This is a genomic window from Natronolimnohabitans innermongolicus JCM 12255, assembly GCF_000337215.1.
GTDB classification, from domain to species: Archaea; Halobacteriota; Halobacteria; order Halobacteriales; family Natrialbaceae; genus Natronolimnohabitans; species Natronolimnohabitans innermongolicus.
The window spans coordinates 1-55843 of sequence record NZ_AOHZ01000044.1 but is presented as its reverse complement, the minus strand read 5'-3'; the positions used below and the strand labels follow the sequence as shown (position 1 = coordinate 55843).

The 55843-nt window shown below is 65.2% G+C and carries 57 protein-coding genes, 3 tRNA genes, 1 other RNA gene and 2 pseudogenes (1 of these 63 cut by a window edge); 35 read left to right on the top strand and 28 right to left on the bottom strand.

The window, feature by feature from the left end:
• Positions 1-175: the 5' end (the start) of a serine--tRNA ligase gene (gene serS, locus C493_RS09730; RefSeq protein WP_007259257.1), read on the bottom strand. It extends 1205 nt beyond the left edge of the window; 175 of the gene's 1380 nt are visible here — the first part of the coding sequence; it begins with the start codon at positions 173-175; its stop codon lies off the left edge, out of view.
• Between the two features lie 165 nt (positions 176-340).
• Here serS and C493_RS09725 point away from each other — a divergent pair, with 165 nt between their 5' ends.
• Complete coding sequence (locus tag C493_RS09725; RefSeq protein WP_007259256.1) at positions 341-1549, top strand: potassium channel family protein; 1209 nt, start codon at positions 341-343, stop codon at positions 1547-1549.
• 36 nt (positions 1550-1585) lie between these two features.
• Here the strand turns inward: C493_RS09725 and C493_RS23410 are convergent, their stop codons facing one another.
• From C493_RS23410 to C493_RS09710, 4 genes are all read right to left on the bottom strand, one after another.
• The gene (locus C493_RS23410; RefSeq protein ID WP_007259255.1) at positions 1586-1726 is read right to left on the bottom strand and encodes a hypothetical protein; all 141 of its coding nucleotides are present in this window, start codon (positions 1724-1726) and stop codon (positions 1586-1588) included.
• Positions 1727-2224: 498 nt separating this feature from the next.
• The gene (locus C493_RS09720) at positions 2225-2449 is read right to left on the bottom strand and encodes a hypothetical protein (RefSeq protein ID WP_007259254.1); all 225 of its coding nucleotides are present in this window, start codon (positions 2447-2449) and stop codon (positions 2225-2227) included.
• A gap of 69 nt (positions 2450-2518) precedes the next feature.
• Positions 2519-3109, bottom strand: a complete 591-nt coding sequence (locus C493_RS09715) for a magnesium transporter (RefSeq protein WP_007259253.1) — start codon at positions 3107-3109, stop codon at positions 2519-2521.
• Entirely contained in the window at positions 3109-3678 is a 570-nt protein-coding gene (locus tag C493_RS09710; RefSeq protein ID WP_007259252.1) for a magnesium transporter, read from the bottom strand. Before C493_RS09710 ends, C493_RS09715 begins: the two co-directional genes overlap by 1 nt.
• Before the next feature lie 167 nt (positions 3679-3845).
• On the opposite strand from C493_RS09710, the gene C493_RS23400 reads away from it, so the two are divergent.
• The 3 genes from C493_RS23400 to C493_RS09695 are packed head-to-tail and all read left to right on the top strand — an operon-like array spanning position 3846 to position 5522.
• The gene (locus C493_RS23400; protein WP_007259251.1) at positions 3846-4019 is read left to right on the top strand and encodes a hypothetical protein; all 174 of its coding nucleotides are present in this window, start codon (positions 3846-3848) and stop codon (positions 4017-4019) included.
• Complete coding sequence (gene mgtE / locus C493_RS09700; protein ID WP_007259250.1) at positions 4006-5043, top strand: magnesium transporter; 1038 nt, start codon at positions 4006-4008, stop codon at positions 5041-5043. Before C493_RS23400 ends, mgtE begins: the two co-directional genes overlap by 14 nt.
• 50 nt (positions 5044-5093) lie before the next feature.
• A complete protein-coding gene (locus tag C493_RS09695; protein ID WP_007259249.1) occupies positions 5094-5522 on the top strand; it encodes a universal stress protein in 429 nt (142 codons plus the stop codon).
• Here C493_RS09695 and C493_RS09690 read toward each other — a convergent pair.
• Both C493_RS09690 and C493_RS09685 read right to left on the bottom strand, forming a co-directional pair.
• On the bottom strand, positions 5519-5938 hold the full coding sequence (locus C493_RS09690; protein ID WP_007259248.1) for a fluoride efflux transporter FluC: 420 nt from the start codon (positions 5936-5938) through the stop codon (positions 5519-5521). The genes C493_RS09695 and C493_RS09690 overlap by 4 nt on opposite strands.
• Positions 5935-6345: a fluoride efflux transporter FluC gene (locus tag C493_RS09685; RefSeq protein ID WP_007259247.1), complete on the bottom strand. Its 411-nt coding sequence runs from the start codon at positions 6343-6345 to the stop codon at positions 5935-5937. Before C493_RS09685 ends, C493_RS09690 begins: the two co-directional genes overlap by 4 nt.
• Before the next feature lie 257 nt (positions 6346-6602).
• On the opposite strand from C493_RS09685, the gene C493_RS09680 reads away from it, so the two are divergent.
• On the top strand, positions 6603-7571 hold the full coding sequence (locus tag C493_RS09680) for a cation diffusion facilitator family transporter (protein ID WP_007259246.1): 969 nt from the start codon (positions 6603-6605) through the stop codon (positions 7569-7571).
• 176 nt (positions 7572-7747) lie between these two features.
• Here C493_RS09680 and C493_RS09675 read toward each other — a convergent pair whose 3' ends face one another.
• Positions 7748-8986: an ATP-binding protein gene (locus C493_RS09675; RefSeq protein WP_007259245.1), complete on the bottom strand. Its 1239-nt coding sequence runs from the start codon at positions 8984-8986 to the stop codon at positions 7748-7750.
• Between the two features lie 169 nt (positions 8987-9155).
• On the opposite strand from C493_RS09675, the gene C493_RS09670 reads away from it, so the two are divergent.
• The 3 genes from C493_RS09670 (at position 9156) to C493_RS09660 (ending at position 13096) form a co-directional block, all read left to right on the top strand.
• Positions 9156-10082, top strand: a complete 927-nt coding sequence (locus tag C493_RS09670; RefSeq protein ID WP_049889278.1) for an MBL fold metallo-hydrolase — start codon at positions 9156-9158, stop codon at positions 10080-10082.
• 457 nt (positions 10083-10539) lie between these two features.
• Complete coding sequence (locus C493_RS09665; RefSeq protein ID WP_007259243.1) at positions 10540-12504, top strand: AMP-dependent synthetase/ligase; 1965 nt, start codon at positions 10540-10542, stop codon at positions 12502-12504.
• A gap of 319 nt (positions 12505-12823) precedes the next feature.
• Positions 12824-13096 (top strand): hypothetical protein, encoded by a 273-nt coding sequence (locus C493_RS09660; protein WP_007259242.1) that lies wholly within the window; start codon positions 12824-12826, stop codon positions 13094-13096.
• 18 nt (positions 13097-13114) lie between these two features.
• Here C493_RS09660 and C493_RS09655 read toward each other — a convergent pair whose 3' ends face one another.
• Positions 13115-13684, bottom strand: a complete 570-nt coding sequence (locus C493_RS09655) for a DUF2391 family protein (RefSeq protein ID WP_007259241.1) — start codon at positions 13682-13684, stop codon at positions 13115-13117.
• 228 nt (positions 13685-13912) lie between these two features.
• On the opposite strand from C493_RS09655, the gene C493_RS09650 reads away from it, so the two are divergent.
• Positions 13913-15607, top strand: a complete 1695-nt coding sequence (locus tag C493_RS09650) for an aldehyde ferredoxin oxidoreductase family protein (protein WP_007259240.1) — start codon at positions 13913-13915, stop codon at positions 15605-15607.
• 165 nt (positions 15608-15772) lie between these two features.
• Here C493_RS09650 and C493_RS09645 read toward each other — a convergent pair whose 3' ends face one another.
• Both C493_RS09645 and C493_RS09640 read right to left on the bottom strand, forming a co-directional pair.
• The gene (locus tag C493_RS09645) at positions 15773-16180 is read right to left on the bottom strand and encodes a PLD nuclease N-terminal domain-containing protein (protein WP_007259239.1); all 408 of its coding nucleotides are present in this window, start codon (positions 16178-16180) and stop codon (positions 15773-15775) included.
• A gap of 283 nt (positions 16181-16463) precedes the next feature.
• Positions 16464-17600 carry a thiolase family protein gene (locus C493_RS09640; RefSeq protein WP_049889270.1) on the bottom strand — a complete coding sequence of 379 codons (1137 nt, stop codon included), beginning with the start codon at positions 17598-17600 and terminating at the stop codon, positions 16464-16466.
• Positions 17601-18036: 436 nt separating this feature from the next.
• Between C493_RS09640 and C493_RS09635 the strand changes: the two genes are divergently transcribed.
• Positions 18037-18720: a DUF5806 family protein gene (locus tag C493_RS09635; RefSeq protein ID WP_007259237.1), complete on the top strand. Its 684-nt coding sequence runs from the start codon at positions 18037-18039 to the stop codon at positions 18718-18720.
• A 351-nt stretch (positions 18721-19071) separates the two neighbouring features.
• Positions 19072-20040, top strand: a complete 969-nt coding sequence (locus tag C493_RS09630; protein WP_007259236.1) for a hypothetical protein — start codon at positions 19072-19074, stop codon at positions 20038-20040.
• Positions 20041-20132: 92 nt separating this feature from the next.
• On the opposite strand, the gene C493_RS09625 is transcribed toward C493_RS09630, so the two are convergent.
• Together C493_RS09625 and C493_RS09620 are read right to left on the bottom strand one after the other, a co-directional pair.
• Positions 20133-20621 carry a DUF7529 family protein gene (locus tag C493_RS09625; protein WP_007259235.1) on the bottom strand — a complete coding sequence of 163 codons (489 nt, stop codon included), beginning with the start codon at positions 20619-20621 and terminating at the stop codon, positions 20133-20135.
• A gap of 133 nt (positions 20622-20754) precedes the next feature.
• Entirely contained in the window at positions 20755-21474 is a 720-nt protein-coding gene (locus C493_RS09620) for a lipoate--protein ligase family protein (RefSeq protein WP_049889277.1), read from the bottom strand.
• A 61-nt stretch (positions 21475-21535) separates the two neighbouring features.
• Here C493_RS09620 and C493_RS09615 point away from each other — a divergent pair, with 61 nt between their 5' ends.
• Positions 21536-22447 (top strand): hypothetical protein, encoded by a 912-nt coding sequence (locus tag C493_RS09615; protein ID WP_007259233.1) that lies wholly within the window; start codon positions 21536-21538, stop codon positions 22445-22447.
• Between the two features lie 106 nt (positions 22448-22553).
• Here C493_RS09615 and C493_RS09610 read toward each other — a convergent pair whose 3' ends face one another.
• Positions 22554-22997: a DUF4385 domain-containing protein gene (locus C493_RS09610; protein ID WP_007259232.1), complete on the bottom strand. Its 444-nt coding sequence runs from the start codon at positions 22995-22997 to the stop codon at positions 22554-22556.
• A gap of 107 nt (positions 22998-23104) precedes the next feature.
• Positions 23105-23194: pseudogene (locus C493_RS24285) on the bottom strand (DUF4385 domain-containing protein); the annotation flags it as partial.
• A gap of 170 nt (positions 23195-23364) precedes the next feature.
• On the opposite strand from C493_RS24285, the gene C493_RS09600 reads away from it, so the two are divergent.
• The gene (locus tag C493_RS09600) at positions 23365-23853 is read left to right on the top strand and encodes a PaaI family thioesterase (RefSeq protein WP_007259230.1); all 489 of its coding nucleotides are present in this window, start codon (positions 23365-23367) and stop codon (positions 23851-23853) included.
• Between the two features lie 114 nt (positions 23854-23967).
• Here the strand turns inward: C493_RS09600 and C493_RS09595 are convergent, their stop codons facing one another.
• The 3 genes from C493_RS09595 to C493_RS09590 all read right to left on the bottom strand — a co-directional run bounded on the left by C493_RS09595 (position 23968) and on the right by C493_RS09590 (position 25073).
• A complete protein-coding gene (locus C493_RS09595; RefSeq protein ID WP_049889276.1) occupies positions 23968-24162 on the bottom strand; it encodes a hypothetical protein in 195 nt (64 codons plus the stop codon).
• A 55-nt stretch (positions 24163-24217) separates the two neighbouring features.
• Entirely contained in the window at positions 24218-24379 is a 162-nt protein-coding gene (locus tag C493_RS23395) for a hypothetical protein (RefSeq protein ID WP_007259228.1), read from the bottom strand.
• 118 nt (positions 24380-24497) lie between these two features.
• The gene (locus tag C493_RS09590) at positions 24498-25073 is read right to left on the bottom strand and encodes a cysteine hydrolase family protein (protein ID WP_007259227.1); all 576 of its coding nucleotides are present in this window, start codon (positions 25071-25073) and stop codon (positions 24498-24500) included.
• A 147-nt stretch (positions 25074-25220) separates the two neighbouring features.
• Between C493_RS09590 and C493_RS09585 the strand changes: the two genes are divergently transcribed.
• The 4 genes from C493_RS09585 to C493_RS09570 are packed head-to-tail and all read left to right on the top strand — an operon-like array spanning position 25221 to position 29946.
• Complete coding sequence (locus C493_RS09585; protein ID WP_007259226.1) at positions 25221-26999, top strand: Hvo_1808 family surface protein; 1779 nt, start codon at positions 25221-25223, stop codon at positions 26997-26999.
• Positions 27000-27023: 24 nt separating this feature from the next.
• A complete protein-coding gene (locus C493_RS09580; protein WP_007259225.1) occupies positions 27024-28487 on the top strand; it encodes an Hvo_1808 family surface protein in 1464 nt (487 codons plus the stop codon).
• A 30-nt stretch (positions 28488-28517) separates the two neighbouring features.
• Positions 28518-29678, top strand: coding sequence for a nicotinate phosphoribosyltransferase (locus tag C493_RS09575; RefSeq protein WP_007259224.1), 1161 nt, complete (start codon positions 28518-28520; stop codon positions 29676-29678).
• A gap of 25 nt (positions 29679-29703) precedes the next feature.
• Entirely contained in the window at positions 29704-29946 is a 243-nt protein-coding gene (locus C493_RS09570) for a hypothetical protein (protein ID WP_007259223.1), read from the top strand.
• A gap of 28 nt (positions 29947-29974) precedes the next feature.
• Here C493_RS09570 and C493_RS09565 read toward each other — a convergent pair whose 3' ends face one another.
• Positions 29975-30772 (bottom strand): sensor domain-containing protein, encoded by a 798-nt coding sequence (locus C493_RS09565; protein ID WP_007259222.1) that lies wholly within the window; start codon positions 30770-30772, stop codon positions 29975-29977.
• A 173-nt stretch (positions 30773-30945) separates the two neighbouring features.
• Positions 30946-31548, bottom strand: a complete 603-nt coding sequence (locus C493_RS09560) for a TIGR00296 family protein (RefSeq protein WP_007259221.1) — start codon at positions 31546-31548, stop codon at positions 30946-30948.
• Positions 31549-31759: 211 nt separating this feature from the next.
• Here C493_RS09560 and rnpB point away from each other — a divergent pair.
• Positions 31760-32144: RNase P RNA component (gene rnpB, locus C493_RS09925), an RNA gene on the top strand.
• An 86-nt stretch (positions 32145-32230) separates the two neighbouring features.
• On the opposite strand, the gene C493_RS09555 is transcribed toward rnpB, so the two are convergent.
• The 3 genes from C493_RS09555 to C493_RS09545 all read right to left on the bottom strand — a co-directional run bounded on the left by C493_RS09555 (position 32231) and on the right by C493_RS09545 (position 34186).
• Positions 32231-33208 carry an esterase/lipase family protein gene (locus tag C493_RS09555; protein WP_152421132.1) on the bottom strand — a complete coding sequence of 326 codons (978 nt, stop codon included), beginning with the start codon at positions 33206-33208 and terminating at the stop codon, positions 32231-32233.
• A 196-nt stretch (positions 33209-33404) separates the two neighbouring features.
• On the bottom strand, positions 33405-33758 hold the full coding sequence (locus C493_RS09550) for a hypothetical protein (protein WP_007259219.1): 354 nt from the start codon (positions 33756-33758) through the stop codon (positions 33405-33407).
• A gap of 355 nt (positions 33759-34113) precedes the next feature.
• Positions 34114-34186 (bottom strand) — tRNA-Arg (locus C493_RS09545).
• A 664-nt stretch (positions 34187-34850) separates the two neighbouring features.
• Between C493_RS09545 and C493_RS09540 the strand changes: the two genes are divergently transcribed.
• From C493_RS09540 to C493_RS09530, 3 genes are all read left to right on the top strand, one after another.
• Positions 34851-36368, top strand: a complete 1518-nt coding sequence (locus tag C493_RS09540) for a single-stranded DNA binding protein (protein WP_007259218.1) — start codon at positions 34851-34853, stop codon at positions 36366-36368.
• A gap of 66 nt (positions 36369-36434) precedes the next feature.
• Entirely contained in the window at positions 36435-36866 is a 432-nt protein-coding gene (locus C493_RS09535; RefSeq protein WP_007259217.1) for a histone family protein, read from the top strand.
• Between the two features lies 1 nt (position 36867).
• Positions 36868-37902 carry a histone deacetylase family protein gene (locus tag C493_RS09530; protein ID WP_007259216.1) on the top strand — a complete coding sequence of 345 codons (1035 nt, stop codon included), beginning with the start codon at positions 36868-36870 and terminating at the stop codon, positions 37900-37902.
• 92 nt (positions 37903-37994) lie between these two features.
• Here C493_RS09530 and cca read toward each other — a convergent pair whose 3' ends face one another.
• The gene (cca, locus tag C493_RS09525; RefSeq protein WP_007259215.1) at positions 37995-39377 is read right to left on the bottom strand and encodes a CCA tRNA nucleotidyltransferase; all 1383 of its coding nucleotides are present in this window, start codon (positions 39375-39377) and stop codon (positions 37995-37997) included.
• A gap of 128 nt (positions 39378-39505) precedes the next feature.
• Between cca and C493_RS09520 the strand changes: the two genes are divergently transcribed.
• Positions 39506-39578 (top strand) — tRNA-Asn (locus tag C493_RS09520).
• Between the two features lie 477 nt (positions 39579-40055).
• A complete protein-coding gene (locus C493_RS09515; protein ID WP_007259214.1) occupies positions 40056-40529 on the top strand; it encodes a group I intron-associated PD-(D/E)XK endonuclease in 474 nt (157 codons plus the stop codon).
• 16 nt (positions 40530-40545) lie between these two features.
• On the opposite strand, the gene C493_RS09510 is transcribed toward C493_RS09515, so the two are convergent.
• Positions 40546-40968 carry a CopG family ribbon-helix-helix protein gene (locus C493_RS09510; RefSeq protein WP_049889269.1) on the bottom strand — a complete coding sequence of 141 codons (423 nt, stop codon included), beginning with the start codon at positions 40966-40968 and terminating at the stop codon, positions 40546-40548.
• Positions 40969-41077: 109 nt separating this feature from the next.
• Between C493_RS09510 and C493_RS09505 the strand changes: the two genes are divergently transcribed.
• The 11 genes from C493_RS09505 (at position 41078) to C493_RS09455 (ending at position 52503) form a co-directional block, all read left to right on the top strand.
• The gene (locus C493_RS09505) at positions 41078-42283 is read left to right on the top strand and encodes a GTP-binding protein (protein WP_007259212.1); all 1206 of its coding nucleotides are present in this window, start codon (positions 41078-41080) and stop codon (positions 42281-42283) included.
• Positions 42284-43642 (top strand): CobW family GTP-binding protein, encoded by a 1359-nt coding sequence (locus tag C493_RS09500; RefSeq protein WP_007259211.1) that lies wholly within the window; start codon positions 42284-42286, stop codon positions 43640-43642. It abuts the gene before it with no gap.
• A 127-nt stretch (positions 43643-43769) separates the two neighbouring features.
• On the top strand, positions 43770-44363 hold the full coding sequence (locus C493_RS09495) for a MogA/MoaB family molybdenum cofactor biosynthesis protein (RefSeq protein WP_007259210.1): 594 nt from the start codon (positions 43770-43772) through the stop codon (positions 44361-44363).
• Positions 44364-44633: 270 nt separating this feature from the next.
• Entirely contained in the window at positions 44634-46160 is a 1527-nt protein-coding gene (locus C493_RS09490; protein ID WP_007259209.1) for an ABC transporter substrate-binding protein, read from the top strand.
• Entirely contained in the window at positions 46160-47119 is a 960-nt protein-coding gene (locus C493_RS09485) for a class I SAM-dependent methyltransferase (protein ID WP_007259208.1), read from the top strand. The genes C493_RS09490 and C493_RS09485 overlap by 1 nt, the downstream gene beginning before the upstream one ends.
• On the top strand, positions 47116-48057 hold the full coding sequence (gene nikB, locus C493_RS09480) for a nickel ABC transporter permease (protein WP_007259207.1): 942 nt from the start codon (positions 47116-47118) through the stop codon (positions 48055-48057). Before C493_RS09485 ends, nikB begins: the two co-directional genes overlap by 4 nt.
• Positions 48058-48116: 59 nt before the next feature.
• Positions 48117-48968 (top strand): nickel transporter permease, encoded by an 852-nt coding sequence (nikC, locus tag C493_RS09475; RefSeq protein WP_394295410.1) that lies wholly within the window; start codon positions 48117-48119, stop codon positions 48966-48968.
• A complete protein-coding gene (locus C493_RS09470; RefSeq protein WP_007259205.1) occupies positions 48961-50976 on the top strand; it encodes a dipeptide ABC transporter ATP-binding protein in 2016 nt (671 codons plus the stop codon). The genes nikC and C493_RS09470 overlap by 8 nt, the downstream gene beginning before the upstream one ends.
• The gene (locus tag C493_RS09465; protein ID WP_007259204.1) at positions 50973-51809 is read left to right on the top strand and encodes an NAD(P)/FAD-dependent oxidoreductase; all 837 of its coding nucleotides are present in this window, start codon (positions 50973-50975) and stop codon (positions 51807-51809) included. Before C493_RS09470 ends, C493_RS09465 begins: the two co-directional genes overlap by 4 nt.
• A gap of 34 nt (positions 51810-51843) precedes the next feature.
• Positions 51844-51950 (top strand) — tRNA-Ile (locus tag C493_RS09460).
• A 367-nt stretch (positions 51951-52317) separates the two neighbouring features.
• Positions 52318-52503: a hypothetical protein gene (locus C493_RS09455; RefSeq protein WP_007259203.1), complete on the top strand. Its 186-nt coding sequence runs from the start codon at positions 52318-52320 to the stop codon at positions 52501-52503.
• Positions 52504-52548: 45 nt separating this feature from the next.
• Here the strand turns inward: C493_RS09455 and C493_RS09450 are convergent, their stop codons facing one another.
• Positions 52549-52992, bottom strand: coding sequence for a type IV pilin (locus C493_RS09450; RefSeq protein ID WP_007259202.1), 444 nt, complete (start codon positions 52990-52992; stop codon positions 52549-52551).
• 416 nt (positions 52993-53408) lie between these two features.
• On the opposite strand from C493_RS09450, the pseudogene C493_RS23815 reads away from it, so the two are divergent.
• A pseudogene (locus tag C493_RS23815) lies at positions 53409-53806 on the top strand (hypothetical protein); the annotation flags it as partial.
• A gap of 332 nt (positions 53807-54138) precedes the next feature.
• Here C493_RS23815 and C493_RS09440 read toward each other — a convergent pair.
• Positions 54139-55038: a hypothetical protein gene (locus tag C493_RS09440; protein WP_007259201.1), complete on the bottom strand. Its 900-nt coding sequence runs from the start codon at positions 55036-55038 to the stop codon at positions 54139-54141.
• Complete coding sequence (locus tag C493_RS09435; protein ID WP_007259200.1) at positions 55035-55280, bottom strand: YgaP family membrane protein; 246 nt, start codon at positions 55278-55280, stop codon at positions 55035-55037. The genes C493_RS09440 and C493_RS09435 overlap by 4 nt, the downstream gene beginning before the upstream one ends.
• Between the last annotated feature and the right edge of the window lie 563 nt (positions 55281-55843).

Genomic DNA, 55843 nt, shown 5'->3' with positions numbered 1-55843 from the left:
CGATCCGTTTGGTAACCTGATTGCGCTCGTGTCGGAGGTCGTCGCCGCGGGCTTTCAGCTCCCGCCAGCGCTCGTCGAGTTCGAGGAACTCGTCGACGTCGACGTCGGCGCCGCGATTGTCCAGCGCCTCGCGAACCGCCTCGGGATTCTCGCGCAGGTAGCTCCGGTCGATCATTGCCCGTCGATTCTTCGCGCCCGTCCAAAACCGTGTCGAAGTACCGTGTCAGGTTCCGGGACGGTCGCCGGGGCTCGGACCGACTGGCGAGTCGAGCGCGGCTGTTTCGTGGCGTGACTTTTCGACCGGGAAACGCTTTTTTCGACGGGGAACGGAGTTCCGCCTATGGACCCGCTCGAGGGCGAAGCGTCGTCGGTATCGGTCGAGTACGAGCCCGTCAGCGTCAAGGACGTGCTCGTCGAGATGAAAGACACCGCAGAGCTGTTGATCGACCTCTCGTACTCGGCGGTCCTCCACCGCAACGTCGACCTCGCACGGGAGGTACTGCGACTGGAGGAGCGAATGAACGTCCTCGAGCTTCGCGCGCGGATGAGCCTCATGATGGCTGTCCGGAAGCCGGACGACGCCGAAGAGCTCGCCCCGGTGCTCGGAATCGTCGCCGCGACCGACGCGATCAGCGACGCGGCCGGCGACATCGCGAAAATCGTCATCGAGGAGATGGGTCTGCCCGACGCGATGCGAGCCGCCCTTCCGGAGGCCGCAGAGACGCTCGTCCGCGGCGTCGTCGACGCCGAGTCGACCTACACCGGCCGGGCGCTCGCCGATATCGACCTCGAGTCGAAGACGGGCGTGCGCGTGATCGCGCTCCGGCGCGGCGACGAGTGGCTGCTCAATCCCGGCCCGGGGACGACAATCGAGAACGGCGACGTCGCACTGTTGCGCGGCCCGAATCCGGCGATCGGCGAGGTTTGCGAGGAGTTGACCGGCGAGGTCTACGAAACGCCGTCGATCGACGATCCGGGGATCGACGATCTGGAGCGAGCCGTCGACACGATCGTCCACATGAAGAACCTCTCGGAGCTGGCGGTCGATCTGGCCTACAGCAGCGTCCTGTTCGACAGCGCGGAGTTGGCCGAGGAAGTCCGAAATCTGGAGGTCGAAGTCGACGCCCTGCAGTCGCGCTTCGAGGCCTGGACGCTTCGGGCGGCCGCCGACGCGGAGGATCCCGTCGTCCTTCGCGGGCTGATCCGACTCGGAACCAGCACCGAAGTCATCAGCGACGCGGCGATCGACATCAGCGAGGGCGTCCTCCGCGATATCGACGTCCACCCTGTCGTCCAGCTCGCGGTCCAGGAAAGCGACGAGATCATCACCCGCGTCGAGGTCGAACCGGGGAGCGATCTCGACGGAACGGCCGTTACCAACGGCGTCCCGGACGTCGAGTCGACGATGTCGGTGATCGCCATCCGGCGACCCGACGAGGGGTGGCTGCTGGTCGCCGACGCCGACGCACAGCTTCGCGGTGGCGACGTCCTCATCTCGAAGGGGACCCGAACGGCGGCGGCGGCGTTCGATGAGCTCTCGAATACGTGAGATAGTCCGCAAACAGCAACACAGCACTCCCCGGCGCTACTGGAGCGTTTCGAGCAACAGGAACACGAGCTCGAGGTAGAAGATTGCGCCGAGGACGGCGACCACGGCGGCGAGAGCGACCGGCAGGAGCGACCGTCCCGACTCTCGAAACGGGAGCGTTCGAACGAGTCCGATCATCGCGTGTCACCGCCGTCGACGCTGTGATGCAGGGCAGCGGACCGCCGTGGACGATCGTGGGTGACTGGTTCTTGGTGCATACTGACGTGGCCCACGGCTTGCCACTTGAATCTCAGTCAGACGTCCGACGGACAGAGGACAGACGGTCGATCCGTCGTGGGGTGACGATGGCGACGACGAGGCGGCTACCCGGCGCATACAGGCGACGAACGAACCCGTGTCGTCGGCGTCGGCACGAATCGAACACATGGCCGTCGACCTGCATCCGCTCGAGGAGCGAGCGATCGTGATCACCGGCGCATCGTCGGGGATCGGCCTGACGACCGCGCGGCTGGCGGCCGAGCGCGGCGCGGCTACGAGGATCACGTTGCCGAGTCGAGAACGTCTCGCGGGAGTTGTCTGCTCTCGATGCCCTCATACGGGTTACTGTCCGTCAGTTCCGGCGCATCCGCGACCCCGGGCGGCGGTTGCGCCGGGACATCGGTACAGCGATCCGTATCACTCGTTTGGCTGGGCGTCGCGTTGCCTGTCGACCCGCCGGAACGCCAGCCAGAACCCGACGAGGATCGCGAAGAACACCGCCCCGATGCCGACGCGGAGCAGGATCTCTTCCGTTCCGGTCGCCTCGGCGTGTACCAGCGACGCGGCCCAGCCGCCGCCGACCACGGCGAAGCCGGTGGCGACGATAATCATGATCAAGAGCCGATCTGTTGGCAGGTCCATACCTCGCCTAACGCCGTGGCCGGTATCAGCGAACAGCCTGTATAGGCCACGTTCGACGCGTCTCTCGGTTCACAGTGGAATGTCGAGGACGGCAGCCGAGACGCCGATGAAGATGACCATCCCGAAGACGTCGACGACGTTGGTGACGATCGGAATCGTCGTGTCGTCGGGGTCGATCCCCAGTCGGTAGGAGCCGTAGGTCGCCGCAAAGCTGAACACGATCGCGATGACAGCGACGGACATCCCGCTGACCAGCGAGATGAACAGCAACTGGCCGAAGCCGACGGCGCCGCCGTAGAGGACGGCGTCGAGGGCGGCCGCGCCGATCGCCAGCGCGGTGAAGATCGTCACCGCGAGCGCGAGGATCGCCGCGACGTTCGCCCAGAGCACTCGATCGCGCGGGTCGAGTTCGGTCGTCCCCAGGTGGAACCGCGAGGAGAGCCGGGAGCTCAAGATCGCGCCGAGGTTGCCGCCCATGTCGACCATCGTCGGAACCATCACCGCGAGAATGGAGATCTCCTCGATCATCTCTTCGGCGTTCTCGAGGGTGATCCCGGCCCAGAGGACGATGATCGAGAGGACGATCAGCAGCGGGAACATGTTGGTGACGATGCGTTTCCACTCCCACGTGCCGAGCGAGCCGCCGGCCGGGACGACCATCAGACGAGCACCTCCACGAGGGAAATCGCGAACAGCATGAACAGCATGCCGAAGATGTCACCGAGGGTCGTCACGATGGGGCCGACGAGGTTGTCCGGATCGTAGCCGCGCTTGTAGCCGGCGAATATCAGGGCGAGCAGCCCGCCGATCAACACCACCGACGTGAGCAGGCCGGAGATCAGCATGATCCCGACGAGTTCGTACAGCGCCGCGACCTCCCAGCCGATGAGCAACAGTGCGAGCCAGGTGATGACGCCGATGACGATCGAGATGCCGATGCCGTTGACGAACGACGCGATGACGGCGTTGACGAGCCTGTCGTCGCGTTCGAATCGCGGTTCGATCAACCCCTGATGCAGGCCGCTCGAGATCCGTCCGCCGAGCGCTCCGTAGACGTTCCCTCGAGTCGCCAGAAACACCGGCACCATCACGAGGAGTCCCGGAAACCGCTCGACGCTCTCGATGATCGACTCGAGAACGACGCCGGCGAACAGCCCGCCGCCCAGAGCGATGATCAGGATCGGCAAGGCCTCGCGATAGATCGACCAGAAATCGCGCCGAACACTCATATCGGTGGAACACCCAGTCGCCTGTTAAGTGTACCGGGAACCGATGCACCTATCCGTATTGCCGTCGCTCGCCGGGGCTCTCGCGATTGCGACAGGCGTGTGAGTTAAACACAATATTAGTCTAAAGTGGAAACTGTTTTTAGAGAAGTCTAATACACTCCGTCCGTATGCTGTACACCAACCACAGCAGTCGAGACGGTACCGACACTGCGATCAGCGACACCGCCGGCGGACTGGAGTTCGCGCCGACGCTCGAGGACCTGGTAACGGACTTGCTCGAGGGCGAGTTCGCAGGCGTCATTCGATCGCACAGCCGGGGTGAGGTGTATGGGGGCTGCTGATCGCGAACTCGAGTTCCACGCGGACCGGGTCGAAGAAGTAACCGACGACGAGTACGTCGCGGTCACCCAGGAGACGTTCGTCGGACCGGCGATCGACGAGTTCCGTGAGTTCGAGCCGATTTCGGACGAAACGACCGTCTACTACCTCTACGTCACCGACAACGCCGACCGACTCGTCGGCGTCATGTCCCTCCGGGAACTGTTGAACGCCCCGGAGGACGACGTCGTCGAGGACCACATGGTGACCGACCTCGTGACGATCAACGCCGACGCGGATCCCGAGGCGGCCGCCAACCGAATCGCCGACCTCGACTTCCCCGCGTTGCCCGTCGTCGACGACGAGAATCGTCTCGTCGGCGTCTTGCGAACCGACGACATGATCGAGGTCGTCGAGGAGGAAGCGACCGAAGACATTCTCAAATCGGCCGGCTTTACCTTCACAGACGTCGAACAGTCCCGCAGTTCGGCCATTCTCGAGTCGTCGATCCCGCGGATCCTCTGGCTGCGGCTCCCCTGGCTGATCGTCGCGCTCGCCGGCGGCCTCCTCGCCGGCGGCGTGATCGAGGCCTACGAGGACACCCTCGAGGCGGTCGTCGCGCTCGCCTTCTTCGTCCCCGTCATCATGGACATGGGCGGCAACGTCGGGACGCAGGCCTCGACGATCTTCGTCCGCGGCCTCGCGCTCGGTCACATCGACGACAGGAACGCGATGAAACATTTCGCTCGCGAAGGGATCATCGGCCTGCTGATCGGGCTCATTATCGGCAGTATCGGCGCCGGCGCGGCCTACGCCTGGCAGCGCAACGAACCCTACGCGTTCGAACTGGCGACAGTCGTCTTCGTGGGTCTCGTCTCGGTCTGCGTGGTCGCGTCGGTCGTCGGCTACGTGATCCCCTGGGTCATGAACAAACTCGGATTCGACCCGGCGGCCGCCTCGGACCCGCTGATTACGACCGTCAAGGACGTGACGGCGCTGCTGATCTACTTCGGACTGGCGGCCGTCTTGCTGTCCGAACTGCTGTAGCGGGTCGAACCCACCCGAAGTTTTGTTTTGTCATTCGACGTAGACGACGTATGAACCGCGTTCTCGTTCCAGTCGACGGCTCGAAACCCGCGCGTTCGGCCCTCGAGTACGCCCTCGAGCAGTTTCCCGACGCCGAACTGACGCTGCTGTACGTCGTCGATCCGATGGTCGACTACAGCCGCCGCCGCGCCTATCCGGGCTATACGTCCGACGACGAACACACTACCGAGCGCGAGAAAGGCGAGGCCATCCTCGAGTCGTCTCTCGAGGCGATACCGGACGACCGCGTCGTCGAAACGGCTCTCGAGGGTGGACCGCCGGCGCAAACGATCGTCGACTACGCCGACGAGCACGAGGTCGATACGATCGTGCTCGGGAGCCACGGCCGAGACGGCGTCTCGCGGTATCTGTTGGGGAGCGTCGCCGAGACGGTCGTCAGGCGCGCCGGCGTGCCGGTGACGACCGTTCGCGGCGGCTAGAACACGCCCGTCGAGACGAGCGCCCACGCGAATCCGATCGCCGCGAGCGAGAGCGCGAGGTTGCCCGCGGCGTTCGCGACGGCGACCAGTCGGTCGCCGCGCTCGTAGAGTTGGACGGTCTCGACGGAGAACGACGAAAACGTCGTGAACGCGCCGCAGATACCGATTCCGACGAGCTGGAGCGTCGATGCCGTCGCGCCGAGGAAGGTGAGCAGTCCAAAGACGAAGCTCCCGAGGACGTTCACCGCGAGCGTCGGCCACGGGAAGCGCTCGCTCGAGAACTGCAGGTACACCCAGTGACGAAGCACGGCCCCGAGCGCGCCGCCGGTGCCGACGAGGTGGGCGGGTTCGGGGTCGAACGCGACGGCGCCGAGCGCGCCCGCAGTGCTCGCGGTTGCGACCGCACACGGACTCACGCCGTCTCACCTCCCGCCGCGGGGGTCGAACCGCCGGTGACCCGACGCGCGAGCTCCCGGCTCGCGAGCACGGCGGCGAAGCCGAGGCCGTAGTTTCCGGCGACGATGGCGATCAGGAGCAGCGGATCGGCCGCCAGCGCGGTCTGGACCGCGAACGTGCTATAGGTCGTCAGCGACGAGAGGAAGCCGGTCGTGAAGACGATTCGCGATCTGCGAGCGATGAGAGCCGCGTACTCGGCCTCGTAGGCGAGAAATCCGAGCGCGAAACAGCCGAGGACGTTGACCAGCAACACGGCCTGTACGTCCGAGAGCTGTCCGAGCGCGAAAAAGCGGAGGTTCGCGCCGGCGAAGCCGCCGATGCCGATCAGTGCGAGCGTCTCGAGTCGAACGAGGGGGTGGTCTGCCATGGCTACGGAGTCAGACAGGGACCGTCAGCCGTCCTCGCGGGTCGTCGCCGCCGAGTCGTCGATCAGCACCGATCGGCGTCGACTGTCAGCAACCGCGAGCGTCCGACAGTTGGGTCAGGCGGGCCCCATCGCCCGGATACGACGCGGTTCACAGGGGAGCGGCTTGAGAATTGCGGAAGGGATACCGACTCGAGTCAGCCGATCTGAACGAACGCGGAAGGAAAAGAGACAAGTTTAGACTCCCTCTAATCCGATACATGATCGACGCCGAGGACGAACGGCGGGGGTTCACGCGGGTCTCGTGGGTGAACGTTCTCGGCAACGCCGTGAAGATCGTCGTTGAAGGCGCGGTGGGGCTGGCCTTCGGCAGCGTCGCGCTGGTGGCCGACGCGGCCCACTCGGTCGCCGACCTGGTCGCGAGCGTCGTCGTCCTGATCTGGGGACGAAGCGCGTACGACGAACCGGACGAAACGCACCCGCACGGTCACGACCGGATCGAACCCCTGACGGCGCTGTTCGTCGGCGCGATCATCGCGCTGCTCGGACTGAACCTGCTCTACGAGTCGGCACAGGGCTTGCTCTACGGCGTCGACGTCGTTTTCAACCCGCTGTTGCTCGCCGCGTTAGCGTTCGCGATCGTCGACATGTATCTCGTCTACTGGTACACGACGCGCGTCAACGAGGATCTCGACTCGACCGCGTTGCGGGCGCTGGCGACCGACTGTCTGAACGATATCTACACCTCGCTCGCGGCCGTCGTCGGCGTCCTCGGCGTCCTGTTCGGCTTCCCGCTGCTCGATCCGATCGCGGGCGCCCTCGTCAGCGCGCTGGTCGTCTACCAGGGCGTCGAGATCAGCCGCGAGAACGTCGACTACCTGATCGGCGCCGCAGCGACGCCCGACCAGCGGTCGGCGATCACGCGGACGCTTCACGACCACCCCGACGTTCGCGGCGTCCACGATCTGACCGTCTTCTACGACGGCCCCGTCCTCGAGGTCGAGGTTCACGTCGAGGTCGACGGCGACATGCCGTTTCGCCGAGCCCACGACGTCGAGTCGGAACTGGTCGACCGACTTCGAGGCGTCGAGGACGTCGGCGACGCACACGTCCACCTCGACCCGTCCGGAATCGGCGAGTGGAAAGACTGCGTCGAGAAAATCGACGGCGAGCGCGAGACAACGGTCGACGGACTCCAGGGACCGAACGAGGATCTCGAGGGCCGGTGAAACCGACGCCTGTCCGTCGGTGGCGCTGTCGTTGTGACTCGAGGGCAGCTGCGCCGGTAGTCAGTCTCTCGAGACGGTAGCGGGTGCTAGTAGGGGTGGCTGCCAGAATAGTGAACCAGCAGTGTATCCGGACCATTACCTCGCAGCGACGGGCGAGCGTCTCGAACTGGCCGACCTCAGGTCGATTCCGTCGGATCGGCTGATTCGAGCCTCGAGTCGGACGTCCTCTCACGAGACAGTCGCGCACGGCGGGTCACCGCCGCTGGTCGCCGTTTGCCGGCTCGATCGTCTTCGTTTCGGTCGGCCGGCTGGGACAACGTGACGGTGAAGACGCTACCGTCGGATCCAGTCTCGGTCAGTTCGATGGTGCCGTCGTAGCGCTTCGCCAGAATGTGCGCGAGATAGAGCCCCAACCCGTGGTTCTCCGACTTACGCTCGAATAGCGTCCCCCGCTTTTCGGGCGGAATTCCCGGTCCGTCGTCTGCGATCGTGACGGTAACGGTCTCGGCCGTTGCGTCTGGATCGACCGTCACCTCGAGGCGCGTCGTCGAACTGGGATCGTGTTCGACGGCGTTTTCGAGGACGTTCGCGAAGATCCAGCTGACTCCCTCGTTGCCCGAGGCACGGACGGCCTCGGGAATCTCGCGTTCGACCGTGACGCCGTCGAAACGGTGCTCGAGGGCGTCTATCTCCGCGGTGAGGACGTCGTGCAGATCGACGACGCCAGTCTGTTCGGCGTCCCGGTTCGCGTCCAGCATCGCCCGCACCTCGCCGATGACGCCGGTGAGCGCGTCGCTCTCGCGATCGATGGTCTCGAGGTGGGATCGCATCGCGTCCGGGTCGTCAGCGCCGACGCGTTCGCGGGCCAGCGAGGCGTGCCCGCCGATGATCTGGGCGCTGTTCAGTACCTCGTGACGGAGCAGGTCGTTCAGATAGCTAAGCAGCGCTCGTTCCTCCGCGAGCCGTTCGGCGCGGACGGTGGCGGCGGTCGCCTCTACCGCTCGCTGAATCGCTCGAGCCTCCACGTAGCCGACGGCGAATCCCGCGATTGCGCCCGCGTTCACCGAGAAGTGCGCCCAGGCGACGTTCCCAGCGGTACTGACCCAGGGGTAGATACTCATCACGGCGACGTTGACCGCGAGGAAGCCGACGGCGCCGCCGACGCACCACCGGAGGATGCGATCGTAGCGCTCGGGCTCGATTCCGCTTCGGACGAGCCTGTGGCCCGCCCACACGAGGCCGAGTGCGGGACCGACGATCGTCGCGAATCCGAGTCCGACGGCCGCCGCCTCGAGGTCAGCACGAAACCAGTACGTCCAGCCGACGAAGATCGCACACGACAGGACGCCGCCAGCGCTGATCAGCCACGCGGCAGTGCACGCTTCGAGGCGGGAACCGACCGATCGAGTACTCATCGTCCCCCGCTGGTCCCGCGTCGGTCCGATAGCCCCATGGTTAGTGATGACGAGCCAACTGTAAAGGTAGTATCGGCCAGTGTGCGACGGCGAGAGTGCCGGTGACGGAACGGATCGACGGTCTGACCGCGACGACAGCTTTTATCTCGGTCGCCGCAGGGATACCGGTATGGGACCGGACATCGGTGACGTTTTCGAGGTGACGGCTGGTGATTGCACGGACTGTTACTGTCTCGATACCGGGATGTACGATACCGAGGCCTACGGCGCCGCGTACATCCTCGACGACGAACGTCCCGCGGTCGTCGAGACCGGAATCGGCACCAACCACGACCGCATTCTCGAGGCGCTCGACGAACTCGGCATCGGCCGGGACGAACTCGAGGTCATCGCCGTGACACACATCCACCTCGATCACGCCGGCGGCGCGGGCTACCTCGCCGAGGCGTGTCCGAACGCCGACGTCTACGTGTCCGCAGCGGGCGCGGGATTGCTCGCCGACCCCTCGCGGCTGGTCGCGGGGACCAAAGACGCCGTCGGCGACCAGTGGCAGTACTACGTCGAACCGACGCCGATCGACGACGACCGGATCGTCGAACTCGAGGACGGCGACGTCGTCGACCTCGGCGAGCACGAATTGCGCGTCCACGAGGCGCCGGGCCACGCCTTCCACCAGGTCGTCTTCGAGGATCCGGCCAACGACGCCGTCTTCGTCGGCGACGCCGCGGGTATCTGGGTTCCCGAGACCGAGGAGGTTCGGGAGACCTCGCCGCCGTCGGATTTCGACCTCGAGCAGTGTCTCGCGGACGTCGAACTGCTCAAAGAGATCGATCCCGACGTTCTCCTCTACACGCACTTCGGCCCGCGAGCGGTCGGCGACGCCGCCGCCGCCGCGCTCGATGCGTACGCGGACGTCCTCGAGAAGTGGGTCGACGCCGTCGAATCGAAACGCGACGAACTCGAGGACGACGCCGCAGTCATCGACCACTTCGCGGAGACGGACGAGATGGTCGACGTCTGGGGCGCCGAGAAGGCCAGCGCGGAAGCGGTATTGAACACGCGCGGCGTACTCGGCTTTCTCGAGCGCCGCGACTGAGCCCGACCTCGGACGGACCGTCACGGTCGCCGAATCGACCGATCGGGACGCTGGCTAACGGGTGTGCTCCTGTCTCCCCCTGAGATGGTTCGTCGGCGCTGGATCGGTTTCTCGGTCAATCAGATCCGACCAGCGACCGTGGCGAAACCGACTGATGGCCGTCCATTCAACTCGGTTCGACGGCCGAGCCCTCGTGGCGACGATGGAATGTAACGAATGGGGACTGAAGAACCGATCGAATGGACGAACCTCGAATTCACCAGTATCCGTTTTTCTCGTGACGCGAGACGAAACTGTCACCTTTCCCTACTGATAAACTCTCAAGAAGTTGTTGGTGCATCCTCGATATAGGGCATTATAGGCGTTGTATACTCATTATGCGTTTCTGAGAGATGCGGAAGTAGACTCCCCGTAGTTTCACTACGTTTTATCGTACGGGAGGTACTGTCACGCGTATATGAACTGGCGGGAGGCCGAACGAGAGTACGAAGACGAGGTGATCGGTGAAACGACGCTCGGACGAATGTTCGAAGAATCCGTCGAACGGAACTCGAACCGTCCAGCCCAGCGCTACAAAGGCGGCATCTACGATCGGTCCCTGACCGATTCCGTGTTGCCGGCGGCGACGCCCGGCGAGTATCGAGCGATTTCGTACGCCGAGATGGCCGATATCGTACGCAAGCTCTCGGCGGGCTTTCACGACCTCGGCGTCGACCGCGGCGATCGCGTCGGCATCTTCGCCAACACCCGAATGGAGTGGGCCCAGTGTGACTTCGCCCTGCTCACCGCCGGTGCCGCCATCACGACGGTTTACACGAGTTCTTCGCCGAATCAGGTCGAGTACCTCCTCGACGATCCCGACGCCTCGGCCGTCGTCGTCGAAAACGAGGCCCTGCTCGAACGAGTTCTCGAGGTCGAGGACGAACTGGACCTCGAGTTCATCGTCTCGATGGACGAATTCGAGGGGTACGACGACCGCTCGGACATCCACACCCTCGGAGAGATCTACGACCGCGGCGAGGAGAACTTCGACCGCGAGGCCTACGAAGCCCGCATCGACGCGGTCGAACTCGACGATCTGGCCAGCCTGATCTACACCAGCGGGACGACGGGCCAGCCGAAGGGCGTCCAGCTAACCCACTGGAACTTCCGCTCGAACGTCAACGCGGTCCGCAAGCGGTACGGCCCGCGGCCGGACAAGGCCGACGACGTCCCGACGTTAGACCAGGAGTCGAAGGCGATGTCGTACCTGCCGCTGGCCCACGTTTTCGAGCGAACGGCGGGCCACTTCGTCCTGTTCGCCAGCGGCGCCTCGGTCGCCTACGCCGAGGATCCCGACACGCTCCAGGAAGACTTCGAACTCGTCCAGCCGACGACCGCGACGAGCGTTCCGCGGGTCTACGAGAAGATCTACGACGGAATCCGCGAACAGGCCAGCCAATCCGACGCGAAACGGCGGATCTTCGAGTGGGCGACCGACGTCGGCGTTCAGTACCAGGAAGCCGACAGTCCCGGCCCGATTCTCAAGGCCAAGCAGGCGCTCGCCGACAAACTCGTCTTCTCGACGGTTCGGGAGGCACTCGGCGGCGAAATCGAGCTACTCATCAGCGGCGGCGGGAGCCTCTCGAAGGAACTCTGTCAGCTCTATCACGCGATGGGACTACCGATCTACGAGGGGTACGGACTGACCGAAACATCGCCGGTCGTCACGACGAACCCGCCCGAGGCGGTCAAGATCGGAACAATCGGTCCGGCGCTCGACGGCGTCGACCTGAAAGTCGACGAGAGCGTCGCCAACCAGGAGGCCTTTACCGACGACCCCGGCGACGTCGGGGAACTCCTCGTCAGCGGCCCCAACGTCACGCAGGGCTACTGGAACAAGCCCGGCGCGACCCAGGGCTCGTTCACCGAGGACGACGACGGCACGCGGTGGTTCCGGACCGGCGACATCGTCCACATCCGACCCGACGGCTACCTCGAGTTCCGCGACCGCGTCAAGCAGATCATCGTCCTCTCGACCGGGAAGAACGTCGCGCCGGGTCCGATCGAGGACGCCTTCGCCGCCAGCGAGATCGTCGAACAGGCGATGGTCACCGGCGACGGCGAGAAGTTCATCGGCGCACTGCTCGTCCCCAACGAAGAGCACGTTCGCGACTGGGCCGACGAAGAGGGAATCGACCTTCCCGACGACTCCGAGGAGCTGTGTGACGACGACCGTGTCCGCGAGTACATCCAGCAGGAGGTCGACCGCGTCAACGAAGACTTCGAGAAACACGAGACGATCAAGCAGTTCGAACTCGTCCCGCGCGAGTTCACCGAGGAGAACGACATGCTGACGCCGACGATGAAGAAGAAGCGACGAGTCATCATGGACGAGTTCGAAGACCGCGTCGACCGGATGTACGCCGAGGCGGAGGCCTGATCTGACCACCCGGGCCGATATCCGGAGACGCCACGACAACACTGTCTGTGGGTCGCTGGCACTGACGGCTATCGTAGCTGCTCACCCGAGTTTCACACCGATGGCAAGGTCCGTCGTCGACCGGGTGCGTATGATGTCCAGTCGCTACTGTCGTGGTCCCGCCGCGCTGTGAGACGACCGATTTTCCAGGCGATGAGAGCCAGCGACGAGCGACCGGTCGAGGTGGGAGACGATTCCCGATCGTGATTCGTTCCGATTCTGCCCGGTTCGAATCCAAGTCGTCCACAAGAAATATAGCACCTTCCGACTGTCCTCGAGTATGGTCTGTCCCCGCTGGAAATACGCCCGAACGACGTCGGACGCCCTCTTCCCCGGAACGACGGTTCGCTACTACTACCGCACCGGCGACTCGCTGGCGACCGTCGTCGAGCGTACCGACCGCTTCGTGACGTTCATCGGTCCGGAGTGTGACGGCCGGTTCACCGACGAGCAGATCGATCGCCTGTTCGAGGACGACCGACTCGAGGTCGTGCTCGACGACGAACTGCACGTTCCCGACGACGAAGTCGCGAAGCTGCAGGCGTCGGACTGAACCGCTTCTCGTCGGCGTTCAGTCTTCGCCGGGCAAGATGTCGCCCAGCGAACCGCCGATCGCCATCGCCGTGAAGATCACCGAGACCTGACAGAGGTTCACCCACGGCTCGTCCCACGTCACGCGACCCCAGAGGGTCATCATCGCCGTCGCGGTCGCGAAGGCGATGGCGAGCACCCAGACGGGCCGGCGCGGCACGACGCCGAGGTATGGGTTGTGAATCTGGACCTCGCGAAAGTCGGCGACGTAGAGGATGCCGACCACCAGGGCGACGGCGAGCGCGATATTGATCGCGGCGAACGCCGGCGTCTCGGCGAGGAACTCGCCGATATCGAGGACGCCGTCCTCGACGAGCAGCGGCATGCCGATGACGACGCTGCCCACGAACGCCTCCGCCTTGTCCTTCCCCGTAAATCGAGTTATCACGTCCCCGACAGCCCCCGCGGGAGAGAGCCGGTCGACCAGCCGCATCGTCCGACGAACTTCCGTGCGCTCGGCGGGATCGTCGACCGTCTCCTCCAGGGTCTCGAGTTGCTCGTAGAGGTCGTCGAGCGTCGGATCGTTCGGCGGCCGCTCCGATCGTGACATACGAGTTCCCTCTCACTATCGGACGTAAAGGTCGTCGAACGACCGTCTCTTCCGCATGGGACGAGACGACGAAGCGGCGCTGGACGTCAGTTCGATAGCGTGAGACAATCGCTTTACTGACTGTCTCACAATGAAGATACAGATATTGTGTAGGACCACATCAAAATTCGGTGATAGCATAGAACGAACCGATACCGTTTTGCAGCCACGGAAGGCAATACCAATCACATGAAACACGTTCGGGGACCACTGTGTACGGTCGACGTCGGGGAACGGACAGCCGAAACCGAGACAATCGACGACGTACTCGAGTCGTTCCTCGGCGGGCGGGCGCTGGGAACGAAACTCGCCCACGATCGGATCCCCTTCGACGCTGATCCGCTGGGCGCCGACAACCGCCTCTACTTCGCGACGGGCCCGCTTCAGCACTCGACGATGAGTTTCACCGGACGGATGTCCGCGACGAGCGTTTCACCGCTGACCGACGGCCTGCTGTCGTCGAACGCCGGCGGCTTCCTCTCGCGGAACTTTACCGGAACGGGCTACAGCGCCGTCGAGATCACCGGCGCGAGCGACGACCTCGTCATCGTCCACGTCACCGACGACGGCGTCGAGTTCGAGGACGTTCCAAATCTCGAGGAGGCCACCGTTCCCGAAACCTGCGACTACATCGAGGACGAACACGGCCTCGAGTCGGAACACACGGTCGTCGTCGGCCCGGCCGGCGAGAACCGCGTTCGGTTCGCTTCGATCATGACTTCCGAGGAGCGAGCCTTCGGCCGCGGCGGACTCGGCGCGGTTCTCGGTTCGAAGAACGTCAAGGCGATCACCTTCGACGGCGACTCGACCAACGAGGTCGAGATCCCGCAGGTTCAGATGGAGATCCACGGCGAGGCCGCCCAGGTCGACCACCCGATGAAGGAGTCCGGAACGACCTCCGTCACGGAGTACGCGAACATGGTCGAGGCGCTGCCGACGCGGTACTTCTCCGAGCTCTCCTTCGAAGGGGCATCCGACATCGGCGGCGACGCCGTCGCCGAGAAGAAGTACAAGAAAGGAACCTGTTCGGCCTGTGCCTTCGCCTGTAAGCTCCCGACGAAAGACGAAGAGCGAGGCGTCGTCACTGAGGGGCCGGAGTACGAGACCGTCATGGCTTTCGGCTCGAACTCGGGCGTCGACGACGTCGTCGACGTGATGCAGTCGAACAAGCTCTGTGACGAACTCGGGCTCGATACCATTTCCGCGGGCGACGCCGTCGCGGCTTACCTCGCGAGCGAGGACGAGTTCGGCAACGCCGAGCTCATCCACGACCTCGTCGAGAAAATCGCCTACCGCGAGGACGTCGGCGACACGCTCGCCGAGGGTATCGACGCCTTCCACGACGAACTCGGCGTCGAAAACTGGACGGCCAAGGGCATGGAGTTCCCCGCTCACGACGGCCGAACGCTGAACGGTCAGGGGCTCGCCTTCGCCACCTCGAACCGCGGCGCCGACCACATGTACGCCGAGTTCTACCCCTACGAGTACCCGCTCGTCGACCAGGACGACGCGTTCGAAAAGGACGGCCTCGAGGGGAAACCTCCCAAACTCGTCGAACTCGAGAACCTCAACGCGATCAAAGACAGCGGCGTCCTCTGTAAGTTCTCGCGGGACTTCGTCACGCCCGAGCGACTCGAGCAGTTGCTCGACGCCGACTACGAGGAGCTGCTGGAACTCGGCGGCACCGTCGTCTCCCTCGAGCGCCACTTCAACAACCAGCGCGGTTTCGACCGCGACGACGACACCGTCCCCTACGAGATCCCCGACTTCGAGACCGGACTCGAGGAGTACTACGCGGAACGGGGCTGGAACGACGACGGCACGGTGCCCGCCGAGCGCTTCGAAGGCGGACAAAGCGGCGGCGCGACACCGGCGGACGACTGAGTTCGACCGGTCTCGCGTTTCGTCCGGCCTCGACCGGATACCGCGCTCCGTAGCGAGCGCTCTCGAGTACGGTCTGTGATCTGTGATCTGCGATCTGCGATTCGCGGTCTGCGAGACACGGAGCGCCCCTCGAGGAGCGTCGCGGCTCGGTTCGCCACGACCCCGCTACCGGGAGTCGTCGGTCTCGTCGTCTCGCTCGCCCCACTCTCCACGCTGCGTGCCCCACTCGTCGGATTCGGACGACTCGGTCGTCTCCTCCCAGTCGCCGTCCCACTCCGCGTCGGGATCGGGCCGGTCGTCGCCGCGCGAGCGCAGCGGCGCGTCGTCGGCTCTCGACGGGTGGATGTTGAAATTGTTCCCACGGTATGGGTCCTCGTCGGGATCGTAATCGAGTTCGCTGCGCTCGAAGAGGTAGATAAAGAAGCCAAAGAGCGGGATACAGAACGTGATCGCGACCCACTTCTTGCGGGGCTCCATGCCGACCCGCTCGGCGTCGTAGTAGGTGATCGCGGTGAGCCCGAGGTGCCAGGCCAGCGGGATGCCGATGAGCGCCGCCAGCAGGATGTTGCTCATACTAGCCGTTCGGGTTCGAGCTATCTAAATTCCCGGTCATGTCGGCGTTCACGCGAGGTGTCGCCGGGGGTGCAGTCTCGAGTCGCGAGTGTTTCGACGGTGGCGTCTCGAGCCGATCGTGGCGTCGCTCACGGATTTGCGACGACGAAACGAGAAATCGGGTGCCGTGTCTCAGTTCCCCTCGAACTCGATCGCCGCACCCTGGCGCGACCACCGTTTGTCTCACTCGCCGCTATCGCGGCTCGTTCGCAAAATCTGGACCAAAAAACCTAGAATAACCGCCTTAGTTGACCTCGAACTCGATCGCCGCTCCCTGTCCGAAGCCGACACAGAGCGTCGCCAGGCCGAGGCCGCCGCCGCGCTTTTTGAGTTCGTGGATCAGCGTCACGGGCAGGCGAGCGCCGGAGGCGCCGAGCGGGTGACCGATGGCGATGGCGCCGCCGTTGACGTTGAAGATCTCGGGATCGATACCGAGTTCGTCCCGCGAGTAGATCGACTGGCTGGCGAAGGCCTCGTTGAGTTCGACCAGATCGTACTCGTCGATGTCGCGACCGTTGCGCTCGAGCAGTCCTTCGGTTGCGGGGACCGGGCCGATGCCCATGACGGTCGGGTCGACGCCGGCGACGTTGTTCATGCCGACCTCGGCCAGGATCTCGAGATCGTTCTCCTCGGCGAAGGCCTTGCTCGTGACGAGCACGGCAGCGGCACCATCGGAAATCTGGGAGGCGTTGCCGGGCGTGACGGTGCCATCAGATTTGAAGACGGTCGGGAGTTCGGCGAGCTTTTCGGCCGTGGTACCGGGACGAATGCCCTCGTCTTCGGTGACGGTGCCGTCGTCGGTTTCGATCGGGACGATCTCGTCCTCGAAGCGACCTTCCTCGGTCGCTTCCTCGGCGCGTTGCTGGCTCCGGGCGGCGTACTCGTCCTGTTCCTCGCGGCTGACGCCGTACTCCTCGGCGACCTTCTCGGCGGTCATCCCCATCTGGAGCTCGCCGATGTTGTACATCTCGGCCAGCTTGGGGTGGTAGTCGGTGCTGCCTCCGTCCATCGGGACGTTGGTCATGCTCTCGACGCCGCCGGCGATGATGACGTCGCGGTTGCCGGCCGCGATGGCGTCGGACGCCGACATTACCGCCTGCATCGAGGAGGCACACCAGCGGTTGATCGTCGTCGCGGGAACGTTCTCGCCGAGCTCCGAGAGGAGCGCGATGATGCGCGCGAGGTTGTTGTCCTGCTGGCCGCGCTGCTGGGCACAGCCCCACATCAGGTCGTCGACCTCGTCACCGGAGAGACCGGTTTCGGCGAGGATTTCGTCGATCAGCGGGACGGAGAGGTCCTCGCTGCGAACGTCTGCGTACACGCCGTCTTCTTTCCCCTGTGGCGTCCGCACTGCCTTGACTACGACTGGCGTCTGTGACATACCGTACCGAATAACCCTCACGAACTTAAATCCGGTAGAACTCCCGGCCACACGAAAGCCGTTTACTCTCGTGGAACCGGTTATTTCGTCGCTCTCGAGGCCGATCTCGAGAACCGTCGTGTTCAAGGCTCTCGCAGTGAACTGCGCCCCGGTTGGTTCGGGGGCGGTCTCGAGCAGTCGTCGACTGAACGGGTGCCATCAGCACTCGCTGAGAGCGCAGCGGTTGGATCGCTGCTATCGCATTGGGAGCGACCGTTCTTTTCGAGGGCGAACGGTGTGCGGTCGAAACTGTCGCCAATACTGTTGGTGCTTGCACAGTGAGACCGGAATCAAGACCACTTCGAGCGGCCGATATAGACGGCTGAAGACGATTGTACCGATCGGCGGCGACCACTCGAGAACAACCCTTATCTCGGGTTGCTGGTAATACGGGTCCATGGACGAGGACGGCCCGAACGCCGCGCAGTTCGAATCGGACATCGACGAGGACGGCAGCGACGTTAGCGCCCCGACCGCCGACGCGCCGACCGATTCGACGGACGACGCCGCCGCGGGTGATGCGAAAGATGGTACCGAAGACGACGCGCCGATGCCGAACGTTCCGGATCCCGAACCCGAAGCGAACGACGTCCCCGAGGACGTCCAGAAGTACGCCCGGTTCACGAAGATGGACGGCGCGCAGTACGACCGCGTCAACGAGTTCCTTCGCGATCGGACGTATATTACCGCGCGCGAGTGGGCGATCGCCCGCCTCTGCTCTGACTTCCGAACCGAAACCGGCGTCGAAATGACCAAAATCGGCGAGAACCTCCCTGAGCTCGTGCCGTTCATGACCGACACCTACACGCCCCAGGCGGTCAACCAGGCTCGCTCGTCGTTCGAGGAGAAGGTCCGAACCGCGGGCGCGACCTTCCTCTACGGCGCGATGTGTGATTTCTTCACCGCCGAGGAACTCGACGACGTAATGTACGAATCGACCGAGGTCGCCAAATTCCTGCTCGAGGTCGAGGGCGTCGACCTCTCCGTCGAGGACGAACTCGAGGCCGAAGAGCGCATCTCGAGCGTGATGCGGGAGGTCCGCGAGGCGAGCGAAGAACTGCGCGAACAAGACGAAACGTGACGGAGACCGGTGTCGAGTGACCCGAGTCGATGTCGAGTGACTCGATAACGGATCGCCTGTCGACTGTTGTACACGAACGAACGGACGATTCTGCGGGGTAGGTTGTCGGTTACCGTCTCCCAGGAGGTGTCTTTTGCGGTCATAGCCGCTCGCAATTCGCTCGAGCGTCGACGACACGTCGTCCGTCTCGAGCGTTGCGGAACGGTGCCGGTCGTCACCGATTGGCGGTGCGTAATGGCAAAAATAAATTACTTTCACGCTGGACAACTGTCCACGTTTGGACGCTACACAGGTCATATTACTGGTATCTACATCGATACAATTAGGAATAACACACCAACAGCAAGCTGGATGGATTCGAATACTAACGATACGGAACAGCGGACGGCTGAACACGACGGTGGCCGCGAGACGACTGCGACGCAGGCCGAAACCGAGATGACCCGACGTCGGACGCTCCAGTTGAGCGGGCTCGTGGGTGCCGGCGGATTGCTCGGCACGGTCGGCTTCGGAAGCGATACGGCGGCCGCAGCGTGCGAGCGACCAGACAGCATCGTTCACCTCGATTACGACGACTACGACGACTGGCGCGACGTCTACCGTCGGTCGAACGGTTCCCCCGAGAACCTCACGATGGTCTCGAGTCCGACGGCGTCCGGCGAGCAGGCCCTGCAGCTTCGAATCGCCGACGGCGACAACTGGGGCGTGAGCACCCACTACGACTTCGACGACGGGCTGTTCGAACTCAACGGGCGCGTGCGTTTCGCACTGGACTCCGGATGGACGATGGACGGCCAAGACCTCTCGACCTGCCGGCTCTGGAACTGTGCAATCTCGAGAGGGGTCGGGAGCGCCGGCGGTACCGAGACGACCGGCACCAACGGCTGGAGCAACCGACTGTACGTGACCAACCGTGGAACCGACCCCGACGGTCCGTTCCACCTCCTGTCGAACACGTACCACGTGGACCACCCGGGCTGGGGCGATCACGACCACCTGCTCGAGGGCGAGGAGTACGCGCTGGGCGCCCCCGAGATCGAACCCGGCGTCTGGTACGAGTTCGAGTACTACGTGTGCGTGAACACGATCACCGACGGCGAGGCGAACGCGGACGGAATCGTCCGCTATCGGCTCGACGGCGAAACGGTCTACGAGCGCGACAACTTCCACTTCACGGACGATCACGCCGACACTATCATCGATACGAACGGGCCGGTCGGTCACTACGGCGGGCAGTACACCGCGCCGCAGAACCTCTACGCCTACTACGACGGGCATTCGATGGCGCTCAACGGCCAGTTCGAGTTCGACTCGTGTTGAGGGGACGCGACCCCTGAACGACGGCCGGTGGTAGCGACGGTGCGGTAGCAGCGGTCGAACGGTAGCGACGGTGCGGTAGCAGCGACCGTTCGCTACCGGTCCCACCGGCGGATATCGGATTCCTCGAGAAAGAGCGACGGATCGTCGTGGGAAAAAGAGACCCAGCCGTCGGTCTCGTCGGTCAGGACGTGTACCAGCAACTCTTCGTCCAGCAGCGCCGTCTCGAACAGCGACCGCGACTCCTCGAGGTCGTATGCAAGCGGAACGAAGACGGCCGTTTCCGTCTCCTCGTCGCGCTCGACCGCGAGGGCGACCCGTCGGCCGTCGTCGGCGTCGGGCGGCCGATAGTAGACGTCGGCCGCAGTAACCGTGACGGGACCGTCGTCGATGAGGTCGGCGACAAGGTCGTACTCCGCCGTCGAGACTCGAACGTCGAATCCGGTTCGCGCCTCGTCTTCGACCGGCGTGACGGCCTCGGGTTCCAGCACGACGACGTCCCAGCCGCTGTCTCGGTACTCGTCGGCGATCGCCGCCGCGTCCTCGAGCAACGTCGTCCATCGGGGACCCGTCGTCGACGTCATCGGTCCGCCTCCGCGCTCGGGTGCACTCGAGCGTTCATACACCATTCCCGGTGACCGCGCCGAAAAACCTTCCCGCATTCGGTCGCGGATTCGGCGGTCACCGCAGTTCGTCTCTGGACGACTGCCGTCGCCGTCAGGGGTCGACGCCGTCGTCGACGGACTCGATCGTCGCGCTCGCGGCGTCGTCACCGACGAGCGCAGCCTCCAGCGTCGCCCGGACGGTAGCCGGATCGGACGGGCCGCCGCCGGACGCGACGGTGCCGACCGACGCGGGATCGAAGGGAACGTCGAGCGCCCCGTACACGTCCTCGAGGACGCTCGCAAGCTCGTCGGCGCTGTCGACCAGGAGAATCCCCGAGGCGAGGGCGGCGTCGCTTCGGACGCGCTGGGCGATGCCGACGATCTTCCGCCGTCGACCGGCGCCGTCGACCGCCGACAGCGAGTGCGCGCCGGGACAGAACGAGCGGTCGGGTTCGCCGCGTTCGATTCGCTCGAGACCCAGCCTCTCGAGCGCGCGTTCGACGTCCGTCGTCAGTCGCTCGTATCGCTCGTCGGTCCCTCGCCGAAAGTCCGCGACGGGGTCGGCGCGGGCGAACGCGACCGTCGTCTCGCCGTCGTAGGCGACGGCCCGACCGCCGACGCGTCGCTCGACGGGCGGGAAACCCAACTCACGTGCGGCCTCGCGGGCGCAGTCGTACCCCTCGAGTCGCGCGTCCCGGCGACCGAAGGCGAGCTGGCGGTGGGGCGACCAGACGCGGACCGCCGACTCGCCGCCGCCGGCGATCTCGAGGAGGCGACGACTCCCCCCGCGATCGGCGTCGATCGTCTCCGCGCGGCCGCGCAGAATTCGCATCATCCGGCGTTCGTCCCGACGAACCTAAACGTTCTCGCTGCGCAGTCGGGACCGACCATCGATGGCCGTCACGCTCACCGAGTCGTTGCTGTCGCAGTATCGGCGATTCTCCCTGTACAACTCGCCGTATCCCGCCCACGACGACGGTTGTGCGGTCGATCTGTACCCGGGGACGCTTCGCGACGGGCGAACGGCCGTCGCGCCGAGTCCCGTCTCAGGGACCGTCCTCGAGACCCGCGCCGTCAGGGCGCCGCCGAAACCCTACGCGCCCGAGCACGACCACCTGATTCTGCTCGAGTGTACCGGTCCCGCCGCACTCGAGGGGCTCGTCGCGCGCGTGCTCCACGTCGAACCCGAGGTCGAAGCGGGCCGGCGCGTCGAGCGCGGCGACTCGCTGGGGACGCTCGTCCGCGCGGGCTTTTTCGCGCCGTGGGTCGACAACCACCTCCACGTCGGGTTCCGGCGACCCGACCAGAACCTCCACCGGGCGTCGGGGTCGCTCCCGCTCGAGGTGGGGACCGAACTGCAAGCCCTCGAGTGGGACGGCACCGGCACCGTCGTCGCGACCGGCGACACCTACGCCGTCCTCGACGCGCCGACCCACCCGGACCCGGGCGAGACGTTCGTCGGCGTCCGAGCGGACGGCGGCGGCGTCCTCGACGGCGGGCTTCCACACTACGACGGCGGCGGCGTTCTCCGGCGAGCCACGCGAACGGCCACGGCCGACGAGCCTCGAGCAACCGATTCCGCGCCGACGTCGATCACCCTCAACGGCGACCGCGTCGGTACCGCGACGGGACGCAACGTCGCGTGGGACGACGTCACAGTGGCGGCAAACCGCGAGCCGATTACGGGACTCTCGCTGTTTTGCGCTCGAGACGCCGACTTCGGGGCGAAGCTGATCTGTCCGGATCGCGAGTTCGACGTCGGTCAGCGGGTTCGAGTTCGAATCGACCGGTCACCCGGCGAGTGAGCGACGAGAGTCGTTCTCGAGCGACGGCGACCCACGTTTGACGCGCAGCCTCGGTCGATCTACAGAGTTACAGCGAGAGTGCCTCGGGGCTTGTCCCCGAGGTACTTCACTTGCGCTCTCGATGTCGTTCCTTCGCCCGCTGGTAGGCCTCGTCCTCGCGGACGCGTTTCCAGTACGCCTCGAAGACGAGCGCTGCCGCTCGCTTTTCCGGATCGGCCCACCGTTCCGGCTCGCGTTCGTCGCCGTCGTCGTCGTACTTCCGCCCGCCGGGGTACTTCGCGTAGCGCATCGCCCGCGTGTAGCCCATCTGGAGGTACTTCCGGGCCATGTCCATTCCCGGAAACTCACCGTCGTCTCGATACTGCTCGTAGCGTTCGTAGATCGCGTCGGCGGACTCGTGGGCCGCATCTTCGTCGCTGTAGGACCACAGCGGGAGCAGTTCGCTCTTGTACGGTTCGATTTTAAATACGCCCTCTTCGCCGCGGCCGATTTCGTATTCGTCGGGAGCGGTGCGAAAGTCGGTCTCGTACTCGGGTCCGTCGTCGGTCATGGGTTCGGTTGGTCACCGCTGCCGAGCGCCATCGGCGCGAGGCAGCCTTTTTGGTCCAGATTTTTGCGTGAGGGGTGAGCGAAGCGAACCCGAACGGAAAAAGGTGGTTGCAAGACACCCTCTTCGCCGCGGCCGATTTCGTACTCGTCGGGAGCGGCGCGAAAGTCGGTCTCGTACTCGGGTCCGTCGTCGGTCATGGATTGGGAGCATCACCCGCTGGAAAGCGGTCTCTCTGCCTCGAGTGAAGTCGGCCAGCGGATAGCCCCTGGGCTTGCGACCGACCGTCGATGCGAAGCGAAAACAACCGTCGACAACGGGCGGGTCGAGAAACGGTGCCGTAAAGAACGTCCCTCTGCGAGGGGGTGACATGTCCGACGATATCCGAGCGAATCTCGAGGCGTTCGACGACCTCGAGGAGCTGTTACAGTACTTCATCGACAATCACCAAGAGTTTCTCTCCTGGATCGGGACGACGGTCGAAAACGTCGGCGACGGGACGATGTCGATGTCGATCCCCTACGACGAAAAGTTGAGCAACGCGCGGCCGACCGCGCCCGAGGATCACCGCAACGACCTCCACGGCGGCATCGCGGCGACGCTGATCGACACGGTCGGCGGGCTGGTGCTCCGGACCGAAATGGACGATCCGTTCGACGTGCGCATCGCGACGATCAACCTGAACGTCAACTACCTGCGACCGGCGACAGACGATCTGGTCGCGACGGCCGACGTCGTCCGCGTCGGCCGAAGCGTCGGCGTCACCGAGATCACGGTCGAGAGCACGGCGCCGAACGGCGAGACGAAGGAGGTCGCGACCGGGCAGGGTGCCTATCGGATCTTTCGCTCACAGCAGTAACGAGGACGAGGACCGGAGCTATCGAACCGTCTCATACGGTCTGCTGTAACGATTTACCGGGGCGACCACGCGCCCTCCTGCGGTCGCTCCGTCAATGACTTACAGCAGTCCGTATCAGCCGTCGGTCCGCGGACGGTCGGTACGTTCTTCGGCACTCACGTTCGCTGCGGCGGGCTGGTCTCGGTCGCGCCCTCGAGTTCGGCGGGCGGCGAGCCAGTACCGGCCGTGGAGGTAACAGCCGATCGCCGCGACGAGAACGAAGTAGCCGTAGATCGCCGTCTCGACGTATGGAGGGACTGACTCGAGCATCGATCGCTCGTTTCCGCCCACGGCCGATACGTACTCGCCTGTAATTGGTCGACCGTTAAGACGACGAGACCATCCAGAATCTGATCCCGAGATACACCATGACGAAACCGAACGTCGCCGCGAACAGCGGCGAGCCGTCCTGTAGCGCGTAGACGAGCGCGACCGCGTTCAGAACGATGCCGACGACGTACATCGACTGCAGTCGTCGCTCGTTCACGCCGTCTCACCCGCCGGTAGCGTCGCGCGCTCGAGTCGGTTCGACCGAGTGTTCAACGGAGATATCATACCGGCCCTTGGGAGCGACGCATTGAAAACGCTCGCGTTCGCGCCCGCACTCACCCGTCGAACTCGAGGTCGTCGCTGTCGACGACTTCGCCGAACAGCCAGCCGGCGTGCTCGACGGCGTACTCCTTGTGCTCGTCTTCGATCGAGCCGATGCAGTCTTCGACCATGAGCGGCCGGAAGTCACGCAGGCCGGCGCTGCCGCCGGTGTGGAGCACGCAGACGTTCGCGAGCGTGCCACAGATCGCGAGGTCGTCGATTCCGCGGGCGTTCAGCCAGCCCTCGAGTTCCGTATTGTAGAAGGCGTCGTAGGTGTGCTTTTCGACGACGTGGTCGGCGTCAGCGACGGCCAGTTCGTCGACGATCTCGGCGTCCCAGGAGTCCTCAAGGACGTGTTCGCCCCACTGCTCGAACTCGTCGTAGTAGTGGGCGTCCTCGAACTGTTCGGGCGGGTGGACGTCGCGCGTGTAGACGATCTGCGCTCCGGCTTCTCGGGCCCGTTCGACGAGTTCCGCGATCGGCTCGATGACGGTCTCGCTTCCCGGGGCGTACAGCGAGCCGTCGGGATGGCAGAAGCCGTTTTGCATGTCCACGACCACGACAGCCGTACGCGCTGGCTCGAGGTGCATATCGGCTGCTACGGCGGCGATCGCATAAACGTCTTTCAGTTGGGCCGATGATACGTCGGTCGAGTCGAACCGAACGCCGCTCGACGGCTGACCGTTCGATCAGCGGTCTTTTTACACTCGCCTCCGTATGGGGAATTATCAGACCAGATGAGGATTTCACTGACGCGAACGCAGTTAGTCGTCGTGGCCGTCGCTATCGTCGGGTTCGCACTGGTCGCGGTCACGGTCGGTGCCGGGCCGGCGCTGTTCGCCGACGGCTCCGACGACGCGACCCCGGAGTCGGGAGACGACGCCGCTGACCGACCGGACGAGCCGACGACCGAGGGCACCGTCGGTTACGTCAACGGCTACTGGTACGACGACGAACTCGCAGTCGACGACGCCGAGACCGCCGCACTCGAGGACGACGACCTCGAGTCGGTCGTCTACCGGTCGATGGCTCGCGTCGAGGAGATTCGCGATCTGACCTTCGAGGACGACGTTCCGGTCGACGTCATCTCCCGCGAGGAGTTCCAGCAGGACCACGACGACGCGTTCGTCGCGCCGACGGGCGACGAACGGCTCAAACAGGACGTGACCTACGAGGCGCTGTTTATGGTCGACAACGAGACGCCCGCCGACGACGAACTCGAGTCGATGTACGGCGGCACTGTCGAGGGCTACTACGAACCCGTCGAGGACCGCATCGTCCTCGTCTCGGAGAACCCCGACGAACCTGAGGTCGACGAGGTCGTTCTGGGCCACGAACTCGCCCACGCGCTACAGAATCAACACTTCGACCTGACGCGGTTCGACCGGGCCACGATCGACGATGAGGCCGCCGAAAACGGGCTCGTCGAGGGCGATGCAGTGTGGATCGACACCGAGTACGGAGAACGCTGTAGCGAGGAGTGGTCGTGTCTCCCCGACGCCGAGACAGGCTTCGGCGGTCAATCCGACCTCAACTGGGGGATCTACCTCGCGCTTTACCAGCCCTACAGCGACGGCCCGGCCTACGTCGACCACCTCCTCGAGGCCGAGGACGGCTGGGACGCGGTGAACGCGGCCTACGACGACCCGCCCGCGAGCGCGTCGACGATCATCCACCAGGACGACCGCGACCCGGTCGAGATCGATCTCGAGGATCGCTCGGACGACGCCTGGCGGCCCCTCGAGGTCGACGGCGAGGTGCGCACGGAGACCGCCGGCGAGACGGCGATGGTCGGCATGTTCGCCGGCGACCTCTCCGACTCGACGACGCCGGCCGTCATCGAAGACGACGCCGTCCTCGAGACCGACGACGAGACGATGTACGACTACGACCAGCCGTACACGGACGACTGGGCCGGCGACGAACTGGTCACGTACGTAAACGCCGACGCCGCGGACGGCACCGAATCGACGACCGACGATACCGGCTACGTCTGGGAGACCGAGTGGCGCTCGAGCGAGGGCGCCCAGGAGTTCGCCACCGGCTACCTCGACCTGCTCGAGATCCACGACGCCGAGGCCGTCGACGATCGACGGGATACGTACGTGATCGACGACGAGTTCCCCGGCGCCTACTTCCTCGAGCGCGACGGCGAGACGGTGACGATCGTTCGCGCCCCGTCGGTCGACGACCTCGACGCCATCGCCGACGGCGCCGCGCCCGAAGGCGACGATCGACTCGAGCGGATCGACGTCGCAGACGCGAGCGACGACGATTCGATGGCCGGCTTCGGCGTCCCTCTCGGGATCGTCGGCGTCTCCGGGAGTCTCGTTCTCGTCGTTGCTCGGCGACGCGGTCGGCGTCGTCGCCGACCGGACGTCGAGACGGTTCGACACCCAACCGCCGCGACGCGCTGGAATTCGGCCGCCGTCCGCCGCCGAAACTCCGGTTGCGAGCGCGTCGCCGCGCAGCGTGCCCGATCAGCCTGGGCTGGCGGCCGAGCGATGGGGCTTTGACCACACCGCAGCAACTCCTTCCGTATGGACCGTCGCCGGCTCGCGTTGCTCGCCCTCTTCGGGCTCGTCGTCCTCTCGGGCTGTACCCTTCCGCACTCGCCGGATCAGTTCGACACCGACCGCGAGCCGGGGTACGTCGCCGGCTACGCCCACGACGACGCGTTCGCGTTCGACGACAGCGAGACGCTCACCGAATCCCAACTCGAGGATGTCAAGTACCGCTCGATGGCCCGCATCGAGGCGATTCGCGGGCTAAAGTTCCACCACGACGTCGAACTCGAGGTGATCACGCGCGCGGAGTACCGCAGCGAGCGCGGGGAGCCGACGCCGGCGTCGCCGTTCGTCGACGAACTGTGGCGGGGGGCGTTCGTCGTCGACGGCGAGACGGACGTCAACCGCGCGATGGCGGATCTTCAGGGAGCCAACGTTCAGGGGTACTACGTCAACGATCAGATCGTCGTTATCGTCGAGGACGCGGACGAGATTCGCCTCAATCGCGAGGTGCTGGTCCACGAACTCGTCCACGCCCTCCAGGACCAGCACTTCGGCCTCGAGCGACGCGGCGAAACGATCGACGAGCGGCGGGCCGAACTCGGCCTGCTCGAGGGCGAGGCGAACTACGTTCCCCACCGCTACGACGAGCGCTGCGATCGGGAGTGGCAGTGCGTCGTCGACCACGACCCCGCCACGACCATCAGCGCGGCCGACGACCCTAACCTCGGGCTGTTGCTCTCGACCTACGCGCCCTACTCCGAGGGACCGGCGTTCGTCGCCGACCTGTACGAGCGAGCCGACGGCTGGGACGCGGTCGACGCGGCCTACGACGAGTATCCGGCGAGCACCAGCCAGCTGATCCATCCAGAGCGCTATCCGGACGACCGACCGATCGACGTCGGCGTTACGGATCGCTCGAGCGACGAGTGGGAGCCGATCACCCGCGACGGCGACGTCCGCACGGAGACCATCGGCGAGGCGACGATCTTCGCCTCGCTGTGGTCCGACGGCGTCGTCGAGCGACCGCTCACCGAGGGCGCGACCGACCTCTCGCCGTACAACTACTCCCATCCCGCGACCGAGGGGTGGGCCGGCGATACGATGGTGGTCTACGAGCGCGCCGCCGGCGACGGCGACGAGACCGAAACCGGCCACGTCTGGCGTCTCGCCTGGGAGAGCGAGGCCGACGCGGCGACGTTCGCCGACGCGTACCGCGACCTTCTCGAGAGTCACGGCGGCGAATCGGTCGTCGAGACGCAGATGCAGGCACAGCCGCAGCCGCAGAACGGGTCCGAGGGCGTCTACCGCATCCCCGACGGCGATCCCTTCGCCGGCGCCTACCGCGTCGTCGTCGACGGCGACACCGTCGAAATCGTCGGCGCACCGGCGGTCGACGACCTCGAGGAGATACGTACGCCCGAATCGGCGCCGACCGCCTCCGTCGGCCAGTCGAGTCCGGTGGCGTCGGCAGCGTCAGCGCCGGCAGACGGGTAGCTTTTGTACGCTCCCCCGGAAACCGAGGGTATGTCTAACCCGTTCGGAACCGTCCCGGCGGCGGCCGTCCTCGAGGGCCGCGCCACGGACGCCTACTTCGAGCGCACGCGCGCGACCCTCGAGCACGCAGGGAAGAATCCGCACGTCGTCGCCGAAGTAACCGCCGACCAGTTCCCGACCGGCTCCTTCGAGGTGTTCACCGGGATTGCCGACGTCGCGACGCTCTTCGAGGGTCGAGCCGTCGATATCGATGCCCTGCCCGACGGCCAGTTGTTCGACGGCGGTCCGGTGATGCGCATCGAGGGCCCCTACCTCGAGTTCGCCGAACTCGAGACGTCGCTGCTGGGCTTTCTCTCGCAGCCGAGCGGCTTCGCGACCGCCGCGCTCGAGGCGCGACTGGCGGCGCCCGACTCGCAGGTGCTTTCGTTCGGCGCTCGCCACGTCCACCCATCGATCACGGCGTCGGTCGAACGGGCCGCATTGCTGGCGGGGCTCGACGGCTTCTCACACGTCGCAGCCGGCGAGGTTCTGGGCCGCGAGGCGGGCGGGACGATGCCCCACGCGCTCATGTTCTGTTTCGGCGAGGGGAACCAGGCCGACGCCTGGACGGCGTTCGACGAGGCCGTCCCCGAATCGGTCCCCCGAATCGCGCTGACGGACACCTTCTGGGACGAGAAAAGCGAGAGCCTGCTGGCCGCCGAGACGCTCGGCGACGACTTAGACGGCGTCCGCATCGACACGACCGGCTCTCGACGCGGCGACTTCCGACACATCATCCGCGAAGTCCGCTGGGACCTCGACGCTCGCGGTCACGAGGACGTCGACATCTTCTGTAGCGGCGGCCTCGATCCCGACGAAATTCGGTCGCTTCGGGACGTCGCCGACGGTTTCGGCGTCGGCAGCCACATTACGGGCGCCGACTCCGTCGACTTCAGCCTCGACATCGTCGCCGTCGACGGCGAACCGATCTCCAAACGCGGCAAGCTCTCGGGGGTCAAAGACGTCTACCGAACGCCCGACGGCGGCCACCAGATCGCGCTGGCCGACCGCGACGGCCCCGACGAGGCCGAGTCGCTTCTCGAGCCGCTGATTCGCGACGGCGAAGTCGTCCGCGAGTTCGACCTCGAGTCGGCGAGCGAGCGGTGTCTGGCCGACGCGGAAGCCGTCGGATTCGACCAGCACGGGAATTGATACGGACCGAGTGAGACGGTCGGGTATGGTCGCCTCGACCGAGTCTCCGTCCGCCCGCGACGCCGTCACGACGATGCTGACGCTCAAACTGATCGCGATCAGCGGCTTCGCGGTCGCGCTCAACTGGCTCGCGATGGCCGCGATGGGGTCGTCCGTGCTCGTCGGCGTCGCGCTGTTCGTCCTCGGCAACGTCGCCGTGCTCTGGCTGGTCGTCGACGCTCTCGTCGGCGCGTTCGACGAACTGCTTTCGGCGCGACTCGAGGCCTGAACGGATTCCGTCTGTGTTTCAGTTCCGATCAGCGCACTCGTTCCGTCTTCGTCTCGGTCCCGTCACCCGACGAGACGGCGAACGAGCCCAGAAACACCCGGCTGAACTGTCCGACCAGTCTCGCGAAGACGTTGAGAACCCGAAGCGAGACGAGCAGGGCGAAGACTCCGACGACCGAGACGGCGACTGCTCGAGGGAGCGACGTCGCGACCGAGCCGACCGCCGCGGCGACGACCTCGACGCCGACGAGCATCGCGTGCCACGGGAGGTCGACCGCGGACGCGAGCGGGATCGACCCGTCGCCGAAGGCGTCCGCGAGGCTCTCGGCTCGAGTATAGTACAGCGGCGCCAGCACCAGCGCGACGGCGGGTGCGAGTAGTACCGCTAGCAACGCCAGCGAAACGAGTCCGACGACGAATTTCGTCGCGAGAAAGCAGATCGCCATGTACGTTCCGAGCCCGAACGCGAGCCCCCGGAGTCGCTCGAGGTGGTCGTCGGACTCGAGAAACGGGTATCTCGGCGGAGCGATCTCGACCGAGAGCAGTCGGCGGGCGAGAGTACGCTCGAACGCCGCGAAGACGTGGCTGGTCCCCAGTACGAACAGCAGGATGGGAACGCCGATCAGGAGTACCGAAAGCGTCAGCCCGAGCGAGAGCCCGCCGATGAGGAAGGCGAGGTAACCGATCCCGAGCGGCACGGAGAGGGCCAGATAACAGCAGTTCAACGCGGTCTGGCGGCGGAACGGGCGCGCCACCGTCGCGAACAGCAGTCGACTGACGCCGCCCGACGACTCCCGCGACGGCGTCGGTTCGGACTCCCGAGTCACGTTCGCACTCCCTCAGTCGGTCCGCATAAGCGTGACGAGTGAGTTTTGTATGCCCACTCGAGTCCGCCGCTACTCGAGCGACACACGCGAGTGACGTCAGTAGGAGGCGTCGCTGGCTCGAGTGGGACGGCGACCTGTAAGAAAGCGACGCAACCGCAATCGGCAAGGCGCGTTCAGAGTTCTTCGATGCTGCCGTCGGCGTCGCGCTCGCGGAACACCTGGCCTTCGAACAGCGTGACGACGACGTCGTCGTTCTGCCAGGCGTTCGGTGGGAGCCCCGCCTTCCGGCAGGTTCGGTCGAGATACTCGCGGGCGCTCCAGCCGTTCTCGACGGGCACCGTCGGGTAGAGCCAACCGCCCTCGCCGCCGCCGTCGATGGCGACGCCATGGGTGCCGAGCTCGAGGTCGGCCAGCGGGTCGTCGGTGAGGACGACGTTGTTGACCGCACAGATCGAGACCGTGAGGTTCGGTAGCTCCGAGGGCGTTACCTCCGAGCCACAGGAGTCCTCGCTTGCGGCCTCGATCGCCGCGTCGACGATGACGTGGCCCAGCTGCTCGCCGGAACGGTAGCCGCCGGCACAGCCGCGCAGGCTGCCCCGTCCGCGGGTCGACTCGAGGCGGACGAACGCACCGGTGCGCTGGTAGAAGGCCTCGCGCATGCTGCCCGGCTGTTCTCGTTGCCCGTGTTGTACGAACGACTCGACGGCTTCGCGCGCGAGTTCGACCGCACGCGCACCGTCTTCGTAGGAGAGGTCGGCGCCCTGTCCCTGAGACATACAGGAACACATGGGTATAGTTATCCTAAAACGCTTCCATTCCACTCGGCGGCTTTTTTATGCCCCTCGACCGGGGGACTTATTCGGTCGCCGCGCCTAGGACGACCGGGAGAGAGAGCCTGGCTGCCGCGATGCGTCCGCCGGCGACGGCGGACTCACCAGGGGTGTGCGTCCCTCCGGGACGCGCAACCACAACGTGATTCATCCCGTTGGGATGGATCACGCCCGCGAGGAAAGTCCCCCCACCTGTTCGGGCAGGTGACCGGACGCAAGTCCGGAGCGGGAGACCGCTGGCTCTGGAACAGAAACGACACGTCTCGGCCCGACCGATGATGCGTGCGAACCCGACCGAGAGGAAGGGGAGTTGACCCGCTGAGGGAGTGTGGTCGCTTCGTCACACGGTTCGAACCCGTGGATCGCGTTCGACGCGATCGACCGCACCCTGACGGCCGAGGATCGATGGAACGGCGAACCCTCACCGGTGCAAGTCCGCGCCGTGGTAGCCCGAACGCCCCGCGACCGCTTTGCGGTCGCGGACGGCGCGGACGCTCAGCCGAATGCCGGGACGAACAGAAGGGGGCTTACTCCTCTCACCCGTTTTACGACCTCGAGTGGCGACGCCGTCGACCGGCCGCCTCGAGTCGTCGGCTCGCGTCCGAGCCGTCACTCCGCGTTCGAATCGCTACTCCGCATCCGACTCGGACTCCGACTCGAAATCCGCGACGAGTCGCGGCACGCAGCCGACCTCGGGTTTCAGATAGTCGCAGTGGTCATCGACGTCGTCGGTCACGTCGACGTCGGTGTAGTTGTCCGGGACCGAGCCGCTGTCGTCGGTGGTCCAGCCGCCCTCGCAGTCCGATCCGGCACAGCCGAGACCGCTCGAGAGCGACTGGACATCGTAGCCGTAGCAGACGCTGTCGTCGTTCTCGGAGTGGTAGTTGTAGACTGCGTCGGCGCCGGTGGAGACGCCGTATGCGAACTCCCCGTCGGTACAGACCGAGTCGTCGTCGGCCGCGGTGCCGACGAGGGCGACGCTGTCGACGGTCGCCTCGTCCCCGAGCGACGCGAGCGCCTCGAGACAGCAGCGACCGCCGAGCGAGTGCCCGACGAGGCGGACCGTCGTCTCCTCGAGGTCGATTCGATCGGCTCGTAGCCACGAGGCGAGGCGCCGACCCGCGGTCTCCGTCTCGCTCTCGGCGCCCCAGTAGTTGAGCGTGTCCGCCGACCACGACGCCGCGACGACCGACGCGTCGTAGTCACTTTCCTCGAGTGACGTCTCGAGCGTGTACGCCTGCTCCGTGCTGGTCTCGAGGCCCAGCCAGCCGTGGACGTGAACGACGAGTTCGTCCGCGTCCTCGAGGTCGTCGAAATTCATCGCCGACGGGTTGCTGCTCGTCAGATCGATTTCGGGGAACTCAGCGGGCGCCTCGAGCCAGTCGTCACAGCCCGTGAAGCCGCTGGCGGAGGCGGTTCCGGTCGCGCCGGCCAGCCCCGCGCCGCCGACCGCCGTCGCCGCGGTCGTCTGCAGGACTCGTCGACGGCTCACGCCGGGCGATCGTTCGCCGCGTTTGGCTCCGGTTTCGGTTTCGGTTCCGCCGCCGTCCCCGCTTGTTCGTCTCTCCTCCTGTGCGCCGTCGTCGGTGGGGTGGGTTCCGGTCATCGTCCTCGACACTCCGCGGTCGGGTTCGGAACCGAGCGACGGTAACGCCCCTGTCGGCACACGACGGCCGCTCATCGGTGACGGAAGTCGGCACTCGAGGCGATGCGAGACGAGCACGGCGACTCGAGTCGCGACCGCGCGACCGCTCGCGGCCGAAACGCAGTTCGAACGATTCAGTCGGGTCAGCGATTCGTCGTCACGTCCCCGGCACGCCGATGGCATCGAACGTCGTGATATCAGCGGTCGCGAGGGCGTACAGCACGACGAGCACGGCGATCCAGGCGACCAGCGTAATCCCGGCAGCGTCGATCCAGCCGCCCGGATATCGTCGCTTGACGACGGCCAGGTACGCGAGCAGGACGATTATCGGGCCGAGGAACGGAATCCAGCCGAAGAGGAAGCCGAAGACGCTCCAGATGATCGCGCCGAACAGCGCGGTGAAGAACGCGTACGTGTAATTGCTAACGTCTACGATAACGACGGCGCCGACGTGAAGTCCCAGTCCGCCGATCAGGAGACTGACCAGAAAGACGACCAGACTGTCGAGCATATTCGAAGCGTTTCGCTTCGAGATAAAATAGGTGTCGCCCGTTCGTGCCTGTTGGCAGTGAATCGGGGACTCGAGGAGGCTTTTCGACGATCGACCAAAACCCGCCCTGCAGAGCGTCCTGGCGGGGATTTGAACGCGGGAAGACGGTCGCTCCCTTCAGTCGCGCTGCGACTTCCCTGCTCAAATCTCCGTATCGGAGTTTTGCACCGACGCAGACGCCTCGCTGCGCTCGGCGTTATTGCGTCGGTGAAAACGTCCTGACGGAGTCTCACGCGAACGAAGTGAGCGTGAGGCACGTCAGGTCGCGAACGCGAGAGCGAGTGCTGAACAACGTGAAGCACTCGCGATAAGTGAGCGTCCTGACGGAGATTTGAACTCCGGTCCCTGGCTCCGCAAGCCAAGAGGATAGTCCACTACCCTATCAGGACTCATCTCTACGTAGCCGCGTGGACATTAAAGCACTTTCGAAAGCGATCGACTCTCGCACGACAATTTCACGCACGAACGGCCTCGAGACCGCGACTCTCGAGCCACCGACCCTTTCGGACGAACGAGCGTGTAGTCGACCATCGCGCGGAACTGCCGTTTACGACAGCTGTCGGCCTGATCTCTCGTTCGGGTCGTAACTATCCATACACTATTCCAAAGAATGATACTTTCAATCAATTCTAATCCGTAGCAATATTTAATATTGTGTTGATCTAGTGATGATTCGAAATGCACACGAACGACTCGAACGGCGACGGACAATCCTGGCGCGCGATCCTCGGTGGACTCGGCGGCGTCGGGTTGGCGTCGCTGACTGGCCTACCCGTCGCGTCGGCGGACGGCGTCGACGCACACGGGTCAGGCGCTGGCGCTGCGGGCGGCCGACAGAATCGGCGAGCTGTACTTTATATACGATCCCGAAGCCAGCAGTGGGTATGTCTTCGCTCTCGAGCCCGCTCGAGTCGGCCGCGGTCGGCCCGCGAGTCGAGCGGACGGATTCGCAGCGTTCGGGCCGTTCGGGGCTCGGTACCGCCGGACGCGATGGCGACCCGGCACACCGAATGAACAACGCTTATGCGCGACCTACTCATGCACGAACATAGAATGAGCGACATCGAGGGCGTGTACGAGGACCTCGAGGCCGACGTTTCTCTCGAGGAGTTTCGCGAGGCCGTCGAGGCGAAAGTCGAGCAGATGGGGGGACTCGCGGACGAGGAGACGGCGGCGATGCTCGTCGCTCACGAGATCGGCGAGAGCGAGGTCGGCGGCGTCGCCGACATCGAACCCGGCATGGAGGAGGCGAAGTTCGTCGCCAAGGTGCTTTCGATCGGCGAGGTTCGGACCTTCGAGCGCGACGGCGAGGACGAGGACGGCCGCGTCGTCAACGTCGAGGTCGCCGACGAGACCGGCTCCGTCCGGGCGGCGTTCTGGGACGAGCACGCCGAAGCGGCGATCGAGGAGCTCGAGGAGAATCAGGTGTTGCGGATCAAGGGTCGACCCAAAGAGGGCTACTCCGGCGTCGAGGTCAGCGTCGACGAGGTCGAACCCGATCCGGATACGGAGATCGGCGACGTGCAGGCGATGGACACCCACACGGTCGACGCGCTCTCGCTCGGCCTCTCGAACGTCAATCTCGTCGGACTCGTCCTCGATACCGACAGCGTTCGCACGTTCGACCGCGACGACGGCTCGGAGGGCAAAGTTTCGAACCTCGTTCTCGGGGATTCTACCGGACGCGTGCGCGTGACTCTCTGGGACGAGCGCGCGGATCTCGCAACCGAGATCGACCCCGGCACGACCGTCGAGGTCGTCGACGGCTACGTCAAGGAACGAGACGGCACGCTCGAGCTTCACGTCGGCAACCGCGGCGCCGTCGAGGAGGTCGACGAGGACGTCGAGTACGTCCCCGAGAGCACGCCGATCGAGGACGTCGAGATCGGCCAGACAGTCGACCTCGCGGGCGTCGTTCGCTCGGCGGACCCGAAGCGGACGTTCGACCGCGACGACGGCTCGGAGGGGCAGGTTCGCAACATCCGCGTCCAGGACGCCACCGACGACATCCGCGTCGCGCTGTGGGGCGAGAAAGCCGACACCGACGTCGGCCCCGGCGACGAGGTCGCACTGGGCGACGTCGACATCAAAGACGGCTGGCAGGAGGAGCTGGAGGCTTCCGCGGGCTGGCAGTCGACGGTGACCGTCCTCGAGTCCGAGTCGGCGTCGGCCGACGCTGGCGCCGGTGCCGGCGCCGGAGGCGAGCGAAGCGGCGCCGCGAGCGACAACACCGGACTATCGGCGTTCGCCGGAGATGACGACGCCGACGAAAGCGCCGCACCGGCGGACGAGTCTGGTGGGGCGGACTCGAGTTCGACGCCCGACACCGCAGCCGGCTCCGCGTCCGAGTCCGAGTCTCAGTCGAAATCGGGCGTGACGTCGGACGAACCGGGCGACGGCGACGAACTCGAGTTCACCGGCGTCGTCGTGCAGGCCGGCAACCCCGTCGTGTTAGACGACGGCGAGACTACGATGAGCGTCGCGACCGACGCCGACGTCGGACTCGGCGAGGAGGTAACCGCCCGCGGGGTCGTCCGGGACGGCCGTCTCGAGGCCAGCGACGTCTTCTGACGCCGCGAGCAACCTCATCGGCCGCCTAGGAAAAGCGTTAAGGGACTTTGCTCCGCCTATCATGGTATGAACGTCGAACTCCCGTTCGCCCCGGTGGACACGATTATCCGGCGGAACGCGGGCGATCTTCGGGTGAGTGCCGACGCGTCGGAGGAACTCGCGACACGGATTCAAGAACACGGGAGCGAACTCGCCGTCGATGCCGCCACAGCGGCGAGTTCGGACGGGCGCAAGACGCTGATGGCGGAGGATTTCGGCGTCGAACAGGTCGTCGACAAGGACGACCTCGAACTTCCCGTCGCGCCCGTCGACCGCATCGCCAGACTGAATATTGACGATCGGTATCGCGTCTCGATGGACGCACGCGTGGCGCTCGCTGACATTCTCGAGGACTACGCGGACAACGTCGCGCGTGCAGCCGCGATCCTCGCTCACCACGCCGACCGACGAACAATTACCGAGGACGACATCGAGACGTACTTCTCGTTGTTCGAGTGAGATGCAATTCGGCTACAGCGAGGTCTGTCTCGCACACGATCCCGGTTCGCGCCACCCCGAGACGCCGGACCGGCTCCGCGCGATCCGGGAACGACTGAAGAAGAAACACGGCGTCGAGTACGTCGAGGCCGACCCCTGCGACCTCGACCGGATGGCGGCCGTCCACGATCGGGAGTACCTCGAGTCGGTTCGGGAGTTCTGTGCCGACGGCGGTGGCAGTTGGGACCCGGATACGACGGCCGTCGAAGAGACGTGGGATGCGGTTCGCCACAGCACCGGCCTCGCCTGCTGGGCCGTCGACGAGGCGCTCGAGGGGGCGACTGGTCGAGAGACGCCGTTCTCGATCGGGCGGCCACCGGGCCATCACGCCGTCTACGACGACGCGATGGGCTTTTGTTTCGTCAACAACGCCGCGGTCGCCGCCCAGTACGCACTCGACACCGACGAGTACGATGTCGACCGCGTCGCGATCGTCGACTGGGACGTCCACCACGGCAACGGCACGCAGGACATCTTCTACGACCGCGAGGACGTCTACTTCGTTTCGATTCACGAACAGGGGCTGTATCCGGGCACCGGCGCCATCGACGAAACCGGCGAGGACGCCGGCGCGGGAACGACGATGAACGTTCCGATGCCCGCGGGCACGGACGACGGGGAGTATCTGGCGGCGGTCGAAGGGCCGATTGTGCGCGCGCTGACCGACTTCGATCCCGACCTCCTGTTGATCAGCGCCGGCTTCGACGCCCACCGCCACGATCCGATCTCGCGCATCCGGCTTTCGACCGAAGCCTACGCGCTGATGGCCGACCGGTTGCGAACCCTCGCCGCCGACGTCGACGCCGCGTTGGCGTTCATCCTCGAGGGCGGCTACGGACTCGACGTGCTGGCCGACAGCGTCGCTATCGTCCACGAGACGTTCGACGGTCGCGAGCCGATCGAGCCCGATTCGGACTGCGGAGAGAACGCCAAATCGGCACTTGCCGACGTCGCGGAGGCACACGGATACGAACTAGAGCTCGAGTCCGAGGATTGAGTCGAGCGGAATGTGGTCGCTCCGTTCTCTGTGCGTTTCGTTCCACCCTCCGGTCGCTTTTCTCGAGGGAATGGCGTGCTGGACCCGTCAGATTAGGGCTTCGGCTCGAAGTACCGTCGAAGTTCGCGTCCGAACTCCTCGCACAGCGCCGTGATATCGTCGTCGGTCAACACCGTGTAGTCGGTCTCGAGTGCGGTCTCGACGTGGGCGCCGAGGCCGACGTCGAATAGTCGGTCGCTCCCGAGGAATCCGCGGGCGGTGGTGAACTCTCGGGGTCGCTCAGCGACGTAGCGGTCTTCGGTGATAAACGGACCGTAGACGTCCGTATCGTCGGCGTAGGCGTCGTAGAATCCTTCCGCGTGAGTACGAACCTGGACCGGCGGCCCCCGGTGGTGTTCGACCGCCGGGCGCTCGGCGACGGCGAGTTCGACGAACAGGACGGCCGTCTCGTCCGCGAACGTCGTGCCGCGGAAAACGTCGAAGCCGCGGTCGACGAGGCCGTCGGTGACGCCCGCGAGCGACTTTCGAAGCTGCGGGTAGAGCTGGTCCGGGACGAGGTCGGGAGCGTCGAATCGAAGGGCGACGGGCGTCGTCCCGCGACGCTCGAGGTGATCGCGGAGCTCAGACTCGGTGAGGGGGTCGGGCGCGTCGGCGTCGAAGGGGTCCGTCCGCGGCGCCTCGAGGAACTCGCGCGCGTAGTGTTGGAACCGAGCGACGTTGTCGGCCGCACAGACCGCGGCGACGTTGCGCTCGGGATCGGTCGGGTCGATGACGACCAGCGGATCGGCGAAGGACTCTCGACCGTGGTCTTCGGGGTCGAGTTCGATCGGCGGCTGCCAGTCGGCGGCGGCCTCGAGCAGCTCGCGGAAGCCGCCGTACTCGCAGACGAGCAGTTCGGTGAGGTAGCCGCTGAAGCCGCGGGTGCGGAGGTCGCTGCCGTAGACGCCGACGCCTTTCATGAAGCCCTTCGTGAGCCGAACGTCGGCCGCGAGCTCCTCGTCGAGACGGTTCTGGAGGTAGCGGTTGTGAAACGGCGTTCGGTCGACGGCCGAGCGGATCTCGGTCGCCGACTCGAGGCGGAAACAGGGGACGACGTCGATGTCGAAGCCGTCGACGGTGCCCTTGACGTAGGGGTGTTCGGCGTACTCCTCGTGGCCGTCGGGAACCGTCGCGTGGCCGACCTCGAGGCCGTAGGTCTCGAGGGTTTCGCGGTCGAGTTCGGGCGGGAAGCGCACGAAGATATCGATGTCGCGGTCGCCGCTGATCCACGTGCCGCGGGCCGACGATCCCACCTGTATGACGTCGGCGTCGGGACAGCGTTCGGTCGCGGCCGCTTCGGCGCGCTCGGTGAGTCGGTCGGCGACCGCCCGGAGCCGTTCGCGCTCTGCCTCGTCGGGGTCGATGCGCTCACGGGCCGCGGCAACGACCGACTCGAAGTCGTCTCGATCTCCGCGTTCGTCCTCGTCCACGCTCATTGTACGAGGGTTGTCGGCGACCGCGTGAAAGAGTATCGAACGCTCCTCGAGCGGGGTGTGAAAGGGTGTCCAACACGGAGCAAGCAAAACGAAAGCCCTATCAAATGCACCCGGCTATCATGAGATGGGCCGAAGTAGCTCAGATGGTAGAGCACCTCGCTGTTAACGAGGTTGTCCCAGGTTCGAGTCCTGGCTTCGGCGCTCGAAAATTTTCGTGTAGACCGGAACGCGTAGCGTTCCGGACGCATTGTTTTATCGAACAACTCTCGAGGAGCCGTTGCTCCGAGCGAATTCGACGAGAGAAACAGCGGAATAAGCCGGGCTCGAACACGCGAGTCGCAGCCGGTCGCGAACGCAGTGAGCGACCCGGACTGTCTCGCACCTGTTCGAGTTCTGGCGTCGGCGCCCGATAGTTCTCCGAAGCACTCTCCGAATCGGGGAGACGACGAGCCTGACTCGAGAGCCGGCGGTATGTGTGATATCTCCTCCGCTCGTGGTTACGAGGGATTTCCACACCCTCCCCAACCGGCTCGCTCACTCGCTCCGCTTGTTCACTCGCCCCTCGCGCGAGCGTATCGACGCCCCTTCGCGTCGGCTCAGGGTCGCCTACAGCGCGCGCCTTCGCGCGGTTGTCCGTTCGTGCTGTAGTTTATCCCGCATCGAGCGGCAACTCCGTGCATGCTCGATCGAACCACGTGCTACGAGAACCTCGAGCAGCCACAGAAACGCGGTCACGCCACCGAAGAACTCCTTCGAGCGGCGTTCGCCCTGCGAGACATTCCAGTTCTCGTTCCGACGTCCGGCAACGAACCGTACGATCTGGTCGTCGACGTCGGCGGCCGGTTCCATCGCATTCAGTGTAAAACGGCGTATCGGAAGACGGCGGGAACGGTCGCGTTCGAGACCGTCGGTACGCGCCGCCGAGGCGACGGCTACGACCGTGCGGGGTCCGACGGCCGCGTGGAGTACTTCGCGGTGTACGATCCGCTCAACGACAATCAATACCTGGTGCCCGTCGCCGACGCCGCGAACGGAAAGATGGAGATTCGGTTCCGGAAACCGGAGAACGACCGGCGCGCCGGAATCAACTCGGCCGACGACTACCTGCTCGAGGAGCGACTCGACGACCTTCGTCAGCCGCGGTCGGGATAGCGGTCCGGCGGACGCGTCACGCGTCCTGCAGGTGGCCGATCGAGTCCAGCGACACCAACGAGTAGTCGACCGTCTCGACGTCCTCGACGGCGCGGAGTTTGCCGACGAACGTCGAGATCGCGTCGAGATCCGCCTCGAGGACGAAGCAGTCCACACAGTAGTCCTCGACGTGGCTGTGATCGTTCGAGGCGATGTGGGCGTCGTGCTCGTGGCGGAGTTCGGTGACGCGGCGTTCGACGTGCTGGGTCCCGAAGTCGTAGAAGACGCTAACGACGGCAGCCAGCGGGTCGCCGGCGAGACGGTCGTCGTCGAATTCGGTCAGCAACGTCCGCGCGCCTTCCCGGACGACTTCGCTGCGACCGGTGTAGTCGTGTTCGGCCGCGTGGGCGTCGAGTCGCTCGATCAGGTCGGCGGGCATCGAAACGCTGACAATGGGCATCGTTAGTATGAACTCCTACATCAGTAATAATAGAATTTGTTATGCTGTGCTCGGAGACTATGTAATAACTAACATTAACAAGACTCGAGTCCGTATTCACAATCAGTCTATGACCGACCGCATTCCCGTCACCGTCCTGAGCGGCCCGCTCGGCGCCGGCAAAACGACCGTGCTCAACCACGTGCTGACCGCCGATCACGGCCACGAGGTGGCCGTCGTCGTCAACGACATGGGCGACGTCAACGTCGACGCCGAGCACGTCGCCCAGCAGACTGACCTGGGCGGCGACGAAGAGATCGTCGAACTCTCGAACGGCTGCATCTGCTGTCGGCTGCGCGGCGACATGCTCGAGGAAGTCGGGCGACTCGCCGACCGCCTCGAGTTCGACTACCTACTGGTCGAATCCTCGGGCATTTCGGAGCCGATTCCGGTCGCCCAGACGTTCGCGATGGGGTACGAGGACGCCAACTACGATCCGACCGACACGTACGAACTGGATACGATGGTCACCGTCGTCAACGCCCACAGCATCTGGGAGTCGTTCGACACGGGAACGGCGCTGACCGACCACCAACTCGCCGACGAGAGCGGCCGCGTTCCGGAGGAGGTCCTGCTCGATCAGATCGAGTTCTGCGACGTCCTGCTGTTGAACAAATGTGATCTCGTCCCCGACGATGCCCTCGAGGAGATCGAGGCCGTCCTCGAGCGACTCCAGCCCCGTGCCGAAATCGTCCGAACGGAGTTCGGCGACGTCGATCCGACGTCGATCCTCGACACCGGTGAGTTCGACTTCGAGCGCGCACAGGCCGCTGCGGGCTGGAAGCACGAACTGCAACACGACCACCACCACGATCCACAGGAGGAACACGGTGTCACGTCGTTCGTCTACCAGCGCGACCGGCCGTTTCACCCCGAGCGGATCGCGAGCCTGCTTCCGGCGCTGCCGGCCGAACTCATCCGCGCGAAGGGCTTCTTCTGGAGCGCCGGCCGCGAGGACGTCGCGATGGGGATCGACAAGGCCGGGACCTCGGTTCGCGCCGGGCCGTCCGGACAGTGGCTCGCGACGCTCCCGAAAGCGAAGCGCGAGCAGTTCTTCGCCGCTCGCCCCGGCCTCGAGGACGACTGGGACGACGAGTGGGGCGACCGGATGACCCGTCTCGTCTTCATCGGCCGAGAGTTCGACGAGCAGCCTCTGATCGACCGCCTCGACGACTGCGTCCTCACCGACGCGGAGATGAACGACGACTGGGACGCCTACCCCGACCCGTTCGGCAGATCGGAAGACCGACGTGAACTCGCGCTCTCGAGTCAGTAAATGAGCGTCCCCGTCACCGTCCTCTGTGGCGAACTCGGCGCGGGCAAGACGACGCTGCTGTCGGGCTTGCTCGAGTCGACCGATCGCGAAATCGCCGTCCTGGTAAACGACGTCGGCAGCGTCAACGTCGACGCCGACCTCGTGGAAGCGCGCACCGACCTCGAAACCGGCGAGGAAGTGCTGGCCCTCGAGAACGGCTGCATCTGCTGTAGCCTCGGCAGCGAACTCTCCCGGTCGGTGATCAGGCTCTGGAAGGAACACGACTTCGAGTACCTGGTCGTCGAGGCCTCCGGCGTCGGCGAACCCGAACCGATCGCCCGCCAGTTCGTCCGCGGGCCCGCGGGCGGCCCCTACGACTTAGACGCGGTCGTCACCGTCGTCGACGCGCGGCGGTTTCACGACCGGTTCGTGGCGGTAGACGGAGATGGAGACGACAGCGGCGACGAGAACGAGAACGAGAACGAGGACGGGAACGGGAACGGGGATCGGACTGCGAGCGAGGAGCCGCCGGTCCGACAGGGGCCCGACGAGAGCGGCAGCCGACCGCTCGCGGATCTGCTGCTCGAGCAAGTCGAGTTCTGCGACCTGCTCGTCGTCAACAAGTGCGACCTCGTCGACGACGCCGAGTGCGAGCGCGTGGTGTCGGTGCTCGAGACGCTCCAGCCTCGCGCGGAGATCGTTCGGACGGAGTACGGCGCGCTCGAGCCCGAGACGCTCCTCGACAGCGGTCGGTTCGACCTCGAGGCGGCGGCCGACGCCGCGGGCTGGAAGCGAGCGATCGAAGCGGGCGCTGAACGCGAGGCTAGCGACGACGAACACGCACACGCACACGGCTCGAACGGGCACGGTGACGATCACAGCCACGGACACGACCACGAACACGATCACACGCACCCGCCCGAACGGTACGGCATCGATGTCGACACCTACCATCGTCGCCGCCCGTTCCACCCCGAACGTTTCGCGGCGCTGCTGGCCGACCTCCCGGAGGGACTCGTTCGCGCGAAGGGGCTGTGCTGGATCGCCGGCCGCGAGCGCCAGGCCATCACGATGAGTTACGCCGGGACGGAGACGTCGCTCGAGGTCACCGGCCGCTGGATCGCCAGTTTCTCAGCGGAGCGCCGGGAGCAGTACCGGCAGAGCCAACCCGATCTCTCGTGGGACGACGAGTGGGGCGACCGGGAAACGCGACTCGCGCTCATCGGCCGTAACCTCTCGATGGACGATCTGCAGGCGCGTCTGGACGACTGCCTGCTGACCGACGCGGAGATGGACGCAGCGTGGTCGACGTTCAACAATCCCGCGCCGACGGGGATGGGCGAGTCGACCGTCGTTACGGCCGCGACCGACCAGTCCTGAGCACGGCAGTTGCGTCCGGAGTGCCGTGTCGGTGTCCCCGCTGGCGGCGACGTCCTCCCGCATCGCCGAACGCGCGAGCGCTGCAGGCGGGGGCACTATTATCGCCCGCCGGTGTGGACGTACACACATGACATCCGACCGCGACGACCGCCGGAGTACCGACGATCACGGACACGATATCATCGAGCCGCTGTACGTCGCCATCGTAACGGTCTCGAGTTCGCGCGCACAGGCCGACGAGGCGGACCCGGACGATCCGGGCGGGGATACGATTCAGGAGTGTTTCGAGGCGGAGGGGCACGAAATTCGGGAACGGTTGCTCGTGCGCGACGACTACTCCGCGATCCGAACCGCCGTCCGCGGACTGGTCGCGCGCCGCGACGTGGACGTCGTCGTGACGACCGGCGGCACGGGCGTGACGGCCGACGACGTCTCGCCGGAGGCCACGTCGTCGCTGTTCGAGCGCGAACTGCCGGGCTTTGGCGAACTGTTTCGATCGCTCTCGTGGGACGAGATCGGGACCCGCGCGATGGCCTCGCGCGCGACGGCGGGCATCGCCGTCGATACGCCGGTGTTCTGTCTCCCGGGGAGTACGGGCGCCTGTGAGACCGCCTGCGAGGAACTGATCGTTCCCGAAGCGCCCCATCTGGCGGGGCTGGCGACGCGCCACCGAACCGGAACGACGGACCAGTCGCTCTCGGCCTATCAGGGCGATAGCTGAACCGCCGACGCCGCGTTCGTCCGCACTTTTTCCGACGCGTACAGCGACTGTCAGTAGTCGTTCTCTGCCGGTAGATAAACCACACTTGCACTTAGACAAGTATATTTGCGATGAGCGTGAACGGCGTCGTATGACCGCGTTCAGCCGGAGACGGCGTTCGAATCGCGACCGGACTGCAGTGCGAATCGTCGAACGGCCCTCGAGCTGCTTAACAAACTCTGAGTCTAGGTTAGCAAAATGTATTAATACAGTCCTAATTCCTAGTTACTCATGACGAAGAGTTACTCACGGCGGCACGTCCTCGCCGGTGTCGGCGTCGGCCTCGGAGCGCTCGCTGGCTGCCTCGGCGATTCGATGGACGGCGAATCGATCACGGTCGCTCGCTCCGATACGTCACAGGACGGTCAGTGGGGCGTCTACGGCGGCGTGATTCCCTACTACACGCGGGTTTTCGAGCCGCTCGTCGGAACGAGCGCCGAGATGGAACCCGAGCCGCTGCTCGCGACCGACTGGGAGCGAACCGACGAGACGACCTGGCAGTTCTCCCTTCGCGAGGACGTCACCTTCCACAACGGCGCCGCGCTGACGGCCGACGACGTCGTCGCCTCGTTCGAAGCGACGATCGACCACTGGGAGGCGACCGGCTGGATCAACGTCGAACCCGACGGCGTCAGCGCCCTCGACGACCACACCGTCGAGTTCGAAACGGTCGAACCGTTCCCGACGCTGCCGGGCACGATCTCGCACAACTACTTCGGCATCGTCCACTCGGACACCGACGAGGACGACGATACCGCGATCGGCACCGGTCCGTTTCGACTCGAGGACCGTTCCGGCGACGACGTCACGCTCGTCCCCTACGAAGACCACTGGGACGTCGTTCCGGCCGTCGAGGAGCTCCAACTCGACGTCGTGGGCGATCCGACGACACGCGTCCAGGCCCTCGAGGGGACAGATGCCGACGTTGCCCTCGAACCACCTCGCAGCGCCGTTTCGAGACTCGAAGAAGCCGAGGGGACGACGACCGACAGTCAGCTGACGCCGCGGACGTGTTTCGGCGCCATCAACATCTACAAGGAGCCGACCGACGACGAGACCCTGCGGCGAGCGCTGGCGTACGCCGTCGATCAGGAGACGATCGTCGACAGCGTTCTCGAGGGGGTCGGCGAGCCGGCTCGAGGTCCCATCTCGCCGGAGATACCGTGGGCGATCCACGACGAGCTCCCGGCGTTCGGCCCCGATCTCGAGGCCGCTCGCGACCTGGTCGACGAGTCGAATTACGACGGCGAGACGCTCTCGATCCTGATCGACGGCGACGAGCCCGACGACCGGAACGTCGCGGAGATCCTGCAGGATCGCTTCGACGAGATCGGCGTCGACAGCGAGATCACGAGCGTCGAATCGGCGGCGTTCATGGAAACGCTCACCGACGGCGAGGCCCACGTCTCGATCGCCACCCTGGGGTCGAACAGCGCCGCGGCGGACTACCTCGTCCGGGCGATGTTCCACTCGGAAGGCAGCGACAACAAGCAGCTCTACGAGGAGGAGGGAACCGGCGTGATGAACCTCGGCTCGGAGGTCGACGAACTCATCGAGGAGGGGTATCGAGCCGACGGCCTCGAGGCGAAACGCGAGCTCTACGGTGAGGTACAGGAACGCGTCGTCGAGGCCGGCGTCGTCCTGCCGCTGTACTACCTCGAGTACGTCGTCGCCCACGAGACCGAGCTCACGGGCCCGACGCTTCACCCCGTCAGTGCGATGACCGACTTCACCGAACTCGACCGTCTCGACGAGTGATGACTCGAGTGCGCCGAACGCAGCGACCACCGAAGACCAGCCAGCGCGGCGACGATCAGGATCGTCTGCGTCTCGCCGAGCGGCCGCCCCTCGACTACGCCGGCGCCTGGCGTCGGCTCGCCGCGAACGGCGACCTCGGCTGTTGGACTCCTGACGACGACCGCGAGTACTGGCGGGCCAACGCGCGACACTACGGCGAGCGATTTCCGGACCGGACGGCACCGGAAGGGTGGACGATCATCCGCCGCGCGGCCGAGCGATCGGCGTCGGCCCTCGAGGTCGGGCCCGGAACCGGTCGGTACACGCGCCGGCTCGCGGCGACTGTCGACCGCGTGACCGCCGTCGACTACTCGCGGTCGATGCTCGAGTGGGTGCGCGAGTCCCTCGCCGCCGACCGACGCGGCACGGTCGCGTTCCGCCACGGCCGCTGGCCCGAGGTCGACGTCGAGCGCCACGACCTCGTCCTTACCGCGTGGACGACGTACTCACAGTCCGACCTCGAGGCTGCACTGTCCGCGCTCGTCGCGGCGACCGACCGGACGCTCGTCGTCGTCGACAGCCTCGGAGTGGCACCGCCCCACGCGCGCCTGCTCGCGGACATTCGCGACGGGGAGCCGTCCGATCCGATCCCGAGAGCGCTGTACGTGGCGGGCGTCCTCGATCGGCTCGGTTCCGGTTCGAATCCACGCTGTGTCGTCGACGATGCCATCCGGTGTCACGAGGCCGAGACGCCTCGGGCGGTCGCCGATCGACTCGCCCCCAACGCGGCGCCCGAGACACGCGAGGCCCTCGGCGAGCGGCTGGAGCCGCTGCTCGAGACGACGCCCGAGGGCGTTCGGTACCAGTACTCGATCCCGGCCGGGATCGTCGTCTGGCACCGCCCCAACAACCGAGACGGCGAGTGCGAAGCCGAACCGCTCGGCAGCCGACCGAACCGAGGGGAGACGGAGCCACCATGAGCTACGTGCTGCGTCGCATCGCGAGTTCGACCGTCGTCCTGTTCGGCGTCACCGTCCTCACCTACGGGCTGATCCATCTGACGCCGGGCGACCCCGCACGGACGGTGCTCGCAGAACGACAGGGCCGCCAGCCCGACGAGGAAACCGTCCGGGAGTTCCGCGCCGAACAGGGGCTCGACGATCCCGTTCCGGTCCAGTACGCAAACTGGCTCGGCGACGCATTGCGCGGCGACCTCGGTCGCTCCTACTACGGCGAGGGCGACGTCCTCGACCTTCTGGTCGCCCACCTCCCGAACACGATCGAACTCGCCGGCGCGTCGGTGCTCGTCGCCGTCGCGATCGCACTCCCCGCCGGCGTCATCAGCGCCGTCTACCGGGACACGTGGATCGATTACGCTAGCCAGATCGTCTCCCTGCTCGGACTCTCGATGCCGAACTTCTGGCTTGGTTACCTGCTCATCATCGGCGGCGCGCTCAGGCTCGGCGTCTTCCCCGTCTACGGCGCGGGCACGCTCGCCCACCTCGTGCTCCCGGCGATCACACTCGGAACGGGGATGGCCGCCGTCCTCACTCGACTCGTCCGCTCGTCGCTGCTCGAGACGCTCGAGGAGCCCTACGTCGACGCGGCCCGGTCCCGCGGGCTCGCCGAGCGCGGCGTCGTCGTCGCCCACGCGCTGCGAACGGCGCTGTTGCCGGTCGTGACGATGATCGGACTCCAGCTGGGTGCCGTTCTCGGCGGCGCCGTTGTCGTCGAGGTCGTCTTCCAGCGACCGGGACTCGGAACGCTGCTGGTCGACGCCGTCTTCGCTCGCGACTTCCCCGTTATTCAGGGCGTCACGCTGCTCGTCGGCGTGACGTTCGTCGCGGTCAACCTGCTGACGGATCTCGCCTACCGTCGGCTCGATCCGCGCATCTCGATCGGGGGTGGTGGCGCGTGAGCGTCCTCGAGAGACGCGGCTCCGAGGGTCGCATTTCGGCGTGGTTCGACCATCCGACCGTGCGCGCGCTCCGTCGGAATCCGTCGGCCGTCGCCGGCGCGGTCGTCGTGGCTACGCTCGCCCTCCTCGCGGTCGTCGGGCCGATTCTCGCCCCGTACGATCCGAACGCCCAGCACCTCGACAACCGGCTTCAGGGGCCGTCGTTCGCTCATCCCCTCGGCACCGACCAGCTCGGCCGCGACGTTGCGACCAGACTCCTCTACGGCGCCCGTATCACGCTCGGCATCGCCGTCCTGATCACCGCAGTTCGGCTCACGATCGGCGTCGCCGTCGGTCTCGTCGCGGGCTACTGCGGCGGCTGGGTGGACGAGACGCTGATGCGCGTCGTCGACGTCTTGCTCGCGTTTCCCGGTATCGTCCTCGCGCTCGTCGTCGCCGGCATCCTCGGGCCGAGCCTCACCAACCTCGTCCTCGCACTCGCCGTCGTCGGCTGGACCCGATACGCGAGGATCGTTCGCTCGAGCGTCCTCGAGTTGCGCGAGCGACCGTTCGTCGCGGCCTCGCGGCTGACCGGGGCGCCGCGTCGACGCGTGTTACGCCGACACGTTCTCCCGAACGTCGCGGGCCCCGTCGTCGTGTTGGCGACGCTCGACCTCGGCGGCGTCGTCCTCGCCGCGGCGGGACTCTCCTTTCTCGGGCTCGGCGCGCAGCCGCCGACGCCCGAGTGGGGGACGATGCTCTCGACGGGCCGTCATCACCTTCGAGAGGCCTCGTGGCTGGTCAACGCGCCCGGTCTCGCGATCGTCCTCGCGGTGCTCGGAACGAACTTGCTCGGCGACGGCCTGCGAGACGCCCTCGATCCGAACGACCGCACCGAGCGCGGCGGGCAGACGGAGGTGACCCGTGACTGATCCGCTACTCGACGTCTCGGATCTCCGCGTTCGCTTCGAGACCGGCGCCGAGACGGTCCGTGCAGTCGACGGGATCTCGCTGTCCGTCGACACCGGCGAAATCGTCGGCCTCGTCGGCGAGAGCGGCTGTGGCAAGTCCGCCGCGGTCCGCGCGATCGCCGGGCTCCACGGCGACGACGCTCGCGTCGAGGGGACGGTCTCCTTCGACGGCGCCGAGCTGCGCGCGCTCGCTGACGAGCGCCGCCGTCGCATCCGCGCGACCCGGCTCTCGACGGTCTTTCAGGATCCGTCGGCGACGCTGACGCCGACGCGTACCGTCGGCTTTCACCTCGAGGAAGCGTTGCGACTCGCCGCCCGTCCGGACGATCGATCGGTTCGGTCGGCGCTCGGACTCTCACTCGATCCCCGCGACTGGGACTGGCACGAGGGCGCTTCCGAGCGCCGGAAACGAGCGGCCGAACTCCTCGAGCGAGTCGGCCTCGGCGATCCCGGCTACCTCGAGCGCTACCCGCACGAACTGAGCGGCGGCGAGGCCCAGCGAGTCTCGATCGCGATCGCGTTGGCCCCGGAGCCGGATCTGCTGCTCGCCGACGAGCCGACGACGGCCCTCGACGCGACGACTCGCGCCGCCGTCCTCGACCTGCTCGAGTCCCTCGTCGACGAACGCGATCTGGCGGCCCTGCTCGTCAGCCACGACCTGGGACTCGTCGGCGAGCGCTGTGACCGCGTCGCGGTGGCCTACGCCGGCGAACTGATGGAGTCGGGGCCCGCCGACCGAGTCCTCACCGCGCCGCGCCATCCCTACACCCGATCGCTGCTCGCTTGCCGACTCGAGAACGCCGCACCCGGCGAGCGGTTGCCGACGATCGACGGCTCGGTCCCGGATCCGACCGCAGAGCGGACGGGCTGTTCGTTCGCGTCCCGCTGTCCGCACGCGACCGAAACCTGCCGAACGACCGCGCCGCCGACGGTCGACGACGGCGACGGACGCGTTCGCTGTGGCGAACTCGAGGCGGTCGACACCCGCGAGCCCGACGCGGCGCTCGGCGAACCGAACCCGTCGCCAGCGCGGACTCGAAACGGGTCCGACTCCCGCGGCGAAACGGACGCGACATGTGAACCGGAGACGGACGCGAACGCGATCACGAGCGCCGACGGCGGCGAGTCGGCCGGAGACGACGACCCGCTACTCGAGTTGCGCCGCGTCTCGAAGCGGTACCCAATCGACGACTCGTGGCTCGCACGCCTGCGCGGACGCGACCGATACGCAACCGCCGTCGCGGACGTCTCACTCGCCGTCCGACGCGGCGAAACCCTCGGCATCGTCGGCGAGAGCGGCGCCGGCAAGTCGACCGTGATCGATCTCGTGACCGGTCTCGAGTCGCCCACGTCCGGCGAGGTCGTCCTCGAGGGCGCTCCCGTCGGAGCGGTCGCCGACCGCTCGCGCGACCGACTCGCCGCCGTCGGCCGACTGTTCCAGCACCCGCGCTCGAGTCTCGATCCGCGTCAGCGCGTCCGAACCGCCGTCGCCGAACCGTTACTCGAGGCCGGCTGGAACCGCGACCGTCGCCGCGAGCGCGTCTCGGATCTGCTCTCGCTTGTCGGGCTCGACGACCGCCACGCCGATCGGCGCCCGCACGAACTCTCCGGCGGGCAGTGCCAGCGCGTCGCCCTCGCGCGAGCGATCGCCCTCGAGCCGTCGCTGGTCGTCCTCGACGAGCCGACGGCTGCCCTCGACGTCTCCGTTCGCGCGCAGGTGTGTAACCTGCTGCTCGAATTGCAGGACCGACTGGATTGTGCGTTCGTTCTCGTGAGCCACGACCTCGGCGTCGTCCGCCACCTCGCCGACCGCATCGTCGTCATGCGAGACGGGCGACTCGTCGAATCCGGCGCCGCGGGGCGACTCTGTACCGAACCGGACGCAGCGTACACCGAGCGACTGCTCGCGGCCGCGACCGGCCGAATCGACGACCCGACCGACGACCCTCCGCCACAGCTACTCCGATGACGACGACCGATACCGATACCGATTCGACACCGACAGCGACCGACGCATCGACAGCAACTGAAACGAGCGACGAGACCGCGACCGATACGCCACCCGCGTACGACGTCGCCGTCGTCGGCGGCGGCCCCGCCGGCTGCTCGGCCGCCGTCTTTACCGCCCGCGCCGACCTCGAGACGATCCTGTTCGAACACGACCGCGCCTCCCTGTTGAAGTCGGCCCACCTCGAGAACTACCTCGGCTTCCCGTTCGGAATCCAGCCGACGCAGTTTCTCGAACTGGCTCGCGAACACGTCCGCGAAGTCGGCTGTACGGCCCACCGCGAGGGCGTCGAGACGGTTCGACGGGCACCCTCCAGCGGCGAGACTGACGGCGACGACGGGTTCGTCCTCGAGACCGACGCCCGGTCCGTCCGGGCCGAGCGCGTGATCGTCGCCTCCTGGGCACGCACCGCGTTTCTCGAGGCTCTCGATCTCACGCGCGAACCCGAAGAGCCGGGTCCGGTGATGGTCGTTCCGACCGACGAAGATGGACGGACCGACTGCGACGGCGTGTACGCCGCGGGCCGGATCACGAGTCAGAACCATCAGGCGATCGTCAATGCCGGCAACGGCGCCGACGTCGCCCTGACGCTGATCCGCGACGTGCGACCCGACTACTACAACGACTGGGTCGTCACCGAGGGCTACTACGAGTCGTACGACCGATCGGTCCCTGACGGCGTCGAGGAAATTTCGATCGCCGAGCGAAAGCGTCGAAAAGCGCGCGCCGAGACGAAGATGGCCGCGTTTTTCGAGCCGGGTGAGAACGGCTCGCTCGAGCGCGACGGAGAGTAACTGTTAACTACATTCCACGGTTTCGTTCGCGTGAGGGCCCTTAGCTCAGTCTGGTTAGAGCGCTCGGCTCATAACGCAACCTGACCGTGTGAGGTTGTGTGGGATACCGAGTGGTCGATGGTTCGAATCCGTCAGGGCCCATGGATTCTGCGACGAACGGACGTGAGGAGCGAATCGATCACGCACTGACGATTCGAACCAGGGAGGAGCTTTGCTCCGACCGAGGTTCGAATCCGTCAGCGCGAAGTTCAGCGGCTCGCTGAACTCGAGGGTGCCGACGGCGCCGATCGAGAACGACGCGAGCACGAACAACGGCGCGAGAATGCTGTCTGTCAGGTCGATGCCGTCCTCCTGACGTAGTGTGTCAGGAACGTACTGCTGCGGTAGGCTGAGTGCCATACGACGCCCGGTTTCCCCGATGTGACAAAATCCTCAGGGAAACCACCGGAACACCTTGGGATACTATAGGTTCACCAAGTTTTATGAGAAGTGGGGTTGCCCGCCGAGTATGGCGCTGAACAAACTTCGACAACTGGACAGCGACTCGGTTGGAATCACGCTTCCGAAAGACGACATGCGTGTTGAGGGGCTAATCGATGAGAACGGCGAGCTTGCGGGAGACCATCATATTCATATCCGGCACGTTGGGGAAGGGGAATGGAGACTTAAGCTTATTAATAGTATAGACACATAACAGATTGATTAATTCGACTAAGAAGATGAAATTTATGAGGAATAACTACGCTTCGTATTCGAATTCTTCTGCAATAGCGTAGTTATCGAAATCCTCTAAATTCTCCTCAGACTCATCACCACTAAAGGCAATTACTTGGACAGTAGTAGTATTACTTTCGTTGACAGTGTATGTTTGACCAGTCGTAGTTAACACTGGTTCGTTACTATCACTGCCATCCATAGCTGATTCGTCGGTTGCGTTCCAAACTACAGCTCCATCTCCATCAGTGGTCCCCTGCAGTTCCACTACCGTTTCATTTCCTTGCTCGTCAACATCAATTGCAGCGGCTGGATCTGGATCATCTGGACCCATATCCAGCACGAATGCCGCGATCACCGCCGCCAGAATGACGGTAATTGCGACCATCAGGATGATCCCGATGACGGGCGATACTGCTCGTTCGTCTTCGCTGCCAACCAGCTTGTTTCTGTATTTGGTTAGATCCATGGTTGTGGTTCGTTCCATGAACGCACCCGTGAACGGTGAGAAGACTTATTCCGGGGACCATGGTAGTCGCCCGTGGCGCTCGAGGGGGATTGGACTGTTCCTCGGCNTGAACGGTGAGAAGACTTATTCCGGGGACCATGGTAGTCGCCCGTGGCGCTCGAGGGGGATTGGACTGTTCCTCGGCGTCATCTTCTCAGCGTCGTCCGGTGCTGATTGCAACCAGTGGATTACGGGTATATATAATCATCCGATAGTATGAGATACTGGCAGTTTGTGATGTTGGAAAGGCTTTCAGACGTGATAATCAAGGGCGTGCTGTGAGGTTACAGCGCCGCCTTGAGGCGCTGCCGTCTTGCGATTTTGTGTTTTCGGTCCAACCACGATAGATTTTTTAGTAGAGTTAATTGACAGTCCGTGTGGAGTGGGACGCACCGGTCCTCGAGGCTTGCGATCTCGAGCGCACCTACGACGGCGGTGCGTATAGCTATTCGTGGGCCGCCGTGCTCGACTACCAGGCTGGTCGTCGCTACTCCAACACACATCCGAACAAGGGGTCACACGCAATCTCGAGCGCGCTCGAGATTCCCCGCGGTCGCGTGCGAAGTTGGGTCGGGTACGACAGCAAACCGGACGTCGTGCGTGGCATCGAGGTCGCCCGCGAGTACGGCTGGCTCGAGGCGTCCCCTCGCGACGACACGTTCCAGGCGTGAACACACTCGTTGCGAACGTCTTCTCCGGCGGCTCGATCTCGACGCAGTCGTTCGCCCCATCGTTCGCACTGAACCATCGCGAGCACCGCTCTCACGTTCTCGATATTAGGGCCAGGATAGCCCGAATACACGTGGCTCTCGTCATCAAGTGAAACCGAAGGTTTCGCGGACCTCGCGAATTCTGGCGGGACCACGTCCCGCTGACCTCGCGGGAGCTTTGCTCCCGCTTAGCTCCGATTCGCTCAGTCACGAACGACGCTTTGCGCCTTTCGAACGACTTGTGGAGACTGCGGTCCCTGCGGCTACCGATGACTTCCGAGCGGTGTCTGCAAAGCGCGTCATAGAAACAGGAAGCCTCGGAGTCGGTCGAAAATTCGAAGGATTTCCGTTGACGACGTGAATTTCCGACTCTCGAATCACTTGACCCAGAGGCGATTTACTCACGGGCTTTTACGACCGATCGCTGGATGTGTGCCTGTAGCGCATCTGTTGCGAAGGATCCGGTGATGTGTCCTTTCTCTAGAATTCCAAGATCGCTCCCTTCGTAGGCTGATCGTTGCGTTTCGAACTCGATTATCCGGTCGTGGCGAGCGAGCAGCGGATCACAGTCATCCGCATCCGTGCTGGTAACGGCGTTCTCGAAGTCGAGGATGTTGCGCAACACCGCTGGGTTCTGCCGTGCGGATTCGGCCACCAATTTTCGATAAACCGACGACACGAACATGTCCCCAAGTTGTGCCCCAGCGAACATCGGGACGTACCGATCGACACCCACATAGTAGGCGCGATGGAGATTAACTGCCCACCCACCGAGGCTGATGCCAGCAGCTAAGATAGCAGGACAGCCAGTGGCCCGCAATCGGTCGGTCAGCGCCTCTATGAGCGCAACCGACGTGGCGAGCATTCCAACGAAGTTGTTGAGGTCGCCCATCGCCCGTATGTATCTCCGATTCGAACGGTCGTGAAACGGTGCTCGGAGTGCAATCAGGTTGACCTCGAGATCAGATGTGGTACCGAAGAGACGACGAAACGAGTTCGAACTGAACCGCCCAAAGTCGAACGGTTGCTCGCCGCTTCCGTGATGATACAGCAGCGTCGGTGCGTTTCGTCCTCGCCATTGGGAGACGAGATATGCCGCCTGGAACTCTCCGATAGGGGTGGATGCAGAGACCTTCTGAACACCCCCAGTTCGAAGTTTCTCGATATCGATCGCAGCACCACTGACGACGTCACCGATCGGAGCGCTGGCAATCGACTGGGAAAAGAACCTGGCGTTCGGCATGAGTAACCGACTCATCGAGATTGTCGCAACGTCGATGAGTTCGTGTCTGTTCATCGGCTTTCGGGATCACGTTCGTCGTAGGTGTTCCGGCCTAGTGTGCGATTCGCTGGGCACTTCTCGGCACCGGCCGTTCCCAACAGCACGAATGCCGCAAGGAGGAGGACGGCAGCGACGATACCCTGTGTGGGATCGCCGAGTGGTTCTCCGAAGGCGACTGCCACCATCATCGCTCCGACCACGACGAGTCCGAGCGCGATTCGAACCGTTCGATCAGTGCCGCCAACGTTCTTCTCCACACTGATCACCCCGTTCGTTCTTCACCGCGGGATAGCAGCCACCAGAGCGTGACGAACATGACAATAAAAACAACTGTCCCCTGAAGAAACTTGGTTCGTCGTGATTTCGGACGCTCAGTTTGCTCGTTTCGATCCGGCGAGTGATCGGACGCTTCGTCGGTTTCGTGCTCAAACCTTGTCGGGAGTTTCATATTCGACGTATAAATCGTCGTGGGCAAACATAAGGATACGCGTCAATTCTACGATACCGGAATCGATCCGCTCGCTCACGACGATGGCGTCGCTCGGGGAGCAACGACGGAAATCTCACGATGAGGCACAGACCAGCGGGGAACCTACAGTGGACGGTTCCCTCGTCGTCGTGATCCCCCGACTCCCCGTGGGGTGTCGCGATCGGCTGGATCATTACCGTCGGCTGGGAGCAATGAGCAACCTATCTTCATCGTCACCCCATTTCAGGAGTCAGTATGAATGCGATTGACATCCTCCTCCGCGTGAACACGGAGGAATCCTGAGCGTTGGAGATTTTAGGTTTACAGCTCCACCGAGCATCCAACCAGTAC

Coding starts and splice junctions, on each gene's coding strand:
- C493_RS09665 (WP_007259243.1), top strand. CDS start 10,540: ATGAACTGGCGGGAGGCCGAACGAGAGTACGAAGACGAGGTGATCGGT.
- C493_RS09660 (WP_007259242.1), top strand. CDS start 12,824: ATGGTCTGTCCCCGCTGGAAATACGCCCGAACGACGTCGGACGCCCTC.
- C493_RS09490 (WP_007259209.1), top strand. CDS start 44,634: ATGACGAAGAGTTACTCACGGCGGCACGTCCTCGCCGGTGTCGGCGTC.
- C493_RS09615 (WP_007259233.1), top strand. CDS start 21,536: ATGGCCGTCACGCTCACCGAGTCGTTGCTGTCGCAGTATCGGCGATTC.
- C493_RS09510 (WP_049889269.1), bottom strand. CDS start 40,968: ATGCCCATTGTCAGCGTTTCGATGCCCGCCGACCTGATCGAGCGACTC.
- C493_RS09440 (WP_007259201.1), bottom strand. CDS start 55,038: ATGAACAGACACGAACTCATCGACGTTGCGACAATCTCGATGAGTCGG.
- C493_RS09570 (WP_007259223.1), top strand. CDS start 29,704: ATGGTCGCCTCGACCGAGTCTCCGTCCGCCCGCGACGCCGTCACGACG.
- C493_RS09515 (WP_007259214.1), top strand. CDS start 40,056: ATGCTCGATCGAACCACGTGCTACGAGAACCTCGAGCAGCCACAGAAA.
- C493_RS09650 (WP_007259240.1), top strand. CDS start 13,913: ATGAAACACGTTCGGGGACCACTGTGTACGGTCGACGTCGGGGAACGG.
- C493_RS09685 (WP_007259247.1), bottom strand. CDS start 6,345: ATGGCAGACCACCCCCTCGTTCGACTCGAGACGCTCGCACTGATCGGC.
- C493_RS09550 (WP_007259219.1), bottom strand. CDS start 33,758: ATGCTCGACAGTCTGGTCGTCTTTCTGGTCAGTCTCCTGATCGGCGGA.
- C493_RS09600 (WP_007259230.1), top strand. CDS start 23,365: ATGTCCGACGATATCCGAGCGAATCTCGAGGCGTTCGACGACCTCGAG.
- C493_RS09555 (WP_152421132.1), bottom strand. CDS start 33,208: ATGACCGGAACCCACCCCACCGACGACGGCGCACAGGAGGAGAGACGA.
- C493_RS09680 (WP_007259246.1), top strand. CDS start 6,603: ATGATCGACGCCGAGGACGAACGGCGGGGGTTCACGCGGGTCTCGTGG.
- C493_RS09595 (WP_049889276.1), bottom strand. CDS start 24,162: ATGCTCGAGTCAGTCCCTCCATACGTCGAGACGGCGATCTACGGCTAC.
- C493_RS09670 (WP_049889278.1), top strand. CDS start 9,156: ATGGGACCGGACATCGGTGACGTTTTCGAGGTGACGGCTGGTGATTGC.
- C493_RS09585 (WP_007259226.1), top strand. CDS start 25,221: ATGAGGATTTCACTGACGCGAACGCAGTTAGTCGTCGTGGCCGTCGCT.
- C493_RS09455 (WP_007259203.1), top strand. CDS start 52,318: ATGGCGCTGAACAAACTTCGACAACTGGACAGCGACTCGGTTGGAATC.
- C493_RS09540 (WP_007259218.1), top strand. CDS start 34,851: ATGAGCGACATCGAGGGCGTGTACGAGGACCTCGAGGCCGACGTTTCT.
- C493_RS09505 (WP_007259212.1), top strand. CDS start 41,078: ATGACCGACCGCATTCCCGTCACCGTCCTGAGCGGCCCGCTCGGCGCC.
- C493_RS09630 (WP_007259236.1), top strand. CDS start 19,072: ATGGATTCGAATACTAACGATACGGAACAGCGGACGGCTGAACACGAC.
- C493_RS09530 (WP_007259216.1), top strand. CDS start 36,868: ATGCAATTCGGCTACAGCGAGGTCTGTCTCGCACACGATCCCGGTTCG.
- C493_RS09495 (WP_007259210.1), top strand. CDS start 43,770: ATGACATCCGACCGCGACGACCGCCGGAGTACCGACGATCACGGACAC.
- C493_RS09485 (WP_007259208.1), top strand. CDS start 46,160: ATGACTCGAGTGCGCCGAACGCAGCGACCACCGAAGACCAGCCAGCGC.
- C493_RS23400 (WP_007259251.1), top strand. CDS start 3,846: ATGCTGTACACCAACCACAGCAGTCGAGACGGTACCGACACTGCGATC.
- nikB (WP_007259207.1), top strand. CDS start 47,116: ATGAGCTACGTGCTGCGTCGCATCGCGAGTTCGACCGTCGTCCTGTTC.
- C493_RS09695 (WP_007259249.1), top strand. CDS start 5,094: ATGAACCGCGTTCTCGTTCCAGTCGACGGCTCGAAACCCGCGCGTTCG.
- C493_RS09620 (WP_049889277.1), bottom strand. CDS start 21,474: ATGCGAATTCTGCGCGGCCGCGCGGAGACGATCGACGCCGATCGCGGG.
- mgtE (WP_007259250.1), top strand. CDS start 4,006: ATGGGGGCTGCTGATCGCGAACTCGAGTTCCACGCGGACCGGGTCGAA.
- C493_RS09675 (WP_007259245.1), bottom strand. CDS start 8,986: ATGAGTACTCGATCGGTCGGTTCCCGCCTCGAAGCGTGCACTGCCGCG.
- C493_RS09610 (WP_007259232.1), bottom strand. CDS start 22,997: ATGACCGACGACGGACCCGAGTACGAGACCGACTTTCGCACCGCTCCC.
- C493_RS09645 (WP_007259239.1), bottom strand. CDS start 16,180: ATGAGCAACATCCTGCTGGCGGCGCTCATCGGCATCCCGCTGGCCTGG.
- C493_RS09465 (WP_007259204.1), top strand. CDS start 50,973: ATGACGACGACCGATACCGATACCGATTCGACACCGACAGCGACCGAC.
- C493_RS09450 (WP_007259202.1), bottom strand. CDS start 52,992: ATGGATCTAACCAAATACAGAAACAAGCTGGTTGGCAGCGAAGACGAA.
- C493_RS09715 (WP_007259253.1), bottom strand. CDS start 3,109: ATGGTCGTCCCGGCCGGCGGCTCGCTCGGCACGTGGGAGTGGAAACGC.
- C493_RS09655 (WP_007259241.1), bottom strand. CDS start 13,684: ATGTCACGATCGGAGCGGCCGCCGAACGATCCGACGCTCGACGACCTC.
- C493_RS09720 (WP_007259254.1), bottom strand. CDS start 2,449: ATGGACCTGCCAACAGATCGGCTCTTGATCATGATTATCGTCGCCACC.
- C493_RS09625 (WP_007259235.1), bottom strand. CDS start 20,621: ATGACGTCGACGACGGGTCCCCGATGGACGACGTTGCTCGAGGACGCG.
- C493_RS09500 (WP_007259211.1), top strand. CDS start 42,284: ATGAGCGTCCCCGTCACCGTCCTCTGTGGCGAACTCGGCGCGGGCAAG.
- C493_RS09635 (WP_007259237.1), top strand. CDS start 18,037: ATGGACGAGGACGGCCCGAACGCCGCGCAGTTCGAATCGGACATCGAC.
- C493_RS09640 (WP_049889270.1), bottom strand. CDS start 17,600: ATGTCACAGACGCCAGTCGTAGTCAAGGCAGTGCGGACGCCACAGGGG.
- cca (WP_007259215.1), bottom strand. CDS start 39,377: ATGAGCGTGGACGAGGACGAACGCGGAGATCGAGACGACTTCGAGTCG.
- C493_RS09725 (WP_007259256.1), top strand. CDS start 341: ATGGACCCGCTCGAGGGCGAAGCGTCGTCGGTATCGGTCGAGTACGAG.
- C493_RS23410 (WP_007259255.1), bottom strand. CDS start 1,726: ATGATCGGACTCGTTCGAACGCTCCCGTTTCGAGAGTCGGGACGGTCG.
- C493_RS09535 (WP_007259217.1), top strand. CDS start 36,435: ATGAACGTCGAACTCCCGTTCGCCCCGGTGGACACGATTATCCGGCGG.
- C493_RS09575 (WP_007259224.1), top strand. CDS start 28,518: ATGTCTAACCCGTTCGGAACCGTCCCGGCGGCGGCCGTCCTCGAGGGC.
- C493_RS09710 (WP_007259252.1), bottom strand. CDS start 3,678: ATGAGTGTTCGGCGCGATTTCTGGTCGATCTATCGCGAGGCCTTGCCG.
- C493_RS09580 (WP_007259225.1), top strand. CDS start 27,024: ATGGACCGTCGCCGGCTCGCGTTGCTCGCCCTCTTCGGGCTCGTCGTC.
- C493_RS09560 (WP_007259221.1), bottom strand. CDS start 31,548: ATGTCTCAGGGACAGGGCGCCGACCTCTCCTACGAAGACGGTGCGCGT.
- C493_RS09590 (WP_007259227.1), bottom strand. CDS start 25,073: ATGCACCTCGAGCCAGCGCGTACGGCTGTCGTGGTCGTGGACATGCAA.